The following is a 56,192-nucleotide window of genomic DNA, read 5'->3' as shown; positions in this document are numbered from 1 at the left end:
TTCACCTTCTCGCAGAGCAGCACCGCGTCGCGCTCGATATCCTCGGGCGTGCCGCTGGGCTTGGTGACATAGTCGACCGCGCCCAGGCGGAGCGCCTCGATCGTCACTTCCGCCCCGCGCGCCGTCAGCGTCGAGCACATCACCACCGGCATCGGCCGCAGGCGCATGATCCGCTCGAGAAAGGACAGGCCGTCCATCCCCGGCATCTCGACGTCGAGCGTCAGCACGTCGGGGTTGAGCGACTTGATCATCTCCCGCGCCGCGAAGGGCTCGGGCGCCATGCCGACGACCTCGATCGCGGGGTCGGCGGAAAGCATGCGGTTGAGCGTCGCGCGCATCGAGGCGCTGTCGTCGACGATCAGGGTACGTACCGCTGCCATCAGTGCACCTCCGGCTTCTGGTAGATGGTGTGCCCGCACGAGCGCATCTGGCGCGCCGCCGGGCCGATCAGCCGCTCGGAATGACCGATATAGAGATGGCCGCCGGCGGCGAGCTGGTCGACGAAACCCGCCTCCAGCTCCTCCTTCGCGGGATCGCCGAAATAGATCATCACGTTGCGGCAGAAGATCACGTCATAGGCGGCGCGGAGCGGCCAGGGCTCGAACAGGTTGAGCACCCGGGCCGTCACCAGCGCCCGCGCCTCGTCCGCCATCTGGAAGCCGCCCTGGACGGGCTTCATCCACAGGCCGCGCCAGGGCTCGGGCACCGCTTCGGCAGTGCTGTCGGCATAGAAGCCGCGCTTCACCGATTCCACCACATGGGGGGCGATGTCGGTCGCCAGCAGGCGGACATCGGCATTGCGCAGCCAGGAAGCGGACGTGCGGTCCGTGCCCAGCAGGCACATGGCGATCGTATAGACTTCTTCGCCCGACGAGCAGCCCGCCGACCAGATCCGCACCGGGCCCTGCTTGCGCTTGAGCGCCGGCAGCACGGCCTCGCGGAAATGGTCGAAATGATGCGGCTCGCGGAAGAAGTGCGTGTGGTTGGTGGTCAGCGCCACCACCATCGCATGGCGTTCCGCCGGATCGCTCTGCACCAGCGCGACATATTCCGAGAACCTGGCCAGGCCATGCTCGCGCAGCCGGCGCCCCAGGCGCGACTGGACGAGCGTAGTCTTCGCCACGCTCAGCGCGATGCGCGCATCCTCGTGCATGATCGCGGCGATGGCGGCGAAGTCGCGGGGCGTGAGCTCCGCGTTGCTGCCCGTCATGGCCGTGGCGACGCCGGCAGGCGCCAGGGCGCCCCCGGCGGCGGTCACGCTGCGATGTCCAGATGCTTGGTCAGGCTCAGCGCGTCGAGATCGAGCAGCAGCACCATCGTGCCCTTCTCGTCCCGCGTGCCGTCCTTCTGGCGGGTCGCGATGCGCACCAGGCCGGCGATCACGCTCGGCTCGATCGTCTCGACCTCGGGCGCCGGCTGGATCTCGGCCTCGCCGATCGCGACGATGTCGTTGACTTCATCGACCAGGAAGCCGGCCTGCTTGCCCGCGATATGGACGACGAGGATGCACGAGCGGGCATGGATCGCGCTCGGCTCCCAGCCCAGCCGCTCGGCGAGGCCGACGACGGGAACCACATTGCCGCGCAGGTTGGTCACGCCCTTGATGAAGCCCGGGACATTGGGGAGCGGGGTGGGCTCGTCCCATTCGCGGATCTCGATCAGCGCCCGCATGTCGATCCCGAAGGTCTGCTGGGCGAGCGAGAAGGTGACGATCTTGCGGTCGGTGCCGGCGTTGTCGTTGGTGGTGGTCATGCTGCCAGTCCTTTCGGCGTGAAGCGGTTGGTCGAGGCGACGAGCGCCTCGATGTCGAGGATGAGCGCGATCGAGCCGTCGCCGAGGATGGTGGCGCCGCCCAGGCCGCGGATCGGATGGAGATTCTGGTCGAGGCTCTTGATCACCACCTCGCGGCGGTCGTCGATCGTGTCGACCACCAGCCCGACCTTGCCCGAGCCTTCGTTCTCGACGATCACGACCAGGCTGTCCTCGATCGCGCGGTCGTCGTTGAGGCCGAAGATCTCGGTGGCGCGCTTCACCGGGACATATTCGCCGCGCATGTCGATCACTTCGCTGTCGGGCGAGGTGCGCTTCACCTGGCCCGGCTCGGGCTGCACCGTTTCGAGCACATGTGCGAGCGGCAGCACGAAGCGCTGGCCGGCGAGGCGGACGATCATGCCGTCCAGGATCGCCAGGGTGAGCGGCAGGATCATCGTGAAGGTGGTGCCTTCGCCCGGGACCGAGTGGATCTCCACCCGGCCGCCCAGCGCCTCGACGTTCGAGCGGACGACGTCCATGCCGACGCCGCGGCCGGAGATGTTCGAGATCGTGTCGGCGGTCGAGAAGCCCGGCGCGCAGATCAGCTGGTCGATCTCTTCGTTCGACAGCTGCGCGTCGGCGCCGATGATGCCCTTCTCGACGGCCTTGGCGCGGACCTTCTCGCGATTGATGCCGCGGCCATTGTCCTGCACCCGCACGAAGATGCGGGCGCCGCGCTGCTCGGCCGAAAGCTTGATCGTGCCCTCGGGGCTCTTGCCGGCGGCGATGCGCTCCTCGGGGCTCTCCAGGCCATGGTCGGCGGCGTTGCGGATCATGTGCGTCAACGGATCGCCGATCTTCTCGATCACGCCCTTGTCGACTTCGGTGGTCTCGCCCACGGTCTCGAGCAGGATCTGCTTGCCGGTCTCCACCGAAAGGTCGCGCAGCATGCGCGGCACGCGGCTGAAGGCCTGCTTGATCGGCTGCGCGCGCAGCGACATCACATTGTCCTGGATCTGGCGCGTCAGCCGCGCCAGCTCGGGCAGCTCGACGCGCTGGCGATCGGCCGGCGAGAGCCGGTCGGCCAGGATCGAGTTGCGGATCACCAGCTCGCCGACCAGGTTGAGCAGCAGGTCGAGCTTGCCCAGGTCGACGCGGATCGTCTGCTGCGCCTCGCCGCCCGCCTTGGGGGCGATGGCCGGCGTCTCGATGCCGCTGATCGGGGGCGAGGCAGCTGCGATCGTCTCGACGACCCGCTGCATCTCGGCGGCGAAGTCCTCGATGCCGGCGGACACGGGCACGAAGCCGAACTCGTCGGCGATCGCGGCTGGCGCGGCCTCGGCCTCGGCCTCGGCCACCGGGGCGGGGGCCTGGTCACGGCGGACCTCGACGACCGAATCCGGCGCGACGAAGTCGAAACAGTCGTTGATGTCGCCCTCGGCAACGTCGCCCGGCACGCGCAGCGTCCAGGTGAGATAGGCGTCCTCGGGATCGAGGTCGCGCAGCGGCGGCACCGCCGCGGTGTCGACCGCGACGACCTCGCCGCCCAGCGCCTCGAGCTCGCGGATGATCAGCAGCGGCTCGCCGGCATTGGCGAGCGCGGCGCGCGACGGCTTGAAGGTGACGATCCAGGCGGTGTCCGCGGCCGGAGCCTCGGCGGGCGCGTCGAAATCGTCGAGCGACACGGCCATCGGCACGAAGCCGAACTCGTCCGCGTCCCCGGCGGGCGCGGCCGGGGCCTCTTCTGCCGCCGGGGCCGGGGCGGGGCTCGTAGCGGGCGTGCCGTCATCGGCGCCCTTGTTCGCGAGAACCTGCTCGAGCGCGGCCAGCGCCGCCTGGTCGGCGGGGCGGGGCGCCAGGCCCTTGGCCGATTCCACATGGTCGCTGAGTATGTCGAAGGCGCTCAGCATCACCTTGACCACGCCGGGGCTCGGCGGGATCTTGCCGCCGCGCACTTCGTCGAGGACATTCTCGAACTTGTGCGCGAAGGCGGTGAGATCGGCATGGCCGAACGCGCCGGCGCCGCCCTTGATCGAATGGACCGCGCGGAACACGCCGGCGATCACTTCGGCCGAGACGTCGCCCGCCTGCATGGCCGACAGGCCCTGCTCGGCGGTGGTCAGCCCTTCGGCGCATTCCTCGAAGAAGATCGCCTGGATATCGTCGAATTCGTCGCTCACGGGCACACCCGGCGGATCGCCGCTCCCAGCTTGGTGGCCTCGAACGGCTTGGTGATCCAGCCGGTGGCGCCGGCCGAGCGGGCGCGGGCCTTCTTCTCGTCCGAGAATTCGGTCGACAGCACCAGGATCGGCGTGCCGCGGAAATCTGAGACCGCGCGCACCGCCTCGATCAGCTCGAACCCGTCCATCTTCGGCATGTTGATGTCGGTGATCAGCAGGTCGGGCTTCACTTCGTGCATGCGCTCCAGCCCGTGCTCGCCGTCATTGGCGCTCTCGATGCGGAAGCCCTGTGCGGTCAGCGACGTCTTGAGCAGCATGCGCATGCTCGCCGAATCGTCGACGGTAAGGATCAACTTGCTCACTGGGCGTCTCCGGTCTCGAGGCCGATCGTCGCGGCCAGGTGGCAGCGCTGCACGCGATCGACGAATGCGGGGCTGGGATTGGCGATGCTGAACTCCTGGCCGCCCGCGGCCGCCTCGGCGCGCGCGGCGACGAGCAGCTGGAGCACGGCCTGGCCGACGCTCTCGACCTCGGACGCGTCGATCTCGATCGCGTCGTCCAGGTCCGCCGCGAGCACCAGGCGCACGCGCAGGTCTTCGGCAGTGACGGTGGTGCCGTGGACGGGGAGGCGCAGCGCGCGCTCCTCGGCGTCAGGCAGCGGCAGCGACTGGGACTGGTCCATTCTTGGCCTCGTCAAGTGCGGTTTCGAGTTGCTGGAAGCTCGGCGCATAGGCCGAGGGGGTCATGCGGCGGGCGATCTCGATCGCCACCTGGACCGGCTGGTTCTGGGCATAGGCGACGATCGCGGTCTTCACGATCGAATAGGGCTTGCTGTCGGCCTCGAGCGTCTCGAGCAGCTTGGCGGCGAGCGGGCCGACCACGCAGTAGCTCAGCAGCACGCCCAGGAAGGTGCCGACCAGCGCGCCGCCGATCATCGCGCCCAGGATCTCGGTCGGCTGGTCGATCGAGCCCATGGTCTTGATCACGCCCAGCACCGCGGCGACGATGCCCAGCGCGGGCAGGCCGTCGGCCATGATCTGCAGCGCGTGCTGCGGGCCGGCCTCTTCGTGGTGATGCTTCTCGATGTCCGCGTCCATCGCGGCCTCGATCTGATGCGGATCCTCGAAGTTGACCGTCATCATGCGCAGATAGTCGCAGATGAACTCGATCAGATGATGGTCCTTGAGCAGGCGCGGATAGGGCGTGAAGAGATTGCTCTCCTCCGGCGCGTCCAGATGCGGCTCCAGCGCGGTGGCGCCCCCCTTCTTGAAGGTGGAGAGCACGGTAAACATCAGCGTGAGCAGGTCCTTATAGTCCTGCGCCTTCCACTTGCCGCCCTTGAACGAGCGCATGATGCCCGCGCCGGCCTTCTTCACCGTCGACATGGAATTGGCGACGATGAACGCGCCGATCGCGGCGCCCGCGATGGCCATCATCTCGTGCGGCAGCGCATGCGCGATGATTTCGAACTTGCCGCCCGACATGATGAAGCTGCCGAACACGCAGACGAGAATGATGATGAATCCGATGCCGTTGAGCATGGCGGTTCGCCCGATGTCCCTGTTGTTTCCAGAATTATAGGAAGGATTTGCCGGCCGGCGTTGCCGCGCCGGCAAATTGCTCAGGCCGCCGCTGCGGCCCGATCCTGCCAGTCGATGACCGCCAGATAATTGCGCAGCCGGTTCTGCTCGAGCGCGGCGAGGAGCTTGTTGTTGTGCCAGGGCACGATCATCTCCGCGAGGGCGGGGGCCCAGGGTGCCGAGCTGTCGAACAGCACGCCCAGGCCGAACACCGCGGGCACATGCGCCCAGGCGAGCGGACGCTCCCCGGTCTGCGCCTCGGCACGGAAATCCTCCACCGCGGTCAGCACGCCGTTGCGCGGGCCGCCTTCGTGCAGCGCCCAGGCGAAATGGCCGCCGCTGCGGAAGCCCCGATTCTCGTGCCAGCCCGGATCGCCAAGGATCACGCCCGCGTCATGGCTGTGCGCATGGCGATGCTCTTCGGGGATGCGCTCGGGCGCATAATAGAAATCGCGGCGCGCGCACGGCCAGGAAACGTCGTGCAGGATCGCCAGCAGCGGCTTGCCGTCGCGCCTGGCGAGCTGGTCGGCGATGCGCAGCTCGTTGATCACCGTGTAGTAATTATGGTCGCCGTCGATCACCCAGGCATCGATGTCCGATAGCGTCGGCATCGCGTCATGGCTGGGCTCGGCGATATGGCGCACCTCGGGCGTCTCGCGGGCCCAGGCCAGGAACTCGGCCTTGGGCGCGGGATCGATGCTGGTCAGGCTGCCGCCCGCCACGCGCGCATAGGCGGCGAGCTGCTGCGACATGCCGCCGAACTCGGCGCCCACCTCGGCGATGTTGCGGGCGCCCGCGATCTGGAGGCCGTGGAGGATGATGTCCGAGAATTCGGACATGGAATGGATCAACAGGCTCATGCGATGGCTCCCTGGAGCGTGGCGTGGGAAGGCGCAGGCGCGGCCGGCTGGCGTGCGGCGATCGGGCGGAAGGCCAGGGCGAGCATCATCTGCCGGCCCTCCTGCCGCGGCGGCGGCGGGACCATCATGAAGGCGAACTCGTTCTCGCAGCGGAAGAGATGGGGCGCGACCTGCTCCATGCCCTCCAGCGAAGGCAGCGCGTCGGTTTCCTGATTGCCGTCGGGATGCTGCTTGTCGCTCAGGAAGCGGTCGACGGGCATGAAGGCCACGCTCTCCACCTGCACATAGTCGAAGAGCTGGCCGAACTGCACGCCCACCGAGAAGCGGCTGTCGCCGATCGGGATGGGGGCGAGGTAATAGCCGTCATGGGTCGGCGTGGCGGTCACGGTGCCGGTCGAGACCTGGTTGCCGTCGGCGACGATCAGCGGCAGCGCGATCGAGGTGTCGACGAAGTCCCGGTATTTGAGCGGCATCGCGAAGCGGCGCTGGGCCAGCAGGCTGAGCTTGAGCGCCAGTCCCTCGCCGTGCAGTTCCGCCGGCAGATACATGCGCTCGGCGCCCTTCATGTAGAACAGGCCGCGCTGGCGCAGGCCGCGCCGGGCGATGGCCGGGTCGAACAGCGATACGGTGTCGTCGACACCCAGGTTGATGTCGTGCTCGAACGCGCCGAGCACCGCGAGTTCCGCTTCCAGCGGCACGTACATCAGCCGGCCGAGCACGCCCGCCGCGCCGCGGCGCCACAGGATCGCCTCGTGCGCCGGCCGCCGGGCGCGGATCGTGACGCTGCCTTCGTCGCGCACGAAGCGCAGGCAGCCCGCCTGCACCCGGTCGCGCACGTCCGACTGGCGCGACTTGATCGAGCTGCCGCGACGGATCGCGGTGCCGTCCTTCTCATAGTCGATCACCGATCCCTGGGCGGCGGTGCAGAGCTGCTCGAGCACGGCGACGTTCGTGCACATCGCCTCGAGCGCGGCACAGTCATAATCGTCGTGGCCGATGAAGCCCTTCTTGTCCAACCCGGTGCGCGACTGCTCGCGCAGCAGCAGGTAGCGGCCGGCAACCCGCACGCCCAGCGCGCGGGCGAGGAGCGGCTCGACATCGTTCTGGACCGAGCCGTTATAGCCCAGGTCGACCAGCATCAGCGTGTCGCCACGGGCCGGGTTCACGATCTTGCGGACATGCGCGGCCAGCCGCTCGGCAAGGCCGCGCGATGCATTGGTGATGCGGCGCATGCGCTGCGGATCCCGGATCGCCTTGAGGAAGGCGCCGGGGCGGGGATGGTCCCTGATCAGCTTGGCGGCTTCGGGTGCGGGGAGCAGCAGCTGCTTCGCCACCACGTTCAGGTCGCTGCAGATATCGCGCTGCAGATGGCGTTCGACTGCCTCGGCGGTGCCCAGCGAGGCGGCGGTGGCGGTGAAGCGGCTGATCTCCACCGCATGGCCGGTGCCGCCGCGCGCCTGGTGGACGCGCTGGGGCAGATAGCCGTCGCGCATCAGGAACACGGCATGCACCGTGCCGCCATGCTTCGCCCGCAACGCCGCGGCCTCGTCCTCCAGCCAGCGATCGAACCCGTTCAAGACGGGCCCCAGCGTGGTGAAGCCGAGCATTTCGGCGGCATCGTCCAGCTGCGGCTCGATGGCGGCGACCGTCGCGCGGTGCGGCTGGTGGGTGATCGCCACGCCGGCCTCGGTCGGGTGGAAGATGTTGCTGATCGCGCTTTCCAGGCGGATGCGCTGCTCGCTGTCCGCGGTGAACTGGGCGAGGTGCAGCGTATTCACGCCGAACGGCGCGACGCCGTCGACATCGGCCTTCTTGTTGTCGCCGATGTGCAGGATCCTGTCGGGGGCGATCTTCAGCGCCTTGAGCACCGGCTCGTACAGGCCCTCGCCCTTGGACTTGCCGTAGTGCGACGAGCAGAAGATGCGGCCGATCAGTCCGGCGACGTCCTCGCCCGCCGCGGCGGCGATCAGGCCGCGCAGCTGCTTCTCGTCGAGATAGGTGTCGGAGACGATGATCGTCTCGATGCCCCTGGCCTTGGCCGCGCGCATCAGCTCCACCGTCGGTCGGAAGGCGAAGCAGTGGCGCGCCTCGGCGTCGAGCTCGTCCTGCACCGCGGCTGCGCGCTCGGCGGCGCTCGCATTGGGCATCAGCTCGGCATAGATCTCGTCGATATGGACTTCGTTGCGGCGGTGGCGGACCGCGGCGGTGCTCCGCGCGGTCTGCTCGGCCCAGCTGCGCTGGAGGAGATTGGCGCTGCCGAGCGCGCCGAACAGGTCGTGCGGGGCGTGCACGTCTCGCCACAGCAGCGTGTCGAAACAGTCGAGCGAGAGCAGGGTCACGCCCGGATAGGCGTCCAGTGCCGACGGCAGCGCGTGCGGAAGGATTGCGTTGGCCAATGATTTTCCCCGGATGCGCGCCCGCAATTCGGTAGGGCGCACTAATCTTATAGGATGCGCGCACCCGGAACGGTTGCGATCGTCCTAGAATGAAGGGTCAAGCAAATGGAGCGAGCATGACCCTTAGTGCCTATCAGGCGGCCCGTGCCCGGGCTGAAACGCCACGCTCGGCAGAGCTCAGGCTGTTGGGCGAGATCACCGGCGAGATGATGGAAGCGGAGGAGCGCGGCCTGAAGGGCGCGCTGCTGATGCCGCCACTGCATCGCAATCGCCAGATGTGGGACGCCTTCTCTACCGATTGCGGCATTGCGGGCAATGGCCTGCCGCGTGAGCTGCGCGCGCAGATCATCTCCCTGGCCCTGTGGGTGGACCGCTTCACCAGCGACGTGATCGCCGGCCGCGAGCGGATCCGCGAACTGATCGAAGTGAACCGCATGATCATGGAAGGGCTGCGCGGGCCGCAACGCGCTGCCGCCTGAACCTGCGCATGGCCAACGAAAGGGGCGCCCGGCGACAGCCGTGGCGCCCCTTTCCGTTGCGGACGAGAGGAGCCGTCGCCCCCAGGCCGCGCGCCTGGATTGGGGACTCATTCTTCTTTCGTCATCCCGGCCTTGAGCCGGGGTCCCGCTGCCTTATCGGCGGAAGCGGAAGCGGGATCCCGGCTCCAGGCCGGGATGACGGCAGAAAATCAAATACTTGTTTGGATTCTCAGCCTAGTCCGTCGCGAGCGGCAGCTCGGAGGTGAGCTTCACCTTCTGCATGGGAATGTCCGTCTTCAGGCTGAGCACGCAGGGAATGCGCGCCAGCCGCTCCGCCTGGAATCGGCGAAAGGCCGTCAGGTCCGCGGCGACGACGCGCAGAAGAAAATCGCAGTCGCCGGCCATCAGGTGGCATTCGACGACTTCGCCGAGCGGCCGGATGCCGGCGATGAACTGCTGCACCGTCTCCTCGTCCTGGCTCTTGAGCCAGACCCGGACGAACAGCGACATGCCGAAGCCGATCCGCTCGGGATCGAGCAGCGCGACATAGCGTTCGATGACGCCGGATTCCTCCAGCAGCCGCACGCGCCGCAGGCAGGGCGATGGCGACAATCCGACTTCCTGCGCCAGCTCCACGTTGGTCAGGCGCCCGTTGCGCTGCAAGGCCATCAGGATCCGGCGGTCGATGCGATCCAGTTTCATTGGCGCAATATGCCACATATTTTGCTTAAGGCGATCATCTATGCCGATATAGTCGCGCCATACTCGCATGTTCGCAACCAAATGCGCTTCCATCCGGCATATACGACTGCCCATGAGCAACGTCGGAATCCGAAGGGAAGCGATGACGGAAGGGAAACCGGGTGGATCGCTGCCGGGGACGGGAAGCCGCGCCGAGCTGCGGCGGGGATTACGGGCATCGCTGCCCGTGATGATCGGGTTCGTGCCGTTCGCGCTGGTGCTGGGCGCGCAGGCATCGGCCAAGGGGTTCGGCGCCATCGAGGTGCCGATCCTCACCGGGCTCAATTTCGGCGGCGGATCCGAGTTCGCCGCGATCGGCCTGTGGACCTCGCCGCCCCATCTCCTCCTGATCGCTGGCGTGACGATGCTGGTGAATTGCCGTCACCTGCTGATGGGGGCGGCATTGGCGCCCTATCTGCGTCACCTGCCCCGCCGGCGGGTGCTGCCGGCGCTGTTCTTCATGTGCGACGAGAGCTGGGCGATGGGGCTCGCCGACGCCAGGCAGAGGGCGGACGCCGGCCGGCCGCAGCCGTTCAGCCTCGCTTACTATATCGGCGTCTCGATCGGGCTCTACGCCACCTGGGTGGTCTTTACGGCGCTGGGCGCGTTGCTGGGGCCGGTGCTGGGCGACATCACCCGCTATGGCTTCGACATGGCGTTCCCGGCCGTGTTCCTCGTCCTGCTGCGGGGCATGTGGAAGGGCATGCGCGCGGCGATGCCCTGGGCGGTGAGCCTTGTCGCCGCCGTTGCGGCCTGCCTGTTGCTGCCCGGCGCCTGGTATGTGCCGGCGGGTGCCGTTGCGGGCGTCCTGGCCGCCTGTGCCTGGGTGCGGCCGTGATGCCCGATCCCGCCACCCTGGGGGCCATCCTGCTGATGGCGATGGTGACCTATGCCACGCGCATCGGCGGATATCTTCTGCTCGGCGATCGCGTGCTGTCCGCGCGCATGACGGCGGTGATGGATGCGGCGCCCGGTTGCGTCCTCGTCTCGGTGATCGCCCCGGCCTTTGCGAGCGGGCGTCCCGCGGATCTGCTTGCGCTTGCCGTGACGGCGCTCGCGGCCGCCAGGCTGCCGCTCCTGCCCACCGTCCTCGTCGGAGTGGCGAGCGCGGCGCTGCTGCGCGGCGTGCTGCCGGCATAGAGGGGGAAGGGGGGCGGGCGCAATGCTGGCGCAATGTTGCGCCGCAACTGCCCGGCGATGCGCTCGCGTGCCGACGGGATATCGCGGGAGGTCGCTGCAGGAGGTTCGCGTGCGTCCGTTCTTCCCCGCATTGGCGATGGCCATCGTCCTGGCCGCCGCCCCTGTTCTGGCTGCCGGCGTGCAACCGGCTCCGTCCATGCCGGCCGCCATCCGGGCACCGGCCGGGCAATCGCCCGGGGATTTCATCGCCGGCTATGCGAAGGAACATGGCTTCAGCGGTACCGTCCTGGTGCAGAAGGGCGGCCGGACGGTGTTCGAACGCAGCTTCGGCCTGGCCAATCGCGAGCACAATGTTCCGAACACGCGGCACACGGCCTATTGGGCCGCCTCGATCACCAAGCTCTTCACCTCGACGCTCATCCTCCAGCTCGCGGAGCAGCGCCGGCTGGATCTCGACGGGACGATCGGCACCTATCTTCCCGATTATCGCGGCGAGGCGGCGGCCAGGGTCACGGTCCGCCAGCTTCTCAACCATACTTCCGGGCTCCGGAACATCGACGCGATCCCCAATATCGAGGACGAGCGGCAGGCCATTCGCGCCCAGGTCGAGGATGCCGTCCGGCACGACCGGCTTCCGCTCTACCAGACGCCCTATAGCAGCGACGATCTGCTCCGGAAGTTCTGCAGCGATCCGCTCGTCAACGCGCCGGGCAAGGTCTTCGACTATAACAACGCCGACTATATCATCCTCGGGAAGATCATCGAACGAGCCTATGGCAAGCCGTTCGGCGCCGTGCTCGGCGAGCGCATCCTGGTTCCCCTGAACATGCGCCACAGCGGCATGATGCGGCACCAGCAAGTCGTTCCCAACCTGGCCGACGCCTATTCGCTCGCCGCCGATCGCCGCACGCTGCAACACGACATGCCGGTCTATCCCGAGAACTGGTATGCGGCCGGTGCGCTCTATTCGAGCGCGGGCGATCTGCTGCGCTTTGCCAACGCGCTGTTCGGCGGCCGGCTGATCGGCCGGCCGATGCTCGACCAGATGACCACGCCCGGGCTCGACCGCTACGGCCTCGGCCTCTGGGTGTACGATACCAGGGCCGGCGGCGCGACGCATCGTGTCGCGAAGCGTCCGGGCCATATCATGGGCACGCAGAGCCAGCTCTACCGGTTCCTGGACAGCGACCTGACGGTGATCCTTCTGAGCAATGCCGGGACCACGGATCTCGATGATTTCGTCGCGGCGATCGGGAAGCGCATGCTCGAATGAGCCCGGGCAGATAAGGAAAGGGCGCCCTGGCCGAAGCCGGGGCGCCCCCATTCCGTCACACAAAGCCGGGCCTCAGAACGCGGCCCATTCCTCGCTGGCCTCCATCGCGGCGGCGGTGGCCAGGGCCTTTACCGGCGAGACATAGGCTTTTCTCGCAGCCGGTTTCGACGCCCGGTTGGCCGGCATCGGGGCCGGGCGCATGGCCGGGCGCACGGCGGCGACGTTGCCCACGGTGAAGCGGCCGGCCTGGTCGGAAAGGGCGCTGACCTCGGTGTTCAGGTTGCGCGCGGCGGCGGAGGTTTCCTCGACCATCGCGGCGTTCTGCTGGGTGGCCTGGTCCATCGAGCCGATGGCGGTGCTGATCTGGGTGATCGCCGTCGACTGCGCGGCATTGTCCGTCGCCATCTCGGCGAGCAGCGTGTGGACCTCGCCGACGTCGCTCGAGATATCGGCCAGCGCGCCATCGACCTTCTCGACCATCTCCACCGCGGCGACGATGTCGGTCTGGGTCGCGGTCAGCTGGTCGCGGGCGCGGCCGGCCTCTTCCTCCGCCCGCATTGCCAGGGCCGAGACCAGATCGGCGACCACCGCGAAGCCGCGGCCGGCCTCGCCGGCACGCCCGGCCTCCACCGCGGCATTCATCGCGAGGACGCGCGTCTGGAAGGCGATCTTGTCCAGCCCCTCGATCACGCTGTCGATGCCCTTGGCGGACTCCGACACGCGCGTCATTGCCTGCACCGCTTCATCGGCGATCGCGCGGCCGCCCGATACCGTCGAGATCGCACCATCGGCGCGTTCGACAGTGCGGCCGGCCGAGGCTGCCATCGTTTTCAGCCGCTCGTCCATCTGCGCGACCGCGGCGGAAGTCTCCTCCAGGCTGGCGGCATTGGCTTCGGTGCGGCGGGCCAGGTCTTCCGAGGCCTGGGCGATCTCGCTCGAGCCCGTATGGATCGTCGAGGTCGATTCCATCACCGAGCCGATCAGCGTGCGCAGGCTGGTCAGCGCCGCGTTGAAATTGGTCTTCAGCGCGGCATAGTCGCTCGGGAACTCGCGGGCGATCTCGGCGGTGAGGTCGCCCTTGGCGACTTCGCCGAGATTCTCGCCCAGCGTGTCGACCACCATCTTCTGCTCGGCATCGGCGACGGCCTTGGCCGCGGCGGCGGTTTCCTGGGCCTGGGCGGCATCGCGGAAGACCAGCACGGTCTTCGCCATCGCGCCCAGCTCGTCGCCGCGCTCGGTGCCCGGCACGTCGACGCGGTTGTTGCCGCCGGCCAGCGCGCGCATCGTGTCCTGCAGGCGCGCGAGCGGCAGGGTGATTCCCGAGCGCGAGACGAAGAAGCTGAAGCCCATTGCGATCAGGATCGAGACCACACTGACGATCAGCATCGTATAGATGGTGTGGTTGCTGCTCGCGCCGAGCTCGCTCGATCGCGCCTTGCCATTGGCGACCAGATCGTCGTTGAACTTCGCCATCCGGGCCGAAAGGTCGATGATCAGCGGATCCATCTCGGCGAGCTTCGCCTTGGCGCCGTCATTGTCGTTGCGCTGGCCGAGCGCGATCGCCTGCGACGCGAGCGCATGCACCCTGGCGATCTGGCCGCGGAACTGGTCCAGCTGCGGCTTCAGCGCGGGCTGGAGCGCCTCGGCATTGTCGAGCAGCTTGTTGGCCGTCAGGAAATTATTCTCCTCCACCTTGCCGGCTTCCTGCGCGATCTTCGAGGAACCGTCATAGGAAAGCGCGCGATAGCCGGCATAGGCGATGTCCGACGCGCGGCGATTGGCGCGTGCCAGCTCGGTCGCCACCGGCATATGGTTCACGACCAGGTCCGAATAATTCCGGTCGATGCGCTGGAGCGCGTTCGATCCGAACAGCGCGACGCCCATACCCACGGTGGCGACGATGGCGACGAGCGCCAGGATCTTGGTTGGAATCTTCAACTTTGCGAGCATCTAATACTTCTCCTGCAAAAGAGACGGGCCCTCGGCGAGAGCCCGTCTCGACTAAAATTCTATGGGGAGCGGCGGCATCAGAACGCCGTCCAGTCGTCGTTCCCGCCGCTGTCCGGCGTGGTCTTGGCGCGCGGCAGCGCCTTCACCGGGGAAACATAGGCCCCGGCCTTCTTTGCGGCGGGCTTGGCCGGGCGCGCGGGCACCGGGGCCGAAGCGGAACGCATGGCCGGGCGCACGGCGGCGGCGTTGCCCACGGTGAAGCGCCCGGCCTGGTCGGAAAGGGCGCTGACCTCGGTGTTCAGGTTGCGCGCGGCGGCGGAGGTTTCCTCGACCATCGCGGCGTTCTGCTGGGTGGCCTGGTCCATCGAGCCGATGGCGGTGCTGATCTGGGTGATCGCCGTCGACTGCGCGGCATTGTCCGTCGCCATCTCGGCGAGCAGCGTGTGGACCTCGCCGACGTCGCTCGAGATATCGGCCAGCGCGCCGTCGACCTTCTCGACCATCTCCACCGCGGCGACGATGTCGGTCTGGGTCGCGGTCAGCTGGTCGCGGGCGCGGCCGGCCTCTTCCTCCGCCCGCATCGCCAGGGCCGAGACCAGATCGGCGACCACCGCGAAGCCGCGCCCCGCCTCGCCGGCGCGGCCCGCTTCCACGGCGGCATTCATCGCGAGGACGCGCGTCTGGAAGGCGATCTTGTCCAGCCCCTCGATCACGCTGTCGATGCCCTTGGCGGACTCCGACACGCGCGTCATTGCCTGCACCGCTTCGTCGGCGATCGCGCGGCCGCCCGATACCGTCGAGATCGCACCATCGGCGCGTTCGACAGTGCGGCCGGCCGAGGCGGCCATGATCTTCAGCCGCTCGTCCATCTGCGTGACCGCCGCGGAAGTCTGCTCGAGGCTGGCGGCGTTGGCTTCGGTACGGCGGGCCAGGTCTTCCGAGGCCTGGGCGATCTCGCTCGAACCGGTCTGGATCGTCGCGGCCGATTCCATCACCGAGCCGATCAGCGTGCGCAGGCTGGTCACGGCTTCGTTGAAATTGACCTTGAGCGCGGCATAGTCGCTCGGGAACTCGCGGGCGATCTCGGCGGTGAGGTCGCCCTTGGCGACTTCGCCGAGATTCTCGCCCAGCGTGTCGACCACCATCTTCTGCTCGGCATCGGCGACGGCCTTGGCCGCGGCGGCGGTTTCCTGGGCCTGGGCGGCATCGCGGAAGACCAGCACGGTCTTCGCCATCGCGCCCAGCTCGTCGCCGCGCTCGGTGCCCGGCACATCGACGCGGTTGTTGCCGCCGGCCAGCGCGCGCATCGTGTCCTGCAGGCGCGCGAGCGGCAGGGTGATCCCCGAGCGCGAGACGAAGACGCTGAAGCCCATCGCGATCAGGATCGAGACCACACTGACGATCAGCATCGTATAGACAGTGGAATAGCTGTTATCGGTGAGCTCGATCGATCGGTTCTTGCCGCCGGCGACCTGATCGTCGTTGAACTTCGTCATCTGGGCCGAGAGATCGATTATCAGCGGATCCATCTCGGCGAGCTTCGCCTTGGCGCCGGCATCGTCGTTGCGCTGGCCGAGCGCGATCGCCTGCGACGCGAGCGCATGCACCCTGGCGATCTGGCCGCGGAACTGGTCGATCCGCGGCTTCAGCGCGGGCTGGAGCGCCTCGGCATTGTCGAGCAGCTCGCTGGCCGCCTGGAAATTGTCCTGCTCTATCCTGCCGGCATCCTGCGCGGTCTTCGAGGAGCCGTCATAGGCAAAGGCGCGATAGCCGGCATAGGCGATGTCCGACACGCGGCGATTGGCACGCGCCAGTTCGATCGCCACCGGCATTTGCTTCTCGATCACTTCCGAATAGCTCGTGTCGATGCGCAGGAGCGCGTTCGATCCGAACAGCGCGACGCCCATCCCCACGGTGGCGATGAGGGCGACGAGCGCGAGGATCTTGGTAGGAATCTTCAACTTCGTAAGCATCTCATGCTTCTCCTGCGAAGAAACGGGCTCTCGGCGAGAACCGGTCTCGACTGAAATTCTATGGGGAGCGGCGGCATCAGGACGACCTCCAGTCGTCGTCGCCGAGCGCCTTGTTCAATACGTGGTCGTTGAACCCCTGGTCGAGGAGCCGGGCGCCCGGAAACGGGAGGGCCGCCAGCATCTTCTTCGTCGGGATTCATCTGTTGATCATGCCGAGCATTCCTGATCCTCCATTGCCTTCCGGCGTTTCCATTGTAGGCGCCGCGGCTCAGGGGATGTTCCGACACGCGGAAAACTAGGATCATTATAGGGCTATTCCCGGATTCACCCGGAGGCGGCGCAGTTTCCGCAAGGGTGAACCGGAGTTTGCGAATCATCCTATAATTGAACGGGTAACCATCTCCGGAGTGTCCCTTGATCCGTTCCGTTCGCATCCCCGTCGCCTGTGCGGCGATCCTGCCGCTCGCCGCCGTGCCGGCATTCGCGCAGGATGGGGTGAAGCTGAGCGCGAACGGCAGCCTGCGCGTCCGCGCCGAGACGATCGGCGGCCAGTTTCGCCCGAACACGCCCGAGCATGACAGCTTCCTCTCGTTCCGCTCGGTGCTGGCGGCGAAGGCCGAGATCGGCGGGTTCACGCTGGGCGGCGAGCTGGTCGACGCGCGCGGTTATGGCGAGAGCGACCGGAGCTCGGTGCGCACCAACGAGATCAACGATCTCGAGCCGGTCCAGGCCTATCTCGCCTGGCGGCCCGCCAAGGGCATCCAGCTGACCGCCGGCAAGTTCGCGATGGACATCGGCGCCAGCCGCCTCGTCGGGCGCACCGATTTCCCCAACGGCGTGCCCACCTATCTCGGTGCCAAGCTCGAGATGCAGGATGCGCGCCGCAACCAGCTTTTCCTGTTCTGGACGCGCCCCTTCACCGCGCTGCCGGACACGCCGGCGGACATCTATGACAACAAGGTCCAGCTCGACCGCGCGACCGAGAATATCGAGTTCTTCGGCGGCAACGCCACGCTCGCCAGCCTGTTCGGCAAGAGCGCACTCGAAACCTATGCCTTCCGCCTGATCGAGCATGACCGGGCGACGCACCCGACCCGCAATCGCCGCCTGGTGACGTTCGGCATGCGCCTGCGCCGGGCGCCCGCGCAGCACGCGCTCGACTATGAAGTCGAAACCGCCCTGCAGCGCGGCCTGGCCCGCGCCACCGCCGCGGTGACGGATGTTCATGACCTTCGCGTCCGCGCGGGCTTCGTGCACGCCGAGGCGGGCTGGACCTTCGGCGGCGGCTGGGCGCCGCGCCTGGCCGCGCTGTTCGACTATGCCAGCGGCGACACGGCCAATCCCGACAGCTTCACGCGCTTCGACACGCTCTATGGCGCCCGCCGCGCCGATTTCGGCCCGCTCTCGCTCTATGGCGCGTTCGGACGGGCGAACATCGTGTCGCCGGGCATCCGCTTCGAGGCCAGGCCTTCCGTGCGGCTCGACCTGATGGCATCGGTGCGCGGCGCGTGGCTGGCCACCGCGACCGACAGCTTCTCGGCGACCGGCGTAACCGACCGGACCGGGCGCGCGGGGCGTTTCGGCGGCACCCAGTTCGAGCTGCGCGGCCGCCGCTGGCTGGTGCCGCGGGAATTGCGCCTGGAACTCGGCGCCGCCTGGCTCGCCAAGGGCCGTTTCCTGCATGACGCGCCCAATGCGCCGCGCACCGGCGACACCCGCTTCGGGCACGCCGATCTCACCTTCTCGTTCTGATCCGCCTTTTCGGCCCGACACTTAGGTAGAAGCCACGGATGGCAGTATCTGCATCGCCGCGCATAGATTCGCGCAGCAACGGGCGGGAAGCCCGGGTCGCAAGTCGCAGGAGGGCCAGGTGAGCCCCAGGTTCCCATTGCTGGTGCTCGTTGCGCGTGAGATGGGCCTCCGCAGCACGCTGATCGCGCGCCTGTCCATGGCGGGCGCGGATCTCGTCACCATCGACAATCTCGATGATCCGCGCGTCGAGCGCTGGCTGGCCCGGAGCCCGGTCCTGATCATCGACGAGGCCGCGCTTGCCCTGCGGCCCGGCGGCGAGGCCGCGCTCCGTGCCGATCCGCGCTGGCGCGCCATCGCGGTGGTCGGCGGCGCGGCGACGGATGCGGCATATCCGCCGCGCATCCCGCGCGACGATCCGGCCAGCACCATCGAGGGCATGCTGCCCGGCTGGGGCTATCCCGAGCGCTGAGCAGGGCCCCTAGCTCTTGGGGAACATCCCCGCGGCAAAGGCGATGCGCAGGGCTTCGGAAAGGCTGCGCACCTCCAGCTTCTCCATCAGGTTCGCGCGATAGATCTCGACGGTGCGCGGGCTGATGTCGAGCTCATAGGCGATGATCTTGTTCGAACGTCCCTCGATCAGTCCCTTGAGCACGTCCTTCTCGCGCGGGGAGAGCTTGCCGATCTTCGATTCCGCGGCATTGACCCGGGTCGCCGCCTCGCTGCCCTCCTCCAGCCGGGAGAAGGCGAGGTCGATCGCCGTCATCAGGAACTCGGCCTCATAGGGCTTCTCGATGAAATCGAGCGCGCCGGCCTTCATCGCCTGCACCGCCAGGCCGACATTGCCCTGGCCGGTCAGGATGATCGCCACGAAGCGCGGATCGCTGGTCACCGCGTTGAGCACGTCGAGCCCGGTCGAGCCCGGCATGTGGAAATCGAGCAGCAGCACGCCCGGATCGAGATCCGGCAGCGATTCCAGGAAAATGTCGCCCGAACGAAAGGCCCGGATCACCAGATCGGAGCGAAGCGAAAGGAGACTGTGCAAAGAGGCCCGGACGGCATCGTCGTCGTCCACGATATAGACCGTTTTTGTCATCTACTCTCCACCCTGTTCCGTCGTGGGTAGCGTGAAGCGGAAAACCGCGCCCCCTTCGGGTCGGTTTTCGGCGCTCAGAACCCCACCATGGGCTTCAATGATACGCTTGCTGATGGAAAGTCCAATACCCATTCCTGCGCCTTCTTTCTTCGTTGTCGTAAAACGGGAAAAGAGTTGGTCGAGCATTGGTTCCGGTATGCCCGGCCCACTATCAGCGATCTCTATTGCAATCATATCTTTGGTAGACTTGCGTGACCTCACGGTAATGCGGCGATCGTTGGCGCCTTGTTGGCGAAGAACATCTATGGAATTGCGCAAAAGATTAACAACAACTTGCTGCACTTGCACGCGGTCCGCGAAGACGCAGGGTATTTCGGGGTCCAGATCGTAAGTCAGCCTGATGTTGAACTGGCTGGTTCCGATGAGGACCAGATCGGCTGCGTCACGAATTGTCGGCGCCAGCGGGGTGAAGCGCAGATCCACTTCGCCGCGCATGGTAAAGCTGCGCAGCCGGCGGATGATCTCTCCGGCCCGCAGCGTCTGTTCATTGGCCATGCGCAGCAATTCGCCGACCCGCTCGAATTCCTCACCCTTGTCGAGCAGCATCCGCGCCGCGGCGAGGAAGTTGGAGGTCGCGGCGAGCGGCTGGTTGAGCTCGTGCGCCATGTCGGCGGCGAGCTCGCTCATCGCCGACTGGCGGCCGACATGGGCAAGCTCGGCATTGAGCTCGCTCAGCCGCTCCTCGGCGGCGAACTGCTCGCTGAGGCTGCGGGCGAAGAGCGTGTAGAGCAAATGCCCGTCGATCTGGGCGACGCCGCCCCGGACCTCCATCGGGAAATGCTCGCCGGTGCGGGTCAGGCCGGCGGCGGCGATCGTCTGGCCCGGTTCCAGCGGCTTGCCGGCCTTGAGGAAGGCGCTCAGCCGGGTCTCCGATTCCGCTTCCTCGTCGCGGGGATAGGGCGTGAGCATCGCGAAATTATGGCCCAGCACCTCATGGGCGCGATAATCCCACAGGGCTTCGGCGGCGGTGCTGAACACGCGGATCGTGCCTTCCTCGTCCACCGCCAGCATCGCCTCGGGCACGGTCTCGATGATCGAGCGCAGCTGCGCCTCGCGGCGGCGCAGCGCCGCCTCGCGCTCCTCGCGCTCGGTGATGTCGAGCATGGCGCCGATGGTGCGGACCAGATTGCCCTCGGCGTCGTAAAAGGCGCGCGACGATCCCTCCACCGCGCGCACCGATCCGTTGCTCTTCTTGAAGCGGTACCGGAAGCTGAAGCGCGGCGCGCGATCGGCGACGGCCGCCTCGATCGTCTCCATCACGCGTTCGGCATCCTCGGGCTCGATCTGGTCGCGCCAGCTGTCGAAGCTGGTGACGGTGCCGGGGACCAGCCCCAGCCGCTCCTCCGCGCCGGGCGCCCAGGCGAGCCGGCCGGTGGCGACGTCCCATTCGAACACGCCCACCTCGTGCGTCGCGGTGGCGATCGCGAGCCGCTCCTCGCTTTCGCGCAGTTCGGCCACGGCGCGGGCGCGGTCGGAGATGTCGGTCATCTTGTGGATGATCACCGGATCGCGCCCGACGATCTCGACGCGGTGGACGCGCTCGAGGATCGCGATCTCGCGCCCGTCCCGCGTCGTCTCCACCAGTTCCTGCGTCTCGTCCTGCGGGCGGCGGGGCAGGGCGGTCTCGGCGCTTTCGCAGCGCGAGCGGAGCAGGAGATATTTGTTCTGCCCGCGGGCTTCCTCCTCGCTCCACCCGAACAGGCGGGCCGCGCCTTCAGACCAGTGGACGATCCGGCCGTCGGGCGAGGTGAGCGCCATGGTGGTGACGTCGATGGCCTCGCTCAGCTCGACCTGCACCGATTGCTCGCGCGCGACCCGGGTGACGGCCCAATAGGCGATCGTGCCGACGATCAGCACGTTGCCGAGCATCGCCAGCAGCTGGCCCGGCGCGGCGGTGAACACCATCCGCCGCGCGAGCACCAGTTCCAGCACCGCCGGCAGCACGGGCAGGATCAGCGCGGCGGGCAGCAGGATCTGCAGCATGCGGCGATTGTCGGGATCGCGCGCCAGGTCGCGCATCCAGCCAAAGCCGCTGTTCCAGGTGATCGCGGCCAGCGCCAGCGAGATCGAGACGATCGCGGCTGGCAGCGAAGTGGTGAGCAGCGGCAGGGCCGGCCCGGTGCCGGCGCGCGAGAACAGGATGATGATCGCCGCGGACGCGGCCAGCCCGAGCGCGACCATCGCGACCAGGCTGCGCATCTCCTTCGCCACCAGGTCCTGCACGCATTGCCCGAGCCCGGCGAGGCCGAGCACGAGGAACACCGCGGCCGGATTGATGCCCACCCGCCCCGGAAAGCTGAAGCTGAACTGGTCGAGCTGGCCGGGGAAGAGCAGCCGGTCGACGCCCAGGTCGATCTCGGTCCAGCGCTCGAACAGCGCGACGAGGGCGATGGTCAGCGGCACTGCGAGGAAGTTGATCGCCAGCCGCCGCCGGCCCAGGAACGAAGCCACGAAGCCCAGCGACAGGCCGATATAGCCGATCGCGGTCCAGGGCCAGATCGGGAAATCGTTCAGGCCGAACCCGCGCAGCGCCGGAAAATGGAGGAGCCAGCCTGCGAAAGCTGCCAGGCTGCAGGCCAGCCCGAAAAAGGCGAGCGCGAGCGCGACTCGTCGATTCACGGGCGCTGCCACCCATGATGGCTCGGTGGGGTCAATTGCGGAGCGCAACGATGCACCTTCCCCTTCCGGGAACTGTCAATAACACCAATCAAGCCCAAGAGAAAATGGGGATAGTCCAGAGTGGTTCAGTTTCTTTGCGAAGAAGGACGGCTTGCCAACTGGACAGCACCTGCGCGATCACTCGTTCCTTACGCAAGGGGGAGGATTCGCTTGATCCGGACGTTAATCATCTTTGGTGCGCTGGCGGGGCTCGCGGCCTGCGATTCCGGCGGCACCAGGGCGCGGAGCGCCGCTTCCGATCCCGCGCCGGCGGCGAGCGGTCCCGGCAAGGGCAAGGGCTATAGCCATGATCCCTTCCCCTCGACCTATCACGCCTATCCGGGCGCGCCGACATTGCTCACCAACGTCACCGTGCTCGACGGCGAGGGCGGGCGGATCGATCGCGGCCAGCTGCTGTTCCGCGACGGCAAGATCGTCGCGGTCGGCCAGAATCTCGACGCCGCCGGCGCGACGGTGATCGACGGGCAGGGCAAATATGTCACCCCGGGCGTGATCGACATCCACAGCCATCTCGGCGACTATCCCTCGCCCGGCGTCCAGGCCAATTCGGACGGCAACGAGATGACCGGCCCGGTCACCGCCGAGGTCTGGGCCGAGCACAGCGTCTGGCCGCAGGACCCCGGCTTCGGCCGCGCGCTTGCGAACGGGGGCGTCACCACGCTGCAGATCCTTCCCGGCTCGGCCAATCTGATGGGCGGCCGCTCGGTGGTGGTGAAGAACGTCTATGCCCGCACCATGCAGGGCATGAAGTTCCCCGGCGCCCCCTATGGCCTCAAGATGGCCTGTGGCGAGAACCCCAAGCGCGTCTATGGCTCGAAGGGCCGCATGCCCTCGACCCGGATGGGCAATGTCGCGGTCGATCGCCAGACTTGGGCGCGCGCGGCCGAATATAAGCGCCGCTGGGACCGCTATGAGGAGAAGGGCGGCGAAGCGCCCGCCCGCGACCTCGCCATGGACACGCTGCGCGGCGTGCTGGAGGGCGAGATCCTGGTCCAGAACCATTGCTACCGCGCCGACGAGATGGCCGTCGTCATGGATATGGCCAAGGAGTTCGGCTATCACGTCTCGGCGTTCCACCACGCCGTGGAAGCCTATAAGATCGCCGACCTGCTCAAGGCGAACAGCACCTGCGCCGCCGTCTGGGCCGATTGGTACGGCTTCAAGATGGAAGCCTATGACGCGGTGCCCGAGAACCTCGCCATCCTCGACAAGGAAGGCGCCTGCGCGATGATCCATTCGGACGACGCCAACGGCATCCAGCGGCTCAACCAGGAAGTCGCCAAGGCGCGTGCCTCGGGCATCAAGGCGGGGATGAACATCAGCGAGGAACATGCCTGGACCTGGCTGGCGATCAACCCGGCCAAGGCGCTGGGCATCGCCGACAAGACCGGCAGCCTCAAGCCCGGCAAGATGGCGGACGTGGTGCTGTGGAACGGCAATCCGTTCAGCGTCTACACCCGGCCCGAGATGGTCTGGGTCGATGGCGCGCTGCTCTACGACGCCAAGGATCCGAAGCGCCGGCCGGTTTCCGATTTCGAGCTCGGTCAGCCGGGCGAGGGGGATGTGAAGTGATGACCAGGAAGCTCCTTCTCGCCGCCGCGGCGCTCGCTCCGATCGCCGTCCTCGCGGCTCCCGCCGCGGCCCAGACCGTGGCGATCACCAACGCCAGGCTGGTCGTCGGCGACGGCGGCCAGCCCGTCGAGGGCGGCACCGTCGTGATCCGCGACGGCCGGGTCGTCGCCGCCGGCCCCGGCGTCGCCGTGCCCGCCGGCATCCGCGTGATCGATGCGGGCGGCAAATGGGTCTCGCCCGGCATCTTCGCCGGCTTCACGCGCCTGGGCATCGTCGAGGTCGATGGCGTCGACCAGACGAACGATACCGGTCCGGGCAATGTCGGCTTCCACGCCGCGATCGACGTGGCGCCGGCGGTGAATCCCAAGTCGAGCCCGATCGCGATCAACCGGGCCGAGGGCATCACGCGCGCGGTGGTCGCTCCCGACAATTCCGGCTCGATCTTCGCGGGCCAGGGCGCGATCATCGATCTGGGCGCGGACATGGACGCGGTGAGCAAGCCGCGCGCCTTCCAGTTCATGGAATGGGGCGAAAGCGGCGCCCGTGCCGCGGGCGGCAGCCGGCCGGCCGCCTATGCCGCGCTGAAGAACGTGCTGTTCGAGGTGCGCGACTATATCCGCGCGCCGGGCAGCTTCAACGATCGCAGCAAGGATGCCTTCCTGACGCGCGCCGATGCCGAGGCGCTGGTGCCGGTCCTTCAGGGCCGCACGCCGCTCCTCGTCCATGTCGAGCGCGCGTCCGACATGCTGGTGCTGCTCCAGCTCAGGAAGGAAATCCCCGCGCTCAAGCTGGTGTTCGTCGGTGCCACCGAAGGCTGGACGGTCGCGCCGCAGATCGCGGCGGCGGGCGTGCCGGTGATCGCCACCGCGCTCAACGACCTGCCCGAGAGCTTCGAGCAGCTCGCCGCGAGCCAGTCGAACATCGGCCGGATGGCGGCGGCGGGCGTTGTGGTCGCGATCGGCACGATCAACCAGGACGAGGCGCGCCAGGCGCGCTGGGAGAAGCAATATGCCGGCAACCTGGTCGCGCTGACCAAGGTGCCCGGTGCCACCGGCCTCGATTGGGGCGCGGCCTTTGCGGCGATCAGCTCGAAGCCGGCCGAGGCGCTCGGGCTGGGGGGCGAGTTCGGCTCGCTCAAGCCCGGCCGCCGCGGCGATGTGGTGATCTGGGACGGCGACCCGCTCGAGATCGGCACCTCGGCGGTGAGCGTGTTCATCGACGGCGTCGAGCAGCCGCTCGAGAATCGCTGGACGCGCCTGCGCCAGCGCTATCTCGATCCGAAGGACGGCGCGCTGCCCAAGGCATATCAGCGCTAGGAACCTTGGTTACGGTCCCGCATTGATTGCGGGACCGTCTTTTCGGAAGGGATGCGACATGTTGAAGCGGATCATCGTGCCGGCTTTGGCCATGCTGGCGCTCGCGGGCTGCGGCGGAGGTTCCGATACGGCCAATCCCACCGCCAACGACGCGGTGACTGCCGAGCCGCTCAACGAGCTCGATGCCGGGAACGGGGCGGACGCGACCAACTACAGCGCCGCCGTGCTCGGCCAGAACGACGCCCAGCGCAATGCGACCTTCATCCGGGCGCTGCAGGACGCGCCCTTGCCCTGCGAGCATGTCGACAGCTCGACCCGCATCGCCGACCAGGACGGCGTCCCGACCTGGCGGGTCACCTGCAAGGGCGGAACCAACTATATGATCGGCATCCCGAAGGACGGCGTGGCGAAGATCATCAGCCGCACGGATCGATAGGGCGGCGGCGCGCGGCAGCCACTATCCGGGCGTGCGCGTGCCGCCTCAGCCCAGCGGGTCGGTGGTAAAGAATTCGTAGCTGTTGCCGTCGCCGTCCCAGACATAGATCCCACGCCCGCGATTGTGGCGGTTGATCCTCCGGTCCCGGGCGAACGGCCCGGACCCGAACGACAGGTCATGCGCCGCGACGCGTTCCAGAATCGCGTCGAAATCCCCATCCTCGACCATGAAGGCGAAATGGCCGAACACGAAGGTGCCCTCGTCATAGAAGTCGAGCGTCAACCGGTCGTTGACTCGTACGGCCGCGAACGGCCCCAAGGCGCGCACCGGCGCAGCGCCGATCAGATCGGCGAAGAATTGCGCGGCCCCGGCCTTGTCGGTGCAGCGGACGATGGCGTGATCGAGTTCGAAGCCCATGTCGTAATGCCTTTCGGTGCGGAGGACGGGCGATCAGTGCATCAGCCGGCCGCCGGCAATGTCGAGCGTCGCGCCGGTCAGCCAGCCGGCGCTTTCCGACGCCAGGAACAGAGTAGCGGCGGCGACGTCGGCGGGGGTGCCGAGCCGCCGCAGCGGATGGGCCGCGGCGATTTCCTGGCGTATGGCGGGCGGCATTCGCTCCTCCGTGCGATCGGTCAGCACCGCCGATGGGGAGATGCAGTTCACCCGCACGCCATCGGGCCCCAGATCCTGGGCGAGTTGCCGGGTGAGCAGGATGATGCCCGCCTTCGCGACGCCATAGCCGAGCGGCGCCGCGGACGGTGCCCGGCCGGCGGTGGAAGCCATGGTCACTGCGGCACCGCGCCCGCTCTTGCGCAAGTCGGGCGCGAAGGTCCGCAATGTCAGGAAGGTCGCGGTGACATTGTGCGTGAGGCTCGACTGCCAGTCGCTCTCGGTCACCTGCTCGATCGGCGCGGGCCGGCTCGTGCCGCCGCCCGCAAAGGCGATCAGAATGTCGATGCCGTCCTGTCGCGCGATCAGCGCGGCGCGGGCGGCCTCGAGCTGGTCGGCGCTGGTGCAATCGAGCGCGATCGCCGCATGGCCCGGCGAAATGGCGGCGAGCGAGGCCTGGACGCTATCGAGCCGCGCCTGGTCGCGCCCCACGACCGTCACTCGGGCGCCGTTGTGCGCGAACCAGCGCGCCGTCTCGGCGCCGATCCCGCCGGAGCCGCCGGTGATCAGCACGGTCTTGCCGGCGAGATCGGGAAACAGGGGAATATCGGGCATCACAGCTTCCTTCAGACGTAACGGGACACGGCCATGCAGATGATGGTGACGACGAGCAGCGCGGCGGATGCGCGATAGCCGCCGGCAACGCGCGACGACGCCTCTCCGGAGCGCAGCGCCGGGCGGACCAGCAGGAGCTGGATGAGAAAGGCGAGGATCGCGGCCGCCGCCCCCGTCGCGAGGACTTGTTCGACCAGCTGGAAACTTCCCCGATGGAGCAGATGCCAGAGCAGCAGCCCGGACAGGACCGCGGCGCTCGCCGCGCCGGTCTGCGGGCCGATCAGCCCGGTGGCGCCCTGGCCGCCATTGCGCGCGAGGACGAAGGTCGATCCCGCCCAGAAGATCGACGACAGGACATGGACAGCGATGGCGAGGATCAGCAAGACTTGCATGGGCGAAGCTCCGGACCGGGGGCGCAACTCAGATTCGATATACAGGATGTATAGTGAATATTCCCGGCAAGTCGTCAAGACCCTATGCGACCGAGAAGCGTGACGCGAAGGCGGCGGAGACCCGAGCGCGCCTCGTCGCCGCCGCGCTGGCCATCCTGGGCGAGCCTGGCGGGCACCTGTTGTCGCTGGATGCCGTGGCCCGGGCGGCGGGTGTCACCCGGCTGACGGTCTATAACCAGTTCGGCTCGCGCAACGGGCTGCTCGAGGCCGCGTTCGACGCGATTGCCGAGCGAGGGAATCTGGCCAGCCTGGCCGAGGCGATGGCGATCGCGGAGCCGCGCGCGGCGCTCGCCCGGGTCGTCCGTACCTTCTGCGATTTCTGGATGGCGCATGACGGGCTGGGCGGCATCTTCGCGGCGGCGGCCATGGATGCCGAGCTGGGCGCCGCCCTGGCCGCGCGCAACGAGCGGCGGCGTGCCTTGCTGGGCGTGCTGGTCGATCGCCAGGGCGTGGCCGGGGGGCAGGCGAAGGCGGACCTGGTCGACCTGCTGTTCACGCTTACCAGCTTTGCGACCTTTTCCAGCCTGCGCGGCGCGGAGCGTGACGGCGCGGCAGTGTGCGCGCTGCTGCTGCCGCTCTGCGACCGGATTCTCTCGGGCGCGGCCGGATAGCGCGCGACGGGCCGCGCCGGCGCGGCAGCAAAAAAGGGAGGCCCCTCGCGGGAGCCTCCCCTCTCTGTTTCACCGATCCGGGAAGGTCAGAGGCCCACCAGGCCGCCGTCATTCTTGGTGATGATCACGATCGCCGAGCGCGGGCGGACCGTGGCGCCGGCGGTGCCGGTTGCCTGGCTGTCCGGCCAATGGCTCGACGGCGTCGCCGGGGCGCCGTTCTCGCCGGGGTGCTGGATGCCGACGAACATGGTGCGGCCGTCCGGCGTCGTGTCCACGCCGGTGATCTCGCACTCGACCGGGCCGACCAGGAAGCGCTTCAGGTTCGCGCCCGGCGCCGCGCCGACGCGCGTGGCCTGGGTGGCCGTCGCGCCGCCGGTGCCGGTGTTGGTGATCGTGCGGGCGCCGCCGTCGCCCACGGTGCCCGGCTGGGCCGCCAGCATCATGCAGTTGGTGACGTCGGTATAGGCGCCGTCGTCGGTCTGGATCCACATCAGCGGCTTCACCAGGCCCGTGGCATTGGTCGCGCGGCCGAACCACAGGCCGTCCGGGCTCGAGAAGTCGTTGTCCGCAGTCAGGCCCGACAGGTTGATGTTGGTCGCGTTCAGGTCCGCGCCCGCGCCGAAGGCATAAATGTCCCAGGCGAAGGTGGTGGCTTCGGTATTGGCTTCCTTCAGGCGGATGATGTGGCCGTTGGGATTGCCGTACTGCGCCGTCTGCGCCGCGCCATAGGGATCGTTATAGTGGCGCGGATTGGCGGCGTCGGTGCCGTTGAGCGGGCGGTTGGCGGCGTTGTTGTTGGTCAGGGTCAGATAGACCTCGCCGGTCACCGGGTTCACCGCGGTCCATTCCGGGCGGTCCATCGGCGTGGCGCCGGCCACGTCCGCCGCGAGGCGGGTGTTGACCAGCACGTCGGCCTGGTCCGCGAACGGATAGACGGCGCTCGACGCGTCGATGCCGTTCTGGCCGAACACCAGCGGCAGCCAGGTGCCGGTGCCGTCCGCGTTGAACTTGGCGACATAGAGCGTGCCGGCATCGAGATACTTGTCGCCGATCGCCAGGCGATCGGTCGCGCTCGCGTCCGCGGCCGACCAGGCGGTGTTCGAGACGAACTTGTAGAGATATTCGCGGCGGGCGTCGTCGCCCATGTACCAGGCGGGCTTGCGGCCGGCGACGAACGCGCCCGGCCAGCAGCCCTCATGGCCCATGCGGCCCAGCGCGGTGCGCTTGCGGGGCGCGGCCGACGGATTGTACGGATCGATCTCGACCACCCAGCCGAACTGGTTCGGCTCGTTGCGATAGTCGGTGAGCGCATCCGCGGCGGTCGCCCGGGCGTCCCAGCGGCGGAAGCTGGTGTTCGTCGTGTCGGCGGCGGTCACCGTCGACCAGCCATAGCTGCCCGAGGTGCTCGTCACGCCATAGCGGGTGAGCGAAGTCACTTCCTTGGCGGTGCGGGCGGCATTGTCGCCCGAACGGCGGAAATAGCCGGCCCAATTCTCCTCGCAGGTCAGCAGCGTCGCCCAGGGCGTGTAGCCGTTGGCGCAGTTGTTGATCGTGCCGCGGCCCGCCACGCCGGTCGGCGAATAGGGGGTCTTGAGCAGGTTCGAGCCCTTGACCGGCCCGTTGAACACCATGGGGGTGTTCGGCGTGACGCGGCGGTTGAGCGTCGAGTTGGCGGAGAACGACCAGCTGCCATTGGCGGCCTGCGCATATTCGACGACCGAGACGCCGTGGCACTCGATCTCCTTGATCGCCTCCGCCTCGGGGCGGACGCCGCCGGTCGAGGTCGGGCCGTTCGGATGGAGATATTGCTGGTTGATGTTCTCGTGGTTCTGCACGATCAGGCCGCGGGTCGAGCTGGTGTCGTCGCGGGCGGCCGAGCTGTTCAGGCCGAACCAGAACAGCGCGTCGCCATGGTCGCCGATGCGGTTCGCATAGCCGGTGTCGGTGCCGTCATTCTTATAGGCCGCGGCGCCGCCCAGAATCGGGTCGCCCAGGCGCGCGCCGATCTGCACGGTGTAGCCGGCCGGCACGGTCACGACGTCGAGCTTGTTCTTGGCGACGGCGGCGAAGCCGAGCGTGGCCGGGCTGACGGTGACCGTGGTGCGCGCGACCGTCGGCTTGCCGGCGGCGTCAGCGGCGGCGAACTGGAACACCAGCGGCGTGGCCGCGCTCACGCTCGGCGCGATGAAGTTGGCGGTGTTGGTCGAGGCGCTGTTCAGCGTCACGGTCGGGCCGCTGATCTGGCTCCAGGCAGTGGTGAGGCCGTTGCCGCCCGTCGCGGTGCCGGTGAGCGTGACGACGCGGCCCGACGTGGTCGCCGCGTCGGCGCCCGCGTTCACGGTCGGGCCCGCGCCGGTGTCCGTGACCTTGCTGTCGCAGGCCGCGAGGACCGAACCGCCCATGGTGGCCGCGACGATCGCCGCACCGCCGCGCTGAAGCGTCGCGCGCCGCGAATAGCGCTGGGCCGCGATCTCGTTCAGCGTCGGGCCGTTGTTGTGGATGTTGGTATCGACGTCGCCGTCGGTATAGCCGAAGCCCGTCTCGGTCAGATTGGTCATGGAAACCCCCAAGCATCCGAGTCACTGGCGACCCGGTTGGCCGGTCCTTGGAAGCGCGAGATGACGCCAGCATGCGATTGTGGTTTCGTGGGCGTGACTTTTATGTTGCCACTCCATGACGCTCCATGACGCTTTGCGCGAGCCCCGGCAGCGTCTAGGCAGGCACGCGATGGACGCCGCCGAGCCCGATCCCGCATTGCCGCCCCCGGCGCCGCCCGAGCCGGCGCGGAGCCTGTCGCACCGGCTTTACGCGGCGCTGGGCGCGACGCCATTGCCCGGCGGCTGGCGTGCGGCGGCGGCATTCGGCGCGCTGCTCGCCGCCGGGCCGCTGCTCACCCTGGCGGGCGCCAACATGCTCGCGCAACATGAAAGAAACGCGACAGTCCGGTTGCAGGCGCAGCTGGCGCCGCGGCTGGATGCGGAAGCCACCGCGCGCGAGGCGCGCGCCGCGCTCGCCAATGCCGCCGGCCGCGCCGCGCCGGGCCAGGTGCTCGAGCTGCTGGCCGGCGTGCTTCCCGCCGAGGCCAGGCTGGTCCGGGTCGAGCGCACCCGCGACGGCGGGCTGGAGCTCGACGCCGCCGGTTCCGATCCCGATACGCTGCGCGCCGCGATCCGCCGCGCGCCCGAGCTGGCCGGCATGCGCAACACCAGCCAGCGGCGGACCGATGCCGCGATGATCGTCTCGATGCGCGAGGATGCGCAATGACATGGCGGCTGCCCCCGATGGCGATCGGCGGCATCGCCGGCCTGGCCGTGGCGCTGCTGCTCGCGCCGGCCACCGGCACCGCGCTCGGCGAGCTGGCCGCGGCGCGCGCCGAGCATGCCCGGCTCGCCGCGCTGGCGGCGCGGCCGGCAGCGCCGCCGCCCCTGCTCGCGCCCGGGCTCGGCCTGCACCTCGCGGGCGCGGCGGCGGGGCGGGCGGCGATCCTGTCGCGGGTCCGCGCCCTTGCCCGGTCGGGCGGAGTGCTGGTGGAGGAGGCGAGCACCGCCCAGGCGCCTGCCGGGGTGGCCGCGCTGCGCATCCGCGTCTCGGGCGCGGAAAAGGCCGTGGTCGCGCTCGCCGACGCGCTGGAGCGCGGCAGGCCGCTGATGCGGATGCGCAGCTGGCGGATCGAGCCGATTCCGGAAGGCGGCGTCCGGCTGATCGGGGAAGTGGTCGCGGCATGGCAGTGAAGCTGCGCCCCGCGGGAATCCTGCTTGCCGCCGCCGGCGCGCTGGCGATCGCCATGCCCGTGCTGCTGTTGCTGCCCGGCGGGGGCGGCGCTGTGCCCAGGGCCGCGCCCGTTCCCGCGCCGATCGGGGCCGGCACGATGCCGGTGCTGGCGCGCGTCTATGAGCGGCCGCTGTTCGGCGCGTCCGAGCCCGTCGAGGCCCCCGCCGACGCCCCCCGGCTGGTCGGCATCGTCGGCCGGCTCAATATCGACGCGGTGGCGCTGGTCAAGGCGAGCGACGGCACGACCCGCACGCTTGCGATCGGGGAAAGCGTCGATGGCTGGAGCCTGGCCAGCCTGGCGATCGACGCGGCCTTCTTCACGCGCGGCGCCGAACGGGTGCGGGTGCCGCTGCCGATCGAGCCGGGCGGGAGCGAGGCGGGGACGGAGGAAACGGGGCGGTAGTGCCCGATCGCCAACCTGCGCAGCGGCGTGACCGAATGGCGGGAAGTGGGTGGAATCCAGAAGGTCCGCTATTGGCAAGATGACGCCGATTGCAGACATGTCGCTTTCATTGGTAGTTGGCTGGAGACGGGTGCATGACACATCTACGCGCATGGGCGATTGCACTCGGCCTAGCGACCCTTATGCCATTCTCGCCTCCTGCGCTTGCAGACGACGAATTGACGGTCGAACGCATACATTCGGCTTTGCCGCTTTACACCTTCGAGTGGGAACAGACGTGGCCGCGAAGCTTCTCATCCGGCGACGATTTTGGATGCACGTCCCGCGTCGCATTTGGCGACTGGCGTTTTGCGCCCGGTCCAGAAAATAGCTTTGGAAAGCAGCATTGGAAGCGGTTTACCAACTACGGCGTCTTCCACTGTGCTGCAGTCATACGAACAGCCGATGAGCAAGGCGAGCTGGCCGACGCGCGATGGGACTATGGTTTCTTTGTTCAGTTAGGAACGGCCCGCAAAGGCAGTGTCACTTGGGAGCTTTGGGCGCTCCAGAAGGGAGTCACCCCCGGAAGCGACTACACCTTGCTGGCACGCGAGCCGGGTGGTGCCACGATCGAGCGGTTTACGGTGCTACAGCAGCGTTGCCCCTCTGGAACGCGACTTGAAGCCAAGGGGCTCGACGTCTGGGACACCCGCTATTGTGCAATCAACTCGCGCGCGGAATTGCTTTCTTTAGCTCGCAAAATGCTAGCGCTTCCGTCTCTGGGCGTGATCGAGAGGGCCGTTCCATCGAGTTGATCCGGCGCGGACCCGCCAGCTTCCATCATTGCCCGAGCCGGCAAGGCATCACTGGCAGGTTTCAGAGGCTTGAATCAAGAAGGCCGATGTCCGCAACTCGGGCCTAGCCGCCGGATTGCTCGCGGCATGAACGCTTCGCCTCGCAACCTGCGGGGATGGGTGGTTTCCAGCCGGCCTGCTTTGCGGCAGGATAGGGCATCGACGATTGCCGAGGATGCCCGAAATGTCCCGAGCCCCAAACCCGAACGCGCGATTTTCCGATTTCGGTTTTGAGGTAGCAAATGTTCGAATGGATCGAGGAATATGCCAAGCACGCCACGCTTAACTTCGGCCAGGCGTTGCAGGGGATGCGATACCTGCTGACCCATCCCAGGGCGGATCGCGTCGCGGCGCGCGGCAGCCCAAGGCACGCCTGGCTTTCGCTGAGGATGCGCAGCAGGCTTGTCGCCAACGACCTGCTCTTCGCGATCCTGCCCCCGCGCTGGCATCATAGCAGGGAGGAACTGGCCGGGTTCCGTGCCATCCCCTTCGGGCGCTGGTTCCAATATGGCTATTGCGCGTGGCGCTTTACCGACACCGGGGCGCCACGCGAGGATCTCTCCGGCGTGGACCGCCGGTGGGACCCGCGCTGCGACGACGCATGAACGGCGCTGCCCCGGCGAGGAACCGGGGCAGCTTCCGCGGCGCCTTTCGACTGGCCGTGACGGGGGTGGCTGATTGAGCGCGACCCCGGGTTGGGTCATCTTCCTGCAACTGTCATCCCTGTTGTCCCCTTCCCATCATCCCCGTTGTTCCTTCCCCGTCATCCCCTTTATCTCGTCCCCGTCATCCCCGCGCAGGCGGGGATCCAGGGCCAGCGGCAAGGTGCGCGAGGCTCGCCTTGCCGGTTCCGGCAAGCATGCGCGTGATTGCTTCGATCGTCCCATACTACCCTGGATCCCCGCCTGCGCGGGGATGACGGGGGAGGGGAGATGAGTCCCCGGCCTCCGTTGGGGGAATCATCTTCTTCCTTCGTCGCCCCGGCCTTGAGCCGGGGTCCCGCTGCCTTGCTGGCGAGATAGCGGGATCCCGGCGCATGGCCGGGATGACGGCGGGAAATCAAATACCTGCCTGGAGTCTCGCCCTAGGGCCAAAACCCGATCAAGGCTTTGATTTTATTCGCCATATGGACTTGCTGCGTCATCCCCGCGCAGGCGGGGATCCAGGACCAGCGGCAAGGTGCGCGAGGCTCGCCTTGCCGGCTCCGGCAAGCATGTGCGTGATTGCTTCGATCATCCCATACTATCCTGGATCCCCGCCTGCGCGGGGATGACGGGGGAGGGAAGATGAGTCCTCGACCAGCATCGTCCGCTCTCGTCGCTCCGGCCTCGAGCCGGGATGACGGCGTTTGCGGATGGAGTCGTGGCTCTAGTCCCTCAGCCGTGCCGGATCGACGATGACGTGGCGGATCCGCTGCCGGTTCCAGGTATAGGTGATGTGCACCAGCCCGTCGGCCGACTGGATCACCGCCGGATAGGCATAGCCATCGGGCAGCGGCTCGGTTTCCAGCGTCAGTGCCGGGCGCCAGTGCACCCCGTCGCGCGATATCGCGATGTTGAGCGGATAGCGCCTGCCGGAGCCGGGCGTCTCGGGCCGCTGGGCGGCGTGGTTATAGACGATCAGCTGGCGCCCGTCCTGCAGCGTCACGGCATCGGTGCCCGAATTGGGATTGGGAAGGTCGACGGCGAACAGCTTGCCCCAGCTCCTTCCGTTGTCGGCGGACTGGGTGGCCGCCAGCACGCCCTCGCGGGTGCGGGCGATCGCCTCCAGCCGACCGTCGGGCAGGAACAGGATGCTGGGCTGGATGGCGTCGAAACGCGCGTCGGGATCGACGGGGGCGGTTGCCGACCAGCGCTTGCCCGCATCCTCGCTGCGCTCGAAATGAAGCTGCCAGCGCCCGCCGCCTTCGTCCTCGGTGCTCGACGGCGAAAGCCAGGCGCCGTCACGCAGGATGACCGGCTTGTTCTTGATCGGGCCGAGAATGCCTGCCGGCAGCCGCCTTGGCGTGCTCCAGCTGCGCCCGCCATCGGGGGAAGTGATCACCATGCCCCACCAGCGCTGCGGACTGGGGCCGACCTTGTAGTAGAGGTGCAGCGGCCCGGCCGGGTCCTGGAACAGGACGGGGTTCCAGGTCGGCAGGCGGGTGCCGTCCGGCTGGATGCCGTTGGCGACCGATTTCGGCGTCTCCCAGCCCGCCGCGCCGCGCCGCGCGAACCAGATCTCGACGTCCGGATGCCGTTCGTGCGTGCCGCCGAACCAGGCGGCGGCAAGCGTGCCGTCCCGGGCCTGCACGATCGTCGAGGCATGGCTCTGGGGATAGGGGGCCCGCTGATAGACGAACTCGCGCAGCAGCACGGCGTCCCGCCCCGGCGCGGCGGCCAGGGGCGCGCCCCATGGAACCGCCGAAATCGGGAGCGCCATGGCAAGCATCAGGATGCGGATCATCGGAGGGCCTGCCTTTGCGCGGGGGAAGAGAGAAGCTCGACGGAGGCGCCGCCCCTCAATAGATTCCGTCGATCTCCACCGTCAGCCGCGGCGTCGGCGGGGCGAGCAACAGGCTGCCGCGCTTGGAGCTGGCGAGCTCCTCCGCGCGCAGCCGGTTGTAGCGATCCTTCGAGGCCGCGACCGCATCGGCGCCGTCGCGCAGGATCGTCGGCTTGAGGAAGATGAACAGCGTGCGCTTCTGGTGCGTCTCGCGCCGGCTCTTGAACAGCTCGCCGACGATCGGGATGTCGCCCAGGATCGGCACCTGCTGGCGCGAGTCCTGGTAATCGTCCGCGGTCAGGCCGCCCAGCACGATCGTCTGGCCGTTGTCGGCGAGCACGGTGGTAGTGATCGCGCGGCGATTGGTGACGAGGTCGGACGCCGCCTGGGTCTGCGCCTCGGCGATCGACGAGGCTTCCTGGTTCACCTGGAGCCGGATCGTGTCGCCGGCATTGATCCGCGGCAGCACCCGCAGCGTGATGCCCACATCCTTGCGCTCGATCGTGGTATAGGGGTTCACGGTCGAGGAATTGGTCAGGATCGAGCCGGTGAGGAACGGCACGTTCTGGCCCGAGACGAACTCGCCGGCGACATTGTCGAGCACGGTGAGCTGCGGGGTGGAGAGCAGATTGGCCCGGGTCGAGCTGCCGAGCGCCTGGACCAGCACCGAGAAATCATTGCCGATCGCGATATTGGCGTTGAGGCCGGTGCCGATCGCCCCGGCGGCCGGCACCTTGAGCGCGGTCAGGATCTGGCCCAGGGACACGCCCGCCTTGTCGAACGAGGTCGCGACGCCCTTCACCTGGTTGATCACCGCGCCGCTGGTGCCGATCTGCACGCCCAGCGCCTCGGCGTCGTCGCCGGTGATCTCCGCGATCGCCGCCTCGATCAGCACCTGCGGGCGGCGCACGTCGAGATCGGTGATCAGCGGCTCGATCGAGGCGATCGCCGCCGGCGTGCCGCGGATCACCACCGCGTTGAGCTCCGGCGCCGGCTGCACGGTCAGCTCGGGAGTGGAGAAGCCCTTCGGCGTCGGGTGCTGGACGCTCTGCATCGTCGTGCCGCTGGTATTGGCGCTCTGCATCGCGCTGCCGATGCCGCCGCTGGTCGAGGCCGCGCTGTTGGGCAGCGCCGAGAGGTTCTGGCTGTTCTGGCTCAGCCGGGCGAACGGGTTGGAGCTGCCATTGCCCAGGCTGGTCGCGATCGGATTGTCGGGGCTGTCGCCCTGGCCGAGCACGCCGCGCAGCACGTCGGTCACCGTCTCGGCATCGGCATAGTTCAGGCGGAACATGCGGGTGATCGGCGTCGCGCCGCCCGGCTGGTCGAGCGCGATCAGCATCTTGCGGGCCTCGGCGACCGAGGTGGGCGTGCCGCGCACGATCACCGTGTTGCTGCGCCCGTCGGCGGCCACGCGCGTGCCTTCGCCCAGCACGGTCTGGAGCGACTGGGCCACGTCGGTCGCGTTGCCGTTCTTCATCGCCAGGGTGAAGAAGGTGGCGCCGCTGCCGCCGTCGAGCTGGCGGGCGATCGCCTCGACCCGGCGGACATTGTCGGCATAGTCGGTGATCACCACGGCATTGGGCGTGCTCAGCGGCTCGACGCTGCCGAAGGTGGCGACCAGCGGGCGGACCACGCGGGCGACGTCCGCCGCCGGCACGTTCTGCAGCCGCACCATCCGGGTCACCAGCTCCTGGCCCGATACGCCCCGGCTCGGGATGCCGCCGTCGCGCACCGCATTGGCCGCCGGCACGATCCGCCAGGCCCGGCCCGAGCGCACCGCCGCGAAGCCGTTGGCGCGCAGCACCGACTGGAACAATTCCCACACGCCGGCGGGCGAAAGCGGCGTCGAGGACGTGACGGTCACCACTCCCTTCACTGCCGGATCGAGGATCAGCGTGCGGCCGGTGATGCGCGAGATCTGGTCGGCGACGTCGGAAATCTCGACGCCGCGCATGTTCACCACCACATCGCCGGTGCCGGCGTCCTGCGGGGCATTCTGGGCGGCCTGCGCGAGGGCAACCGTATCCAGGGCGATTCCGGCGAGCGCGAGGGCGGCGATGGCGGAGCGAATCTTCACGGGGAGTCTTTCTAGCGGAGCGGCACGGTAAGCGTCAGCCGCTTCCCGTCGCGCAGGACCTGGATCTGGGCGGAACCGCTCGCCTGGGCAGCCGCGAAGGCGCCCTGCGCGGCAGTGGAATCGGAGAGCGCGGTGCCGTTGACCGACTGGATCACGTCGCCCGCCACCATGCCCGGCGGGCCATTGTCGCCGATGCGATAGCCGCCGGAGACGGGCGTCGCGTCGAAGCGCTGCAGGATGCCGGCCACCGTCGCCTGGGGCGGCGCGACGGCGGGAGCGGGCGGGGCGCCCGGGGTGCGGGCCGGCGGCGGCGCGCCCGGCGCGATCACCGGATTGGCGGCGGGAGCGGGCGGGCGGCCCGCGGCGGCGGCCTGGCGCTGCTCGGGCGTCAGCGTCGGATCGGGGAAGGCGAGGAACTCGTCGCGCCCGCCATTGGCGAGGATCACGCGGTCGGGCAGGATCGCCCGGATCGTCGCGCCCTCGACATTGTCGCCCACCTTATAGGTCTTGGGCGGCTGCCCGCTCACCGAGATGAACGCGGTCGAGAGCTCGGCGGGGCTCGCGGCGATCACGCCCTTCAGCTCCAGCGACAGGCTCGTCGCCTGGCCGGCCTCCGAGGCGGAAGGCTTGCCGAACGGCGCGAGCGCCACCGCCGCGGCGATGTCCGGCGCCGGGGCCGGGCCGCTGCCGCCCGAGGGCACGGTGATCGCGCCGGTGCCGGCATGGCCGGCGATCCGCCAGGTGAGCCCGGCGAGCGCCACCGCCACCGAGACGACCATCGCGCCGGTGAACAGGTTGAGCCCGATGCGCGCCTGGCGCGGCGTGAGGATGACGGTGGCCATTACAGCTTGCGTCCGTCCACGAAGCCGTCGAGCGATGCAAGCGCGCTCTTCTCGGTGCCGGCGAACACTTCGACGCGGACACGCTCGATCTCCGGATCGTCGGTCCGTCGCCGCGCGACCGCGACGCGCCATTGCTGGCCCAGCATCTCCACCTGTTCCCGGCCCGGCGCGCGCGCTTCCAGCTCGGCGAGCCGATTCTCGGCGACCCACATGGCGGTGGTGCGGCGTTCCATCGCGCGGGTGGAGTCGATGTGCGATTCGACGGTGCGCATCAGGCCCACCGTGGCGATGGCGAGCACGGCGAGCGCGACCAGCGCTTCGATCAACGAGAAACCGGCCTCGTCCTCTCGGCCCCAATCCGTCCTCCCGACGAAAGCCGGGATCTCGGGCGAAGGCGCTTGCGGCACGAGATCGCGGCTTTCGCCGGGATGACGGGATATCGCGGGCATCACAGCACCCCCGTCGGGAACGCCCGCACGGTCATCCCATCATAGACGACGATCCAGCTCTTCTGCCCGCTCTCGATCACCGCCTGCATCGGCTTGCCGGCGCCGTCCACGCCGAGCATCACCGGCGGCTTCACGTTCAACGTCATCACCATGCCGCCCGGCAGCTTGTGGAAGCCGAACGCATCGTCGGTGCGCGGCACGGCCTTGCCGTCGGCGCTCACCATCGCGAAGCCATAGCCGTTCTTCCGCACGGTGAAGGCGATCGCGCGGTCGGCGAGCATCGCGTCATCGGCGGCGGCCTGGAGCCGCGTCGCCAGCCGGCGCGCCTCGGTCTCCACGCTCGGCGCGCGCGTCACCGATCCCATGCCGAGCGCCACCGCGCCCGCCATCACGCCGATGATGACCAGCACGATCAGCATCTCGACCAGCGTCATGCCCTGCTCGGCGGGGCGCGCGGCGATGTCGGCCCCCCGCACGAAGCTCAGCCCTTGCCTTCGATATCGGCGTCCACGCCTTCGCCGCCGGGCTTGCCGTCCTTGCCGAGCGAGCGGATCGTGAAGCTGCCGCCTTCCGAGCGATATTCGTACGGCTTGCCCCAGGCATCGAGCGCGGGCGCGGAGAGATAGCCGCCCTGCGGGAAGCTGGACGGCACCGGCGGCGCCGTCGGCTTCTCGACGAGCGCCTTCAGGCCCTGCTCGGTGGTGGGATAGTCGCCATTGTCGAGCCGGTACATCTTGAGCGCACCCGAGATGGTGGCGATGTTGCTCTTGGTGGCGGTGACCTTGGCCTCGTCCGGGCGGCCCATCACGTTCGCCGCGACGAGCCCGGCGACGATCGCGATGATCACCAGCACGATCATCATTTCGATGAGCGTCAGGCCGGCCTCGCCATCGGGAACGGCGCGCTTGCGGTCGTGCACCTTAGGTGCGATGTCATGGAACTGTTTCAAAACTATGCGCATCCCCGCCCCATGCGTCCTGCCCATGAAGCAAATGTGACAATGAGCCCAAACACCAGGGGTGCGTCCGACCCATCAGAGCCGCCCGCCGCGGGCGTGTGGACGCTGGCGAGTGACCGCCTGATCATAGCCGCGCGGGATTGGCCCGCAACCATTCTCGTCTCCACCGGGCAGGTGCGGCTGCTGGCGGTCGACCTGCCGCTGCCCAGCCATGCCAAGCGCGTCGCGGCGCTGCCCTTCGCGATCGAGGATCGAATCGCCGAGCCGGTCGATTCGGTGCATCTCGCGCTCGGCGAGCAGATCGCGCCCGGCCGCTATCTGGTCGGCGTGGTCCGGCATGACGTGATGGCGCGCTGGGTCGCCCAGGCCGAGGAGGCCGGCATCGGCCACGCGGCGATGGCCCCGGACGTGCTGACCCTTCCGCGCCCGGCCGAGGGCTGGGCGGTATCGCAGGACGGCGGCCGCGCCGCGGTGCGCGATGCGGAGGGTACTGGCTTCGAAGTCCCCGCCGCCTTGCTCCGCCCCGCCTGGGAAGCCGCCGGGCGCCCGGGCGTGACCAGCTATGGCGAGCGCCTGCCCGACGACATGCAGAAGGGAGCGGCGACGCTCGATCCCGCCGCGTTCGGGCCTGCCGCCGGCACCGCGGTCGCTGCGCTGAACCTGCGCCAGGGGGCCTATGCGGTGCGCAAGGCCGCGGGCTCCGGCCTGTGGCGCAAGTTCGTCTGGGTCGCGGCGATCGGCGCCGCCGCGCATGCCGTGATCGCGCTGGGCGACGTGCTCATGCTGCGCAACATCGCCGATAGCCGCGAAGCGGAAGCGCGCGCCACTGCCGCGCTCGCCGCGCCCGGGGTGACGCTGGGTGACGATCTCGCCAATTCGGTCACCGCCATGCTGCCCGCGGGCAGCGGCGCGCGCGTGCCGCAGCCGTTCGTGCCGCTGGTCACACGCGTTTCGGGCGCGCTGGCGCCGCTCGCCGGCTCGTTCGCGGTGCGCGCGATGACCTTCGAGGGCAGGCTGCTCACGCTAGACCTCGATGCCTCGCCCGATGCGGAGCTGGCATCGCGGATCGAGACGACGCTCAAGGGGGCCGGGGTGGGGGCGCGGGTCGTGCGCTCGCCCGAAGGCGCGATCCGCATTACGGCGAGTGCCGCATGAGACTGATTCTCGCCCGCATGCCGGCGCTCGACGCCGCGCTGATCCGCTTCGACGGCTGGTGGAGCGGCCGCAGCCGCCGTGAGCAGCTCATGCTCGGCGGCCTGGCCCTGTTCCTCGCCGCGCTGGTGCTGGTCTATGGCGTCATCAAGCCGCTCCAGGCCGCCCGCGCCTCCGCGCTGCAGGACATCCGCACCTATGAGACGCTCACCGCGCGCATTCGCGCCGCGGGCACGCTTTCGCCGGCCCAGCCCCAGCGTCGCCAGGGCTCGCCGGCCGATGTGATCAACGGCTCCGTGGGGAGCTTCGGCCTCGCCGTCACCGTCGCGCCGACTCCGGACGGCGCGCGCGCGACGATCGCCGACGGCAGCTATGACTCGGTCATGGCCTGGCTCGCCGATCTCTCCGCGACCAGCACCCTGCGGATCCGGCGAGTCGACCTTCAGCGCCGCCCGGAGCCGGGCCGGGTCAGCGCAACCGTGGATTTCGGCGGATGAACGAGATGCTGATCCTCACCGACGACCCCTCCGTGACGCTGCCCTATGGCTTCGCGCGCCGGAACGGCGTGCTGCTGCGCGTCGGCGATGCGGGGGTGGTGGAGTGCGTCCACAAGGCCGGCGCCGCGCTCGACGGCTTGCTCGAGGTCCAGCGCCTCGCGCCCGCCGCCCGGTTCGTCTCGGTGCCCGACGACCAGTTCGACGCTGCCCTGGGCGCCGCCTATTCGGGCGCCGGCGCGGCCGCAGACATCGATCTCGGCGACATGGACCTGGCCGCGCTCGCCGACAGCGCCGCGAGCGTGGACGACCTGCTCGACACGCGTGACGACGCCCCCGTCATCCGCCTGATCAACGCGCTGCTGCTCGAGGCGGTGCGCGAAGGTGCGTCGGACGTGCATATCGAGACGCAGGAGAAGCGCCTGGTCGTCCGCTTCCGGATCGACGGCGTGCTGCGCGACATGATCGAGCCGCCTCGCGCGCTCGCGCCGTTGCTGGTCAGCCGCATCAAGGTGATGGCCAGGCTCGACATCGCCGAGCGCCGCATTCCCCAGGACGGGCGCGTGACGCTCCGGATCGGCGGCCACGACGTCGATGCCCGCGTCTCGACCATCCCGACCCAGCATGGCGAGCGCGTGGTGATGCGCCTGCTGGAAAAGGGCTCGCTCCGTCTCGACATGGAAGTGCTCGGCATGAGCGAGCGCGACCGCGGCGTATTCACCCGCCTGCTCGAGCGTCCGCACGGCATGCTGCTCGTCACCGGCCCCACCGGCTCGGGCAAGACGACGACGCTCTATGCCGCGCTCAACCGCCTGAACGATCGCAAGCGCAACATCATGACGGTCGAGGATCCGATCGAATATGAGCTGGCGGGCATCGGCCAGACCCAGGTCAATCCGCGCACCGACATGACGTTCGCCCGGGGCCTGCGCGCGATCCTGCGCCAGGATCCGGACGTGATCATGGTCGGCGAGATTCGCGACCAGGAGACCGCCCAGGTCGCCGTGCGCTCGTCGATGACCGGGCATTTCGTGCTCTCGACGCTCCATACCAACAGCGCGGTCGGCTCGGTGACCCGCCTGATCGACATGGGAGTGGAGCGCTATCTGCTCGCCCCGATGGTCGTGGGCCTGTGCGCCCAGCGCCTGGTGCGCAAGCTTTGCCCGAGCTGCGCCCGGCAGGACGAGGCGAGCGAGGCGGATTCGCTGCTGCTCGGCGGCGCGATCAGGCCCGGCAAGAAGATCTGGCGCGCGGTCGGCTGCGCGGAGTGCCATGGCGAGGGCTATCGGGGGCGGGCGGGCCTCTACGAAGTCGTCGCGGTCGACGAGAAGTTCCAGAAGCTGATCCATGACGGCGCTTCGGAGGCCGAGCTCGAGGCGCACGCCCGCAAGGACAATCCGAGCCTGCTCGACGACGGGCTGGCGAAGGTGAAGGCCGGGGTGACGACGGTGGAAGAGGTCGCCCGGGTGGTGAGGGACGAAGGGTGAGCCATTCTTCCAAGATCCTCCCCGGAACGGGGAGGGGGACCGCGACGCGGAGCGTCGTGGTGGAGGGGGGGCGCCACGAGGGAGCCGCTTGCGGTGCGCCCCCTCCACCATGCTGCGCATGGTCCCCCTCCCCGTTCCGGGGAAGAATATAAGATGCCCGCCTATTCCTATCGCGCCGCCGACAAGGCCGGCGCCTCGAAGAAGGGCATCATCGAGGCGTCCAGCCCCGCCGCCGCGCGGGCCATGCTGCGCGAGCAGGCGCTGTTGCCGCTTTCCGTCGAGGTGGCGACCGCGAAGGGGGCCAGCTTCGGCTCCATCCAGCTGCCGCGTTTCCGCCGTGTCGGCCTGTCCTCCAAGGCGCTCGCCACCGTCACGCGCCAGATCGCCACGCTGGTCGGCTCGGACATTGCGATCGAGGAAGCGCTACGCCTGGTCGCCACCCAGTCCGAGCACGCCCCGACCAGTTCGCTCCTGCTCGACGTGCGTGCCGCGATCCTCGACGGGCGCAGCTTCGCCGCAGCGCTGGCGCAGCATCCCGGCGCCTTTCCCGAATTCTACCGCGCCTCGGTGGCGGCGGGCGAGGCTTCGGGCAAGTTGCCCGACGTGCTCAACCACCTCGCCGAATTCGTCGAGAACCGCCAGGCCAATGGCCAGAAGCTCCAGCTCGCCCTGATGTATCCCGCGCTGCTGGCACTGGTGTCGATCGGCATGATGGCGCTGCTGCTCGTCTATATCGTGCCGGACATCGTGAAGGTGTTCGTCTCGCGCGGGGCCGACCTGCCGTTCCTCACCAAGGCGCTGATCGCGGTGAGCTGGTCCCTCCAGAATTTCGGGCTGTACCTGCTGCTCGGAATTGCCCTGGCGGGGCTGCTCTTCCTGCGCTGGGCCCGTGTGCCCGCCAACCGGCTGCGCGTCGATCGCTTCTTCTCCGAGAAGCGCCCGTTCCGGCGCTTCAGCCGCCAGCTCAGCGCCGCCCGCTTCGCCGGCAGCCTCGCCACGCTGGTCGGCAGCGCCGTCCCGCTGGTCGACGCGCTGCATGCCGCGGCGGCGGTCACCCCCAATCGCTGGGTGCGCGAAAAGGCGCTCGGCGTCGCGGCGCGGGTCCGCGAAGGCATCAGCCTGCGCGCCGCGATGAGCGAGGCGGGAGTCTTCCCCTCGATGCTCGTCGCGATCGTCGCCTCCGGGGAAAGCTCGGGCCGGCTGGCGCCGGCGCTCGACCGTGCCTCGCACGAGCTGCAGCGCGAGCTGGACGCGATCGTCGGCACCTTGGTCGCGCTGGTCGAGCCGCTGGTGCTGCTGGTGATGGGCGGGCTGGTGCTGATGATGGTGCTGGCGATCCTGCTGCCGATCATCAACCTGAACAATCTGGTGGGGCTCTGACCAAATCCGTCATCCCGGTTTTCGCCGGGATGACGGCCGGGCCGTCACATCTGCCCCTGCACCCGGGCCCCGCCCGGCAGCCCGACGAACGGCAGGATCGCCGCACCCTCCGGCGTCATCGCGATGTCGAGCGTGCCGTCCTCGGACAGTATCGCGGTCATCAGCGTCTTCAGCCGCTGGGCCGAGGGCGCCACGCGGATCGTCGTGCGGTCGCCGACATGCTCGGCCGTGATCAGCAGCGCCGGCACCGCCACCGGCCCGCCGCCATTCTTCGCGCGGCAGCTGCCCGGATCGGTGGTGACCTTGCCGTCGGCCATGCGCGTGCCGCCGCCCGAGGCGATCCGCCGCATCTCGATCTGCAGGGCCAGATTGCAGGTGAAGGGCAGGTTGGGCTGGAGCGCGCGGAACAGGCTCGCATCGGCCGAGCCGCTGACATGGTCGAGCACCGTCCGCCCGCCGAGATGCTGGAGCATCTGCCCGCCCAGATCGGTGTTCGGTCCGGTCGCCTTCCAGTCGGCGGCGAAGGCCAGGCTGGTGAGCGAGCGGAGCGGCGCCATGTGCCAGGCGAAGGTCGCGCCGCCGGCGATGCCGACCTCGCCGTTCCACACCGTGCCCGCCACGCCGGTGCGCCAGGCGGTGTTCCGGAAGACCAGGCTCGCCGGCATCGTCACGAGCAGCGCGAGCAGATACGCCCCTATGCCGATCAGGGCGAAGAGGATAATAGACCGCCGTGCCCCGCTTCCCTCTCCCAGAGTCGGCAATGGATCGACGGACCCTGCTGAAGTCGCTGCAATCAGGCCTGGTCGCGTCAGCGGCATCGGTCGTGCTTCCCTCGCAAGTGTTCGCGGCGGACAAGAAGGACAAGCGCCCGATCGCCCTGCTGCTGCCGCTCACGGGCCCGCGAGCGCGGCTGGGCCTTAGCATGCGCCAGGCCGCGTTGCTCGCGGAAAACAGCGCCTATGTGCAGAGCTTCGACACGGGCGGCACCGCGACCGGCGCCGCCGCTGCCGCCGCGCAGGCGCTCAAGCTCAAGCCCGCCTTGATCCTGGGCCCGCTTTCGGCCGAGGAAGTGCCGGCCGTCTCCGGTGCCGTTGCCGGCCGCGTGCCGGTGATCGCGTTCAGCAACGACAGCGTGCTGCGCGCGCCCGGCACCTGGATCTTCGGCATCACCGCCGGCCAGGTGACCACCGCGATCCTGCGCTACGCCCGCACCCGCGGCGTGAAGACCGTCACGATGATCGACGACGGCTCGCCCTGGAGCGCCGCCGCAGCGCTCGCCGCCGGCAAGAGCGAGGGGGAGCTCGGCATCACCGTCCATGTCCTCCAGGTGAAGCCCGGCCAGCCGCTCCCCGCGCCGGGCGAGGTGCCCGACGCCGTGCTGCTTCCCGGCAGCGGCGAGGCGGTGCTGGCCGCGGCGCGTGCGCTCAAGGACACCGGCGTCCAGCTGCTCGGCACCTTCCAGGCGCTCGACAACCGGCCCCAGGCGCTCGCGGCGCTGGACGGAGCCTGGTTCGCCAGCCCCGATCCGGGCGCCTTCGGCACCTTTGCCAGCGCCTTCCAGGCCCGCAACGGCGGCGAGCCGGGCACGATCGCCGCGCTCGCCTATGACGCGGCCGGCATCGCCAACACGCTGCGCGCCGACAACCGGCTGAGCGTGGAGGGGCTGATGAACGCCAAGGGCTTCCACGGCGTCACCGGCCCGGTCCGCTTCCGTACCGACGGCTCGGTCGCCCGCGACTTCGCGATCGTCGTCGCCGGCGAGACCGGCTATACGCCGGTGGCGTCGAGTTCGGGTTCCTGAGGCCGAAGTGCTTCGCCCGGTTCCCTGCCGCCAGAACGAAGGAGAAGCCGAACAGGGCTTCACGCTGATCGAGCTGATGATCTCGCTCGGCCTGTTCGCGCTGATCGCCGTGGCTGGCCTCGCGCTGGTCGACGGCATCATCAAGGTGCAGGGGCGCACCGAGAAACGGCTCGATCGCCTCGCCGATCTCCAGCGCGCGATGTTCGTGGTGTCGAGCGATATCGACCAGATCGCGTTCGGTCGCGTCTCGGGCGGCGGCGAGAAGCTGAACTTCACCCGCGCCGCGCCCGGCCTTGGCGGGCCGGCGGTGCCGCTGCAATATTCGGTGGCCAACGGCAATCTGGTGCGCGGATCGGGCGCGATGCTGCAGACCGTGGTCGGCGGCGTCGCCGATGTCCGCTGGCGCTTCTTCGACGGCGCCGCCTGGGCGGACCGTTGGCCGCTGCGCGACGAGGACAAGGACAAATGGCCGCGCGCCATCGCAATCGAGCTGCAGGCGATCGGGCCCGGCGGAACCCCCGGGGCGCTGCGCCGCGTGGTGACGCTGCCCGATCAGGCGGAGTATCCGAAGCAATGAAGCAGGCGCGCGAAGGCGAGGCGGGGATGATCCTCGTCAACGTGCTGATGTTCGTCGCGATCGCGTCTGGGCTTGTGCTATTGCTAATCAATCGCGAAGAATTGGCGCTCGATCGCGCGCTGCGCACCCGCGAGGCGGCGCGTGCGCTGGCGGTGGTGCGCGGCGGCGAGCTCTCCGCCGTGGTGGCGCTGCGCCGCGACATGGTCGTCGCCCCCAATGAGGACAATCTCACCGAGCCCTGGGCGCGACTGTCGGAGAGCGGCGCGCCGATCGAGGGTGGCAGTTTCGATCTCGCGATCGCGGATGCCGAGGGCCGCTTCAACCTGAATGCGCTGCGCGCGGGCGATGCCGGCGCGATCGTGCTGTTCCAGACGATCGCCAAGGATGTCGGGCTGTCGCAGGACGATGCGGTGAAGGCGATCACCTATGTCCGCCTCTACGGCCCGATCACCGATATCCGCCCGCTACGTCTGGCCGGCCTCGATCCGGAGGCGACCGCGCGGCTGGAGCGGCTGGTGACGGCCTTGCCCGGCACCACGACGATCAACCTCAATGCCGCCGATCCCGAGATGCTGCGCATCCTCTTCCGCGATCCGCTGGCGGCGCAGCGGCTGGCCGAGATCCGCAGGCGCAACGGCAAGCTCATGCTCAAGGACCTGAGCGACCTGAACCTTTCGCTGCCCTGGGGCACCAGCTTCCGCTCGGGCACCTTCTGGGTCCGCACCCGCGCGACGATCGGGAGCACCAGCCAGCAGGCCGCGGTGCTGATCCAGCGCGTGCAGCACCCCGACGGCAAGATCGCGGTGGGCGTGGTCGAGCGCTGGCGCGGGGCATCGGTGCCCCCCGAGGCGCCGGGTTTTCCTCCGGCGCGGTAAGGGCGGGTTGGTGCGGGGTCGCTTGAGAGTGGTTGCCGGTGAGTGGAAGGTGAACTGACAGCCTCCGGCATCGATCGCGGAAAGCTGACCTCGGCGAGGACGCTTGTCTCAGCCTCAGCATGTCCACGGTCGTTGGAAAAGGGCTTGGACGCGATTACAAGGCTTAATGCTTCATACTCGCAACCTCACAGGTATCGTCGAGGTCGATGGTCTAGAATATGAGTGGGCGCTGCAACGCGAGCCGCAGTGGTGCACAGTTCATGGCTGGCGCGGAATGACCGTTTCTTTGCGGCAATTGGATGGACAGCGCGAAGCGGTGCTGGAGTTCCCGATGCCAAAAGCGGGGAATGGATCGCCCCAGCGTAGACGTCCCCAGATCAACGATGCGACCGCAGCCAACGGCGTGCGTGCTGCCCTCGCGGCGGGATGGGAACCGACATCGCGCGGCAAGCCCGTCAACTTTGCGGTGGATGCTAACGGCAGCTAGCGGGAAACCGCGATTGCGGCGCGAATGACTGCCATTGGGTATTTGCCACCCGACTGCCTACGGCAGAACCCTTCGCTTCGGAGTGTCCGAGAATGGGTGGGAAGCTGCAATCAACACGGGCCGTGCCAAAACACTCCCGGGCTCGGTTCTGAGTAACAGCTTGCGAGCATGGGGAGGTCACGCTTATTGCGCGGAACGTTATATCCCCAGCCTCCATCAAAATATGCCTTGGTCCTAACGTCGACACCCCAATGATAAACTGTGATCATTTCGGGATGCAAACTGCGTAGGACAGGCGGCCAGTCATCTTGCGGTACTCGATAGACACCTCCGGCTGAGACCGGGTGCTGAGTCATCAGAGCTTGAGATTCGGTCCTGATCGCTTTTAGCTTTGCTGGATCAGGAACGGGCCGATTGCAGCCACCAACAAGAGACATGATCGCCAGCGCAACGCACGATATAAAGGCATATGCGGACCTGCTCATTGAGGGATTGAAGCACATCCTGGAAACGTCCGCCATTGGGGCGCAAGCTGACACCCGCGCCGGCAACGCGCCTCGCCGCCGTTGCGCAGCTTCACCGCGCCCGCTACCCTGAGCGCTCATCGATTGGATTTGCCTCTGCCTGCCATTGCCCAAGGCCCGGGAGCTCCTGTTCCCGCCTGAACCCGGATCCGCTTCGCCGCGCAGAGCGGCGGGCATTTTTGGCATGTGAGATCAAGAAATGTCAGACGACAAGTTCGCGCTGGTTGCTTGCGCGCGGGACGGGGCCATCGCGTCCCCCTGCGCGCGGACCAGCGAAATCGACCAGGCATGCGCGGCCACCGCAGCGCTGTACGACCGGCTGGGCTTCGATCCGCCCTGGATCGGATATGTTGCCGTGATGTGCGGCACGGCCGTCGGCGGCGGCGCCTTTGTCGGTACTCCCGCCGGTAATCGCGTCGAGATCGCCTATTTCACCCTGGCCGCGCACCAGCGCACGGGCGTGGCCACGCGCACTGCCCGGAAGCTGGTGGAGATCGCGCGGCATCACCGGCCCGGGATCGAGCTCTATGCGAAGACCATGCCGGAGGAGAATGCGTCGACGCGCATTCTCACCGGGCTCGGTTTCCGGAGGATCGGCACCGATATCGATCATGAGATCGGCGAAGCCTGGGCCTGGTTGCTCCGATGACCCAGGGGCCGGGGCACCGCCAGGTGCTCCGGCCAAGCCCGGGCTGGGGCGGATCGATATCCCGTTTCTCACCCTCCGGGGAGGAATGATCGAACTCTAAAGCACGATCCGGAACACCGCTCCGCCCCCGGGTGCGTCGCTGATCGCGATCGTGCCGCCATGCGCCACCACGATCTGCCGCGCGAGGTTGAGCCCCACGCCGGTGCCGGTCGCGCGCGTGGTGAAGAAGGGCAGGAACACGTCCTGGCGCAGCCCTTCGGGCACGCCGGGCCCATTGTCCTCCACTTCGATCACCAGCGCTTCGCGGTCGGGGAACAGCCGTAGCGCCAGCCGCGGCGGGCGATCCTGGCCGGCCATCGCCTGGGCGGCGTTCTGGAGCAGGTTGATCAGCACCTGGGCGAGCAGGTCGGGATCGGCGTCGATCGCCAGCCGGGCCGAGGCCACATGGATCTCGATCGGCACCTCCGGCTCGCGCGCGGCGAAGATGCGGCCCAGTTCCTCTGCCCAGGGCTGGGCGGCAAAGGCCTGGCGCTGGATTTCCGGCGTGTGCGCCACCGCGCGATAAGCCTCGATGAAATGGCCGAGCCCATGCGCGCGCCGGGCGAGCGTCGACACCGCCGCGCGAGCATCGCCGATCCGGGGATTGGCCACCAGATCGGGATCGTCGAGCAGGTCCGCCGCGGTGGCGGCCAGCGACGTCACCGGGGTCAGCGAATTGAGGATCTCATGCGTCAGCACGCGCACCAGGTCGGTCTGCGCCGCCATCTCGATCGCGTCGAGCGTACCCTGGATCGGCTGAACGGTCACGACCCGGATGCTGCGCCCGAGCCGCTCGAGCGTTCCCGAGCGGACCAGCGCGCGCTGCGTCCGCCCTTCGAATGCCAGCAGCAATATCTCCTCGGCCGCGCCTCCGCCCGTCAGCCGCTTGGCGAGCGTCGCGCCATAGACGGCATAATCCTCGGCCCGCGCGCCCGGCGCTTCCCGGAAGAGCCGCCGCGCCGCCTTGTTGGCGGGGGCGACCTGGCCGTCATCGTCGATGGTGAGCAGCGCCACCGGCATGTCGTCGACCAGCGCTTCCAGGAAGCGCATCTCGGCCGCCGCCGCCAGCTGGCGTGCCCGTAGCCGGTCCATCGCGTCGTCGAGCGCGGTGCCGAGCGCCTCGAACCCGGCGCCGCGATTGCCGCCGAAGCGCGCGGCGGTATCGTCGAAGCGCAGCGCCTCGACGAAGCGCGTGACATCGACATTGGTGCGCGTGACATGGCGCCACAGGCTAAGGATCGCGCCCGCGGCGAGCAGCAACGCGACGATCCGCGCCGCGCCCAGCCCCGGAGTGAAGAATGTCAGGGCAGTGGCGGTCAGCGCCCCGCCCAGCGCCGTGATCCAGGCGACCAGGCCGAGCGTGAAGCGCCGGTCAAAGCCCATGCTTCTCCATCCGGCGATAGAGCGCTGCGCGCGACAGGCCGAGCTCGGCGGCGGAGAGCGAGATGTTGTAACCGTGCTTCTTCAGCGCCTCCTCGACGATCCGGCGCTCCACGCGCTCCAGATTGAGGTCGTCGCTCGGCTGGTGCTGAGGCGGCGGGGGAACCACCGCGCTGGAGAAGCGCGGCATCGCGCGGACCAGCGCGAAATCCTCCGGCTCCAGCGCTTCCTCGCGCGCCAGGATCACCGCGCGCTCCAGGGCGTGACGCAGCGCGCGGACATTGCCCGGCCAGTCATGCTCGAGCAGCGCGATCCGCGCTGCGGGGCTCAGCACCGGCACCGGCCGTCCATAGCGCCTGGCATAATGCTGGAGATAATGGGTGATCAGCTGCGGCACGTCCTCGCGGCGCGCGCGCAGCGGGGGCAGGTCGATCTCCACCGTATTGAGGCGGAAAAGCAGGTCCTGGCGGAAATGGCTCTCGTCGCGCAGCTTCTCGGGCGGCAGGTTGGTCGCGGCGATCACGCGGATGTCGACCGGCACGGGTGCGTTCGCGCCCACCGGCGTCACCTGGCGCTGCTCGAGCACGGTGAGCAATTTGGGCTGGAGCCGCAGCGGCAGGTTGCCGATCTCGTCGAGGAACAGCGTGCCGCCATGCGCCGCCTGGATGCGGCCCACCCGGTCGGTGCGGGCATCGGTGAAGGCGCCCTTCACATGGCCGAACAGCTCGCTGTCGATCAGGTCCTCGCTGATCGCGCCGAGATCGACCGTCAGCATTCCCTGGTCCGCCCGGAGCGACTGGCGGTGCAGCTCGCGCGCCACCAGTTCCTTGCCGGTGCCGTTCTCGCCGAGCACCAGGACGTTCGCATCGGTCGGCGCCGCGCGCGCGATCAGCGAGTGGACGCGCGCCATGGCGGGCGATTCGCCGAGCAGGGGCGATGCTCCGGCCGCGGGGGCGGGCGCTGCCGCGGCCTTGCCGCCCGCAGCCCTGCGCGAGCGGCGGAGCGACGCGGCGGTCCGCACCGTCGCCAGCAATTTCTCGTTCGACCAGGGCTTGGAGACGAAATCGGTCGCCCCGCGCTTCATCGCCGAGACCGCCACCTGCACGCCGCCATGCGCGGTGATCATCACCACCACCATCTCGGGGTCGAGCGCCAGCAGCCTGTCGAGCCAGGCCAAACCCTCGGCCGCATCAGTGGCGCCGCGCGCGAAATTGGCGTCGAGCAGCACCACGTCGGGCGTGCGCGCCTGGATCAGCGGGAGCGCTTCCTCGGGCGCGCGCACCGCCTCGACGTCGCGGAACAGCCGCCGCAGGAGCAGCCGCGAGGCCATCAATATGTCCTCGTCGTCGTCGATCACGACGCAGAATTCGAATTCCGGATCGCTCATTCTGCCCGCTCCCGTACAGCTAGTGTGCGGAACCGGACAATCAATTTACGTGCCAAGCCCTGGTCCCCCTGGGCGCGCAATTGGCACGGGTCATGCTGACACTCCGATGAACGGCGCAGGTGCCGGAGGAGGAAATCGTGCAGCGCATCGGAGCGGGGAAGATCGGAGGAAGGGCGCTCGCGGCGCTCGTCGCGCTGGCGATTCTCCTCTGTGCCCTGCCGCATGGCCGCTTCGGGCTCGATCTCCAGGTCGATGCGAACGCCACCCATGCGGTGCTCGATCTCGGGCCGATTTCGTTTCGGATAGCGTTCGATTCCGGACGCGCCTGTCCGAAATCGAACAGTTGCGCGGGCGCGGCGTGATGCGCGGACACAGGGAAGGCCGGCTGGCACGGCTGTTGCTGGGAATGGGGGCATGACGATCTTGCGGATACAGAGGGAGAAGACGGACGGTCCGGTCTCGGGTAGCGGGATGGACCGGGTCGTCGAGAAGCGCGGGCTCTCTACCCGGGTGAAGATCGCACTGGGCGGTGCGGCGGTGCTGCTCGCCGCGCTCGGCTTCTGGTGGTTCGCTCCCTCGGGTGCGAGCCAGACGGTGGGCGCCGACCGGGTGACCATCTCCAGCGTCACGCGCGGCACCTTCGACGATTTCATGCCGCTGCGCGCCCGGGTCACGCCGCTCCTCACCGTCTATATCGACGCGGTGGAGGGCGGCCGGGTCGAGAAGATGCTGGTCGAGGACGGCGCCACCGTCGCCGCCGGCCAGCCGATCGCGCTGCTGTCCAACGCCGAGCTCCAGCTCTCCACGCTGGCGCGCCAGACCGAGGTGGAGCAGCAGATCAACAACATGCGCAGCCAGGAGCTGGCATTGGCGCAGACGCGCCTCACCAACGAACGCGCCGTGCTCGCGGCCGAGACTGTCCATGACAAGGCCCGCCGCCAATATGAGCGCGAGAAGCCGCTCGCCCAGCGCGGCTTCGTCTCGGGCAAGCAGTTCGCCGATACCGAGGCCGATTACGCGCTCAGCCAGCGCAACCTCGCAGCGCTCCGGCGCAGCCAGGCGACCGACGCGCGCCTTCAGGGCAGCCAGCTTTCGCAGCAGCAGGCGGCGGCCAAGTCGATGCAGTCGGGCCTGGCCATCGCCCGCGCCAATCTCGACGCGCTGCAACTGCGCGCGCCGGTGGCCGGCCAGCTCTCGGGCTTCTCGGTCCAGGTCGGCCAGTCGCTCGGCCGCGGCGAGCGTGTCGGCCAGATCGACAGCCCCGGCCGCAACAAGCTGATCGCCGGCGTCGACGAATTCTATCTCGGGCGCGTCCAGCTCGGCCAGCAGGCGGCGCTCGACTGGGGCGGCAAGCGCTATGCCGCCAAGGTCACCAAGATCTATCCGCAGGTGCAGAACGGCCAGTTCCAGGTCGACCTGCAGTTCACCGGCGGCGAGCCGCCCCAGCTCCAGCGCGGCCAGACGATGCAGGCGCGGCTCACCCTGGGCGATTCCGCGCCCGCTCTGCTGATCCCCAACGGCGCCTTCTACAACGATACCGGCGGCGCCTGGGTGTTCGTCGTCGCGCCCGGCGGCGGCTCGGCGGAGAAGCGCAACGTCCGCCTCGGCCGCCGCAACACCGATTTCGTCGAAGTGCTCGAAGGGCTCGAGCCCGGCGAGAAGGTGATCACCTCGCCCTATACCGGCCTTACCGACAAGACGCGCCTGGACCTGACCAAATGACCGAAAAGAAAGGGAATCCGATGCTGCAGATGCGCGAACTCTCCAAGGTCTACCGCACCGACACGGTGCAGACGACCGCTCTCGACGCGATCGACCTCGACATCGCCCCGGGCGAGTTCGTCGCGATCATGGGGCCTTCGGGCTGCGGCAAGTCGACCCTGCTGAACATGATCGGGATGCTCGATAGCCCGTCCTCGGGCAGCTATCTGTTCAACGGCCAGGAAGTCGCGGGGCTCGGCGAGAGCCGGCTCGCCGATGTCCGCAAGGAGAATATCGGCTTCATCTTCCAGAGCTTCAACCTGGTCGACGAGCTCAGCGTCCGCGACAATATCGAGCTGGCGCTGCTCTATCACAAGGTCCCCGCCGCCGAGCGCAAGCGCCGGGTGGAGGAAGTGATGGACCGCACCGGCATCGCCCACCGCGCCAAGCACCGGCCCAGCCAGCTCTCGGGCGGCCAGCAGCAGCGCGTCGCCGTCGCCCGCGCGCTCGTCGCCAGCCCGAAGCTGATCCTGGCCGACGAGCCGACCGGCAATCTCGACACTCAGCATGGCGAGGAAGTGATGCACATGCTGCAGACGCTGAACGCCGAAGGCTCGACCATCGTGATGGTCACGCACTCGCCGGCGCATGCCGATTATGCGGGCCGCATCGTCAGCATGCTCGACGGCCGCGTCCTCCAGGAACGCCGCCGCGCGGCCTGATCGTCAACTCCCTCTCCCCGCCACGGGGAGAGGAGAAGAAGGAAGAAGCCCATGTGGCGCAATTACCTGACGGTCGGCCTGCGCGCGCTCGCGAAGAACCGCACCTATGCCTTCATCAACCTGTTCGGCCTGGCGGTCGGGCTGGCGGCTTGCCTGCTGATCCTGCTCTACGTCCAGTATGAGCGCAGCTACGACCAGTGGCTGCCCGATGCGAACCGCACCTATCAGTTCCAAGTCTATTACCAGAGCAAGACCAACAGCGACAAATTCGACAATCAGGGCGCGCCCTATGTGACCAAGGCGGCGCTGCTCAAGGACTTCCCGCAGATCGAGAGCGCCACCTATACCGGCGGGCCGCAGCTCACCCTGCTCAAGGACGGGCAGGCGACCCAGGTCGAGGATGGCCGCCTGGTCGACAATGGCTTCCTCGACACGGTCTCGCTGCCGATGGCGCAGGGCGGCAGGAACGCGCTCTCGCGCCCCGGCACCGCGGCGGTGAGCGAGGCGGAGGCGGTGAAGATCTTCGGCACGACCAATATCATCGGCCGCACGATCACGCTGATCGTCGGCGGCAAGAAGGCAGATTACCGCATCACCGGCGTGTTCAGGGATCTGCCGAAGAACTCGCACATGGCCGTGCGGATGCTCGCCCGGGCCGACTTTCCCTCGCTCTTCGCCGAGAATAATGGCTTTCTCACCAGCTGGGGTTGGACCTCCGGCTATGTCTATGTGAAGCTGCGCCCGGGCACCGACGTCGCCGCGCTGAACAGCCAGATGGACGCCTGGAAGAAGCGCAACATCCCGGACGACACGTTCAACGGCCAGAAGCACAATCCCGGCGACGAGCGCACCTTCAAGCTGGTCTCCGCGCCGGACGTGCATCTTGGCCGTGCCACCAACTCCGGCATGACGCCGGGCAACGACACGCAGACCATCGCCACCTTCGCGGTGATCGCGCTGCTGATCCTCGCCATGGCCTGCATCAACTTCACCAACCTGGCGACTGCCCGGGCCAGCCAGCGGGCGCGCGAGGTCGCGCTGCGCAAGGTGCTGGGTGCCACGCGCCGCCAACTGATGATCCAGTTCGTCGGCGAATCCGTACTGCTCGCCACCATTGCGATGCTGCTCGCGCTGGCGGTGGTGGAGATCGTGCTGCCCTGGTTCGGCAGCTTCCTCGATGCCGATCTGAAGCTGCGCTATTTCGGCCATGACGGGCTGATCCTGCCGATGATCGGCCTGGTGCTGCTCGTCGGCGCGGCCGGCGGCCTCTATCCGGCCTTCTATCTGTCGCGCTTCCAGCCCGCGCGCGTGCTCAAGGCCAACAAGTCGGCGGCGGATGCCGAGGGTTCGGGGCGGCTGCGCAGCGCGCTGGTGGTGATCCAGTTCGCGGTGTCGATCGGCCTGATCATCTGCACCGCGGTGGTCTATGCGCAGAATGTCTATGCCCGTTCGCTCGACCCCGGATACAAGCGGGCCGGACTGATCCAGATGGAGGGTATCGGCTCCAGGGCGATCGGAGAGCAGGGGGACGCGCTCACCCGCGCGATCGCGCAGGTGCCCGGCGTCGAATCCGCCGGCCGCACCCAGATCGGCGTCGTCACCGGCCAGACCTCCACCACCTCGGTGGTGGTGCCCGGGCGGGACCAGCCGGTCGACATGGGCGTGTATGGTGTCGATGCCGGCTTCTTCCCCACCATGGGCATCCGCCCGGTCGCCGGCCGCCTGTTCGAGGAGAACCGCCCGGCGGACGACATGACGACGCCCCGCCCCGAGGATCCGGCGGCGGAGAAGGCGCTTGTGGCGCGCGGCGGCCATATCGTGATCAACGAAGCCGGCGTGAAGCGCATGGGCTTCAAGAGCGCGCAGGACGCGATCGGCAAGACCATCCGTTACGGGGTGAAGGACGAATATGGGGGGATGATGAACCTCACCATCATCGGCGTGATCGGCGATGTGCGCTTCCGCACCGTGCGCACCGCGGTCGAGCCGACCATGTTCCTGCTCGACAGGCACAGCGTCGGCTGGCTGCTGGCGCGCTTCCACGGCGATCCGCGTCCGGTGCGCGACGGAATCGAGCGGGTGTGGCGTCGCTATGCGCCCGATGTCTCGTTCGACTCGATCCTCGCCGACGAAGTGATTGCCCGCGCCTATCAGCGGCTCGATGCGCGGGCGCAGATGTTCGGGTTGTTCGCCGTTCTCGC

Annotated in this window: 55 protein-coding genes (2 of these 55 cut by a window edge); 28 read left to right on the top strand and 27 right to left on the bottom strand. The window is 68.5% G+C overall.

The genetic code is table 11. The annotated features are described in order from the left end of the window. From OMP43_RS05595 to OMP43_RS05555, 9 genes are all read right to left on the bottom strand, one after another. Window positions 1-380, bottom strand: the 5' portion of a protein-coding gene (locus OMP43_RS05595) for a chemotaxis response regulator protein-glutamate methylesterase (protein ID WP_280278744.1). The gene continues 658 nt to the left of window position 1, outside the view; only the first 380 of its 1,038 coding nucleotides appear in the window; the start codon lies at window positions 378-380; its stop codon lies off the left edge, out of view. Next, window positions 380-1,258 (bottom strand): protein-glutamate O-methyltransferase CheR, encoded by an 879-nt coding sequence (locus OMP43_RS05590; RefSeq protein WP_280278743.1) that lies wholly within the window; start codon window positions 1,256-1,258, stop codon window positions 380-382. Before OMP43_RS05590 ends, OMP43_RS05595 begins: the two co-directional genes overlap by 1 nt. Then, complete coding sequence (locus OMP43_RS05585) at window positions 1,255-1,752, bottom strand: chemotaxis protein CheW (protein WP_167300854.1); 498 nt, start codon at window positions 1,750-1,752, stop codon at window positions 1,255-1,257. The genes OMP43_RS05590 and OMP43_RS05585 overlap by 4 nt, the downstream gene beginning before the upstream one ends. Beyond that, entirely contained in the window at window positions 1,749-3,932 is a 2,184-nt protein-coding gene (locus OMP43_RS05580) for a chemotaxis protein CheA (protein ID WP_280278742.1), read from the bottom strand. The genes OMP43_RS05585 and OMP43_RS05580 overlap by 4 nt, the downstream gene beginning before the upstream one ends. Next, entirely contained in the window at window positions 3,929-4,294 is a 366-nt protein-coding gene (locus tag OMP43_RS05575) for a response regulator (RefSeq protein WP_086130165.1), read from the bottom strand. Before OMP43_RS05575 ends, OMP43_RS05580 begins: the two co-directional genes overlap by 4 nt. Continuing rightward, the gene (locus OMP43_RS05570; RefSeq protein ID WP_280278741.1) at window positions 4,291-4,614 is read right to left on the bottom strand and encodes an STAS domain-containing protein; all 324 of its coding nucleotides are present in this window, start codon (window positions 4,612-4,614) and stop codon (window positions 4,291-4,293) included. Before OMP43_RS05570 ends, OMP43_RS05575 begins: the two co-directional genes overlap by 4 nt. Continuing rightward, entirely contained in the window at window positions 4,583-5,473 is an 891-nt protein-coding gene (motA, locus tag OMP43_RS05565; protein ID WP_280278740.1) for a flagellar motor stator protein MotA, read from the bottom strand. The genes OMP43_RS05570 and motA overlap by 32 nt, the downstream gene beginning before the upstream one ends. 80 nt (window positions 5,474-5,553) lie before the next feature. Then, window positions 5,554-6,372, bottom strand: a complete 819-nt coding sequence (locus tag OMP43_RS05560) for a class I SAM-dependent methyltransferase (RefSeq protein ID WP_280278739.1) — start codon at window positions 6,370-6,372, stop codon at window positions 5,554-5,556. Next, complete coding sequence (locus OMP43_RS05555; protein ID WP_280278738.1) at window positions 6,369-8,768, bottom strand: HAD family hydrolase; 2,400 nt, start codon at window positions 8,766-8,768, stop codon at window positions 6,369-6,371. Before OMP43_RS05555 ends, OMP43_RS05560 begins: the two co-directional genes overlap by 4 nt. Before the next feature lie 89 nt (window positions 8,769-8,857). Here OMP43_RS05555 and flaF point away from each other — a divergent pair, with 89 nt between their 5' ends. Continuing rightward, window positions 8,858-9,247: a flagellar biosynthesis regulator FlaF gene (flaF, locus tag OMP43_RS05550; RefSeq protein ID WP_348538593.1), complete on the top strand. Its 390-nt coding sequence runs from the start codon at window positions 8,858-8,860 to the stop codon at window positions 9,245-9,247. 234 nt (window positions 9,248-9,481) lie between these two features. Here the strand turns inward: flaF and OMP43_RS05545 are convergent, their stop codons facing one another. After that, complete coding sequence (locus OMP43_RS05545; RefSeq protein ID WP_280278736.1) at window positions 9,482-10,231, bottom strand: Lrp/AsnC family transcriptional regulator; 750 nt, start codon at window positions 10,229-10,231, stop codon at window positions 9,482-9,484. Between OMP43_RS05545 and OMP43_RS05540 the strand changes: the two genes are divergently transcribed. The 3 genes from OMP43_RS05540 to OMP43_RS05530 all read left to right on the top strand — a co-directional run bounded on the left by OMP43_RS05540 (window position 10,191) and on the right by OMP43_RS05530 (window position 12,401). Next, entirely contained in the window at window positions 10,191-10,826 is a 636-nt protein-coding gene (locus OMP43_RS05540) for an AzlC family ABC transporter permease (RefSeq protein ID WP_280278735.1), read from the top strand. The genes OMP43_RS05545 and OMP43_RS05540 overlap by 41 nt on opposite strands. Beyond that, window positions 10,826-11,128 carry an AzlD domain-containing protein gene (locus OMP43_RS05535; protein WP_280278734.1) on the top strand — a complete coding sequence of 101 codons (303 nt, stop codon included), beginning with the start codon at window positions 10,826-10,828 and terminating at the stop codon, window positions 11,126-11,128. Before OMP43_RS05540 ends, OMP43_RS05535 begins: the two co-directional genes overlap by 1 nt. A gap of 109 nt (window positions 11,129-11,237) precedes the next feature. Further along, window positions 11,238-12,401: a serine hydrolase domain-containing protein gene (locus OMP43_RS05530; RefSeq protein WP_280278733.1), complete on the top strand. Its 1,164-nt coding sequence runs from the start codon at window positions 11,238-11,240 to the stop codon at window positions 12,399-12,401. A 72-nt stretch (window positions 12,402-12,473) separates the two neighbouring features. On the opposite strand, the gene OMP43_RS05525 is transcribed toward OMP43_RS05530, so the two are convergent. Continuing rightward, window positions 12,474-14,351 (bottom strand): methyl-accepting chemotaxis protein, encoded by a 1,878-nt coding sequence (locus tag OMP43_RS05525; protein WP_280278732.1) that lies wholly within the window; start codon window positions 14,349-14,351, stop codon window positions 12,474-12,476. A gap of 77 nt (window positions 14,352-14,428) precedes the next feature. Further along, window positions 14,429-16,324, bottom strand: coding sequence for a methyl-accepting chemotaxis protein (locus tag OMP43_RS05520; protein WP_280278731.1), 1,896 nt, complete (start codon window positions 16,322-16,324; stop codon window positions 14,429-14,431). Window positions 16,325-16,738: 414 nt separating this feature from the next. On the opposite strand from OMP43_RS05520, the gene OMP43_RS05515 reads away from it, so the two are divergent. Together OMP43_RS05515 and OMP43_RS05510 are read left to right on the top strand one after the other, a co-directional pair. After that, entirely contained in the window at window positions 16,739-18,076 is a 1,338-nt protein-coding gene (locus OMP43_RS05515) for an alginate export family protein (RefSeq protein WP_280278730.1), read from the top strand. Window positions 18,077-18,194: 118 nt separating this feature from the next. Beyond that, on the top strand, window positions 18,195-18,545 hold the full coding sequence (locus OMP43_RS05510; protein ID WP_280278729.1) for a hypothetical protein: 351 nt from the start codon (window positions 18,195-18,197) through the stop codon (window positions 18,543-18,545). A 9-nt stretch (window positions 18,546-18,554) separates the two neighbouring features. Here the strand turns inward: OMP43_RS05510 and OMP43_RS05505 are convergent, their stop codons facing one another. Next, the gene (locus OMP43_RS05505) at window positions 18,555-19,169 is read right to left on the bottom strand and encodes a response regulator (protein ID WP_167300842.1); all 615 of its coding nucleotides are present in this window, start codon (window positions 19,167-19,169) and stop codon (window positions 18,555-18,557) included. Continuing rightward, a complete protein-coding gene (locus OMP43_RS05500) occupies window positions 19,170-21,848 on the bottom strand; it encodes a PAS domain S-box protein (RefSeq protein ID WP_280278728.1) in 2,679 nt (892 codons plus the stop codon). A 210-nt stretch (window positions 21,849-22,058) separates the two neighbouring features. Between OMP43_RS05500 and OMP43_RS05495 the strand changes: the two genes are divergently transcribed. From OMP43_RS05495 to OMP43_RS05485, 3 genes are read left to right on the top strand one after another with little or no spacing between them, the layout of a single operon-like run. Further along, on the top strand, window positions 22,059-23,480 hold the full coding sequence (locus OMP43_RS05495) for an amidohydrolase (RefSeq protein ID WP_280278727.1): 1,422 nt from the start codon (window positions 22,059-22,061) through the stop codon (window positions 23,478-23,480). Further along, window positions 23,480-24,796 (top strand): amidohydrolase family protein, encoded by a 1,317-nt coding sequence (locus tag OMP43_RS05490; RefSeq protein WP_280278726.1) that lies wholly within the window; start codon window positions 23,480-23,482, stop codon window positions 24,794-24,796. Before OMP43_RS05495 ends, OMP43_RS05490 begins: the two co-directional genes overlap by 1 nt. Window positions 24,797-24,854: 58 nt before the next feature. Further along, on the top strand, window positions 24,855-25,232 hold the full coding sequence (locus OMP43_RS05485; RefSeq protein WP_280278725.1) for a hypothetical protein: 378 nt from the start codon (window positions 24,855-24,857) through the stop codon (window positions 25,230-25,232). Between the two features lie 45 nt (window positions 25,233-25,277). Here OMP43_RS05485 and OMP43_RS05480 read toward each other — a convergent pair whose 3' ends face one another. The 3 genes from OMP43_RS05480 to OMP43_RS05470 are packed head-to-tail and all read right to left on the bottom strand — an operon-like array spanning window position 25,278 to window position 26,848. Further along, the gene (locus OMP43_RS05480) at window positions 25,278-25,649 is read right to left on the bottom strand and encodes a hypothetical protein (RefSeq protein ID WP_280278724.1); all 372 of its coding nucleotides are present in this window, start codon (window positions 25,647-25,649) and stop codon (window positions 25,278-25,280) included. Between the two features lie 33 nt (window positions 25,650-25,682). Beyond that, on the bottom strand, window positions 25,683-26,456 hold the full coding sequence (locus OMP43_RS05475; protein WP_280278723.1) for an SDR family NAD(P)-dependent oxidoreductase: 774 nt from the start codon (window positions 26,454-26,456) through the stop codon (window positions 25,683-25,685). An 11-nt stretch (window positions 26,457-26,467) separates the two neighbouring features. After that, entirely contained in the window at window positions 26,468-26,848 is a 381-nt protein-coding gene (locus tag OMP43_RS05470; protein WP_280278722.1) for a hypothetical protein, read from the bottom strand. A gap of 53 nt (window positions 26,849-26,901) precedes the next feature. Here OMP43_RS05470 and OMP43_RS05465 point away from each other — a divergent pair, with 53 nt between their 5' ends. Next, a complete protein-coding gene (locus tag OMP43_RS05465; protein ID WP_280278721.1) occupies window positions 26,902-27,519 on the top strand; it encodes a TetR/AcrR family transcriptional regulator in 618 nt (205 codons plus the stop codon). Between the two features lie 86 nt (window positions 27,520-27,605). On the opposite strand, the gene OMP43_RS05460 is transcribed toward OMP43_RS05465, so the two are convergent. Further along, window positions 27,606-30,077, bottom strand: coding sequence for a PhoX family phosphatase (locus OMP43_RS05460; RefSeq protein ID WP_280278720.1), 2,472 nt, complete (start codon window positions 30,075-30,077; stop codon window positions 27,606-27,608). 169 nt (window positions 30,078-30,246) lie between these two features. On the opposite strand from OMP43_RS05460, the gene OMP43_RS05455 reads away from it, so the two are divergent. From OMP43_RS05455 to OMP43_RS05435, 5 genes are all read left to right on the top strand, one after another. Then, the gene (locus OMP43_RS05455; protein ID WP_280278719.1) at window positions 30,247-30,783 is read left to right on the top strand and encodes a hypothetical protein; all 537 of its coding nucleotides are present in this window, start codon (window positions 30,247-30,249) and stop codon (window positions 30,781-30,783) included. Then, complete coding sequence (locus tag OMP43_RS05450; protein ID WP_280278718.1) at window positions 30,780-31,250, top strand: hypothetical protein; 471 nt, start codon at window positions 30,780-30,782, stop codon at window positions 31,248-31,250. The genes OMP43_RS05455 and OMP43_RS05450 overlap by 4 nt, the downstream gene beginning before the upstream one ends. Beyond that, the gene (locus OMP43_RS05445) at window positions 31,241-31,693 is read left to right on the top strand and encodes a hypothetical protein (RefSeq protein ID WP_280278717.1); all 453 of its coding nucleotides are present in this window, start codon (window positions 31,241-31,243) and stop codon (window positions 31,691-31,693) included. The genes OMP43_RS05450 and OMP43_RS05445 overlap by 10 nt, the downstream gene beginning before the upstream one ends. A 134-nt stretch (window positions 31,694-31,827) precedes the next feature. Further along, window positions 31,828-32,487 carry a hypothetical protein gene (locus tag OMP43_RS05440; RefSeq protein WP_280278716.1) on the top strand — a complete coding sequence of 220 codons (660 nt, stop codon included), beginning with the start codon at window positions 31,828-31,830 and terminating at the stop codon, window positions 32,485-32,487. Window positions 32,488-32,768: 281 nt separating this feature from the next. Beyond that, complete coding sequence (locus tag OMP43_RS05435) at window positions 32,769-33,131, top strand: hypothetical protein (RefSeq protein ID WP_280278715.1); 363 nt, start codon at window positions 32,769-32,771, stop codon at window positions 33,129-33,131. Window positions 33,132-33,894: 763 nt separating this feature from the next. Here OMP43_RS05435 and OMP43_RS05430 read toward each other — a convergent pair. From OMP43_RS05430 to gspG, 6 genes are read right to left on the bottom strand one after another with little or no spacing between them, the layout of a single operon-like run. Further along, entirely contained in the window at window positions 33,895-34,971 is a 1,077-nt protein-coding gene (locus OMP43_RS05430; RefSeq protein ID WP_280278714.1) for an exo-alpha-sialidase, read from the bottom strand. Window positions 34,972-35,026: 55 nt separating this feature from the next. After that, window positions 35,027-37,087, bottom strand: a complete 2,061-nt coding sequence (gene gspD / locus OMP43_RS05425; RefSeq protein WP_280278713.1) for a type II secretion system secretin GspD — start codon at window positions 37,085-37,087, stop codon at window positions 35,027-35,029. A gap of 11 nt (window positions 37,088-37,098) precedes the next feature. Then, complete coding sequence (locus OMP43_RS05420; RefSeq protein WP_280278712.1) at window positions 37,099-37,929, bottom strand: type II secretion system protein N; 831 nt, start codon at window positions 37,927-37,929, stop codon at window positions 37,099-37,101. After that, entirely contained in the window at window positions 37,929-38,378 is a 450-nt protein-coding gene (gene gspI / locus OMP43_RS05415) for a type II secretion system minor pseudopilin GspI (RefSeq protein ID WP_280278711.1), read from the bottom strand. Before gspI ends, OMP43_RS05420 begins: the two co-directional genes overlap by 1 nt. Beyond that, window positions 38,378-38,854, bottom strand: coding sequence for a prepilin-type N-terminal cleavage/methylation domain-containing protein (locus OMP43_RS05410; RefSeq protein ID WP_280278710.1), 477 nt, complete (start codon window positions 38,852-38,854; stop codon window positions 38,378-38,380). The genes gspI and OMP43_RS05410 overlap by 1 nt, the downstream gene beginning before the upstream one ends. A gap of 5 nt (window positions 38,855-38,859) precedes the next feature. Continuing rightward, window positions 38,860-39,339: a type II secretion system major pseudopilin GspG gene (gene gspG, locus OMP43_RS05405; RefSeq protein WP_280278709.1), complete on the bottom strand. Its 480-nt coding sequence runs from the start codon at window positions 39,337-39,339 to the stop codon at window positions 38,860-38,862. A gap of 39 nt (window positions 39,340-39,378) precedes the next feature. On the opposite strand from gspG, the gene gspL reads away from it, so the two are divergent. The 4 genes from gspL to OMP43_RS05385 all read left to right on the top strand — a co-directional run bounded on the left by gspL (window position 39,379) and on the right by OMP43_RS05385 (window position 43,849). Continuing rightward, window positions 39,379-40,491: a type II secretion system protein GspL gene (gene gspL, locus OMP43_RS05400; protein WP_280278708.1), complete on the top strand. Its 1,113-nt coding sequence runs from the start codon at window positions 39,379-39,381 to the stop codon at window positions 40,489-40,491. Then, a complete protein-coding gene (gspM, locus tag OMP43_RS05395; protein ID WP_280278707.1) occupies window positions 40,488-40,985 on the top strand; it encodes a type II secretion system protein GspM in 498 nt (165 codons plus the stop codon). The genes gspL and gspM overlap by 4 nt, the downstream gene beginning before the upstream one ends. Beyond that, window positions 40,982-42,469 carry a type II secretion system ATPase GspE gene (gene gspE, locus OMP43_RS05390; protein ID WP_280278706.1) on the top strand — a complete coding sequence of 496 codons (1,488 nt, stop codon included), beginning with the start codon at window positions 40,982-40,984 and terminating at the stop codon, window positions 42,467-42,469. Before gspM ends, gspE begins: the two co-directional genes overlap by 4 nt. 153 nt (window positions 42,470-42,622) lie before the next feature. Further along, a complete protein-coding gene (locus OMP43_RS05385; RefSeq protein ID WP_280278705.1) occupies window positions 42,623-43,849 on the top strand; it encodes a type II secretion system F family protein in 1,227 nt (408 codons plus the stop codon). Window positions 43,850-43,893: 44 nt separating this feature from the next. On the opposite strand, the gene gspN is transcribed toward OMP43_RS05385, so the two are convergent. Next, the gene (gspN, locus tag OMP43_RS05380; RefSeq protein WP_280278704.1) at window positions 43,894-44,610 is read right to left on the bottom strand and encodes a type II secretion system protein N; all 717 of its coding nucleotides are present in this window, start codon (window positions 44,608-44,610) and stop codon (window positions 43,894-43,896) included. Here gspN and OMP43_RS05375 point away from each other — a divergent pair. The 5 genes from OMP43_RS05375 (at window position 44,610) to OMP43_RS05355 (ending at window position 48,762) form a co-directional block, all read left to right on the top strand. After that, complete coding sequence (locus OMP43_RS05375; RefSeq protein ID WP_280278703.1) at window positions 44,610-45,650, top strand: penicillin-binding protein activator; 1,041 nt, start codon at window positions 44,610-44,612, stop codon at window positions 45,648-45,650. The two genes, gspN and OMP43_RS05375, sit on opposite strands and share 1 nt — an antisense overlap. 7 nt (window positions 45,651-45,657) lie before the next feature. Next, window positions 45,658-46,227 carry a type II secretion system protein GspJ gene (locus OMP43_RS05370; protein ID WP_280278702.1) on the top strand — a complete coding sequence of 190 codons (570 nt, stop codon included), beginning with the start codon at window positions 45,658-45,660 and terminating at the stop codon, window positions 46,225-46,227. After that, window positions 46,224-47,102 (top strand): type II secretion system protein GspK, encoded by an 879-nt coding sequence (locus OMP43_RS05365; protein ID WP_280278701.1) that lies wholly within the window; start codon window positions 46,224-46,226, stop codon window positions 47,100-47,102. The genes OMP43_RS05370 and OMP43_RS05365 overlap by 4 nt, the downstream gene beginning before the upstream one ends. Window positions 47,103-47,268: 166 nt before the next feature. Beyond that, window positions 47,269-47,589, top strand: coding sequence for a hypothetical protein (locus tag OMP43_RS05360; protein ID WP_280278700.1), 321 nt, complete (start codon window positions 47,269-47,271; stop codon window positions 47,587-47,589). A 723-nt stretch (window positions 47,590-48,312) separates the two neighbouring features. Beyond that, complete coding sequence (locus OMP43_RS05355) at window positions 48,313-48,762, top strand: GNAT family protein (protein WP_280278699.1); 450 nt, start codon at window positions 48,313-48,315, stop codon at window positions 48,760-48,762. A gap of 96 nt (window positions 48,763-48,858) precedes the next feature. Here the strand turns inward: OMP43_RS05355 and OMP43_RS05350 are convergent, their stop codons facing one another. Together OMP43_RS05350 and OMP43_RS05345 are read right to left on the bottom strand one after the other, a co-directional pair. Next, a complete protein-coding gene (locus tag OMP43_RS05350) occupies window positions 48,859-50,184 on the bottom strand; it encodes an ATP-binding protein (RefSeq protein WP_280278698.1) in 1,326 nt (441 codons plus the stop codon). Beyond that, on the bottom strand, window positions 50,174-51,568 hold the full coding sequence (locus OMP43_RS05345; RefSeq protein ID WP_280278697.1) for a sigma-54 dependent transcriptional regulator: 1,395 nt from the start codon (window positions 51,566-51,568) through the stop codon (window positions 50,174-50,176). The genes OMP43_RS05350 and OMP43_RS05345 overlap by 11 nt, the downstream gene beginning before the upstream one ends. A 137-nt stretch (window positions 51,569-51,705) precedes the next feature. Here OMP43_RS05345 and OMP43_RS05340 point away from each other — a divergent pair, with 137 nt between their 5' ends. The 4 genes in view from OMP43_RS05340 to OMP43_RS05325 are tightly spaced (at most 52 nt apart) and all read left to right on the top strand, a layout consistent with a single transcriptional unit that may run on beyond the window. Beyond that, a complete protein-coding gene (locus tag OMP43_RS05340; protein ID WP_280278696.1) occupies window positions 51,706-51,930 on the top strand; it encodes a hypothetical protein in 225 nt (74 codons plus the stop codon). A gap of 52 nt (window positions 51,931-51,982) precedes the next feature. Continuing rightward, the gene (locus tag OMP43_RS05335; RefSeq protein WP_280278695.1) at window positions 51,983-53,290 is read left to right on the top strand and encodes an efflux RND transporter periplasmic adaptor subunit; all 1,308 of its coding nucleotides are present in this window, start codon (window positions 51,983-51,985) and stop codon (window positions 53,288-53,290) included. Beyond that, on the top strand, window positions 53,287-53,991 hold the full coding sequence (locus OMP43_RS05330; RefSeq protein WP_280278694.1) for an ABC transporter ATP-binding protein: 705 nt from the start codon (window positions 53,287-53,289) through the stop codon (window positions 53,989-53,991). Before OMP43_RS05335 ends, OMP43_RS05330 begins: the two co-directional genes overlap by 4 nt. 51 nt (window positions 53,992-54,042) lie before the next feature. Then, window positions 54,043-56,192, top strand: the 5' portion of a protein-coding gene (locus OMP43_RS05325; protein WP_280278693.1) for an FtsX-like permease family protein. Its footprint extends 349 nt past the window's final position; 2,150 of the gene's 2,499 nt are visible here — the first part of the coding sequence; its start codon is at window positions 54,043-54,045; its stop codon lies beyond the right edge, outside the window.

The sequence above is a fragment of the Sphingomonas sp. CBMAI 2297 genome (genome assembly GCF_029870595.1).
Lineage (GTDB): Bacteria > Pseudomonadota > Alphaproteobacteria > Sphingomonadales > Sphingomonadaceae > Sphingomonas.
This window is presented reverse-complemented; position numbering and strand designations above follow the sequence as displayed.

Excerpts from the sequence above, each read along its gene's own strand:
- OMP43_RS05480 (WP_280278724.1), bottom strand. The coding sequence starts at position 25,649 with ATGGGCTTCGAACTCGATCACGCCATCGTCCGCTGCACCGACAAGGCC.
- OMP43_RS05360 (WP_280278700.1), top strand. The coding sequence starts at position 47,269 with ATGCTTCATACTCGCAACCTCACAGGTATCGTCGAGGTCGATGGTCTA.
- OMP43_RS05535 (WP_280278734.1), top strand. The coding sequence starts at position 10,826 with ATGCCCGATCCCGCCACCCTGGGGGCCATCCTGCTGATGGCGATGGTG.
- gspI (WP_280278711.1), bottom strand. The coding sequence starts at position 38,378 with ATGCCCGCGATATCCCGTCATCCCGGCGAAAGCCGCGATCTCGTGCCG.
- OMP43_RS05485 (WP_280278725.1), top strand. The coding sequence starts at position 24,855 with ATGTTGAAGCGGATCATCGTGCCGGCTTTGGCCATGCTGGCGCTCGCG.
- OMP43_RS05420 (WP_280278712.1), bottom strand. The coding sequence starts at position 37,929 with ATGGCCACCGTCATCCTCACGCCGCGCCAGGCGCGCATCGGGCTCAAC.
- OMP43_RS05585 (WP_167300854.1), bottom strand. The coding sequence starts at position 1,752 with ATGACCACCACCAACGACAACGCCGGCACCGACCGCAAGATCGTCACC.
- OMP43_RS05470 (WP_280278722.1), bottom strand. The coding sequence starts at position 26,848 with ATGCAAGTCTTGCTGATCCTCGCCATCGCTGTCCATGTCCTGTCGTCG.
- OMP43_RS05345 (WP_280278697.1), bottom strand. The coding sequence starts at position 51,568 with ATGAGCGATCCGGAATTCGAATTCTGCGTCGTGATCGACGACGACGAG.
- gspM (WP_280278707.1), top strand. The coding sequence starts at position 40,488 with ATGAGACTGATTCTCGCCCGCATGCCGGCGCTCGACGCCGCGCTGATC.
- OMP43_RS05455 (WP_280278719.1), top strand. The coding sequence starts at position 30,247 with ATGGACGCCGCCGAGCCCGATCCCGCATTGCCGCCCCCGGCGCCGCCC.
- OMP43_RS05475 (WP_280278723.1), bottom strand. The coding sequence starts at position 26,456 with ATGCCCGATATTCCCCTGTTTCCCGATCTCGCCGGCAAGACCGTGCTG.
- motA (WP_280278740.1), bottom strand. The coding sequence starts at position 5,473 with ATGCTCAACGGCATCGGATTCATCATCATTCTCGTCTGCGTGTTCGGC.
- OMP43_RS05560 (WP_280278739.1), bottom strand. The coding sequence starts at position 6,372 with ATGAGCCTGTTGATCCATTCCATGTCCGAATTCTCGGACATCATCCTC.
- OMP43_RS05385 (WP_280278705.1), top strand. The coding sequence starts at position 42,623 with ATGCCCGCCTATTCCTATCGCGCCGCCGACAAGGCCGGCGCCTCGAAG.
- OMP43_RS05435 (WP_280278715.1), top strand. The coding sequence starts at position 32,769 with ATGTTCGAATGGATCGAGGAATATGCCAAGCACGCCACGCTTAACTTC.
- OMP43_RS05445 (WP_280278717.1), top strand. The coding sequence starts at position 31,241 with ATGGCAGTGAAGCTGCGCCCCGCGGGAATCCTGCTTGCCGCCGCCGGC.
- OMP43_RS05460 (WP_280278720.1), bottom strand. The coding sequence starts at position 30,077 with ATGACCAATCTGACCGAGACGGGCTTCGGCTATACCGACGGCGACGTC.
- OMP43_RS05430 (WP_280278714.1), bottom strand. The coding sequence starts at position 34,971 with ATGATCCGCATCCTGATGCTTGCCATGGCGCTCCCGATTTCGGCGGTT.
- gspG (WP_280278709.1), bottom strand. The coding sequence starts at position 39,339 with ATGCGCATAGTTTTGAAACAGTTCCATGACATCGCACCTAAGGTGCAC.
- OMP43_RS05350 (WP_280278698.1), bottom strand. The coding sequence starts at position 50,184 with ATGGGCTTTGACCGGCGCTTCACGCTCGGCCTGGTCGCCTGGATCACG.
- OMP43_RS05505 (WP_167300842.1), bottom strand. The coding sequence starts at position 19,169 with ATGACAAAAACGGTCTATATCGTGGACGACGACGATGCCGTCCGGGCC.
- OMP43_RS05520 (WP_280278731.1), bottom strand. The coding sequence starts at position 16,324 with ATGCTTACGAAGTTGAAGATTCCTACCAAGATCCTCGCGCTCGTCGCC.
- gspE (WP_280278706.1), top strand. The coding sequence starts at position 40,982 with ATGAACGAGATGCTGATCCTCACCGACGACCCCTCCGTGACGCTGCCC.
- OMP43_RS05330 (WP_280278694.1), top strand. The coding sequence starts at position 53,287 with ATGACCGAAAAGAAAGGGAATCCGATGCTGCAGATGCGCGAACTCTCC.
- OMP43_RS05335 (WP_280278695.1), top strand. The coding sequence starts at position 51,983 with ATGACGATCTTGCGGATACAGAGGGAGAAGACGGACGGTCCGGTCTCG.
- OMP43_RS05490 (WP_280278726.1), top strand. The coding sequence starts at position 23,480 with ATGACCAGGAAGCTCCTTCTCGCCGCCGCGGCGCTCGCTCCGATCGCC.
- OMP43_RS05525 (WP_280278732.1), bottom strand. The coding sequence starts at position 14,351 with ATGCTCGCAAAGTTGAAGATTCCAACCAAGATCCTGGCGCTCGTCGCC.
- OMP43_RS05355 (WP_280278699.1), top strand. The coding sequence starts at position 48,313 with ATGTCAGACGACAAGTTCGCGCTGGTTGCTTGCGCGCGGGACGGGGCC.
- gspL (WP_280278708.1), top strand. The coding sequence starts at position 39,379 with ATGAGCCCAAACACCAGGGGTGCGTCCGACCCATCAGAGCCGCCCGCC.
- OMP43_RS05450 (WP_280278718.1), top strand. The coding sequence starts at position 30,780 with ATGACATGGCGGCTGCCCCCGATGGCGATCGGCGGCATCGCCGGCCTG.
- OMP43_RS05570 (WP_280278741.1), bottom strand. The coding sequence starts at position 4,614 with ATGGACCAGTCCCAGTCGCTGCCGCTGCCTGACGCCGAGGAGCGCGCG.
- flaF (WP_348538593.1), top strand. The coding sequence starts at position 8,858 with ATGAAGGGTCAAGCAAATGGAGCGAGCATGACCCTTAGTGCCTATCAG.
- OMP43_RS05440 (WP_280278716.1), top strand. The coding sequence starts at position 31,828 with ATGACACATCTACGCGCATGGGCGATTGCACTCGGCCTAGCGACCCTT.
- OMP43_RS05365 (WP_280278701.1), top strand. The coding sequence starts at position 46,224 with ATGAAGCAGGCGCGCGAAGGCGAGGCGGGGATGATCCTCGTCAACGTG.
- OMP43_RS05375 (WP_280278703.1), top strand. The coding sequence starts at position 44,610 with ATGGATCGACGGACCCTGCTGAAGTCGCTGCAATCAGGCCTGGTCGCG.